The organism is Pseudomonas sp. D47 (genome assembly GCF_045447305.1).
Classification (GTDB): domain Bacteria; phylum Pseudomonadota; class Gammaproteobacteria; order Pseudomonadales; family Pseudomonadaceae; genus Aquipseudomonas.
Genome location: NZ_JBJGXU010000033.1, coordinates 1 through 57,515 on the forward strand (window position 1 = coordinate 1; position 57,515 = coordinate 57,515).

The window sequence follows — 57,515 nt, forward strand, 5'->3', positions numbered from 1 at the left end:
AATAGCCGCCGTTACCGCAGCAACGGATATGTACTCACATCTACCTAAAAACCCCGCCAAAAGCTTAGCGCAACACAAAAAGTTGCGTAGATACCTATGCTGCGATACCGGTGTATCAGTCACAGAAATTCCAACTGACCCACCGCTATCGCAGGCAAGCCAGCCCCCACATTTGTTTTGTAGTGTTCGTTCTTCCCGAATTACCAGACAACTCTGGCATAACACTTGCTCTTGCCTTTCCGTAGATCTATGAATCCCCGAATAGTGACGGATTATTGGCATGGCGAAGAGCGACGACGCAGCAACACCACCCGCAAGCAAGGGCAAGCTCAAGCTTATCCTGTTGATTGTGCTGGGCCTGCTCCTGGCCATCGGCGCCTCGGTTGGCGGCACCTGGTACATCATGCACAGCAGCGCGAGCAAACCGGCACCCGCCGCCGAAACCGCCAGTAACGTCAAGCAACCGGCAATCTTCGAGCCGATGCTTCCGGCCTTTGTGGCCAACTTCAACCAAAATGGGCGTCAACGCTACCTGCAGGTGAGCATCACCTTGCTGGCGCGTAACCAGGCGGACCTGGATGCGCTCAAAGTGCACATGCCGGTGATTCGCAACAACCTGGTGATGCTGTTCTCCGGGCAGAGCTTCGACAGCCTGGCCACCCCGGTCGGCCAGGAAATGCTGCGCCAGAAGGTCACTGCCAGCGTGCAGGAAGTGTCCCAGAAAGAGCTCGGCAAAGTCGTGGTCGAGCAGGCGCTCTTCACTAACTTCGTATTGCAGTAGGATCACGACATGGCCGTGCAAGACCTGCTGTCCCAGGATGAAATCGACGCGCTGTTGCATGGTGTCGACGATGGTCTGGTACAGACCGAAATGGCTGCCGAGCCCGGCAGCGTCAAAAGTTATGACCTGACCAGCCAGGATCGCATCGTCCGTGGACGCATGCCGACGCTGGAGATGATCAACGAACGTTTCGCCCGCTACACCCGTATCAGCATGTTCAACATGCTGCGCCGCTCGGCGGACGTGGCGGTGGGCGGTGTGCAGGTGATGAAGTTCGGCGAGTACGTGCACTCGCTGTACGTGCCCACCAGCCTCAACCTGGTCAAGATCAAGCCGTTGCGCGGCACCGCGCTGTTCATCCTCGACGCCAAGCTGGTGTTCAAGCTGGTGGACAACTTCTTCGGCGGCGACGGCCGTCACGCCAAGATCGAAGGCCGTGAATTCACCCCCACCGAGTTGCGGGTGGTGCGCATGGTGCTGGAGCAGGCCTTCATCGACTTGAAGGAAGCCTGGCAGGCGATCATGGAAGTCAATTTCGAGTACATCAACTCGGAAGTGAACCCGGCCATGGCCAACATCGTTGGCCCCAGCGAAGCCATTGTGGTGTCCACCTTCCACATCGAACTCGATGGCGGTGGTGGCGACCTGCACGTGACCATGCCGTACTCGATGATCGAGCCGGTGCGCGAGATGCTCGACGCCGGTTTCCAGTCCGACCTGGACGACCAGGACGAACGCTGGGTCAAGGCCTTGCGCGAAGACCTGCTCGACGTCGACGTACCCCTGAGCGCCACCGTGGCCCGTCGCCAGCTGCGTTTGCGCGATATTTTGCATATGCAGCCGGGGGACATCATTCCCGTCGAGTTGCCGGAAGAACTGATCATGCGTGCCAGCGGCGTGCCGTCGTTCAAGGTCAAGCTGGGTTCGCACAAAGGCAACCTGGCGTTGCAAGTGATCGAACCGATTAACCGTCGCTGAAACGCCGCTACTGTTGCACCCCTATTTATGAAAGCTGCTTCGCCGAGGACATGTAATGGCTACCGAACACGAAAATACTTCCGCCGAAGACCAGGCCCTGGCTGACGAATGGGCTGCGGCCCTGGAAGAAACCGGCGATGTCGGCCAAGACGATATTGACGCGCTGTTGGCCGCCGATGCCGCCACCGCGCCGGCCGGTAACCGCATGCCGATGGAAGAATTCGGCAGCGTGCCGAAGAACAACGACCCGGTGTCCCTCGACGGCCCGAACCTGGATGTGATCCTCGACATTCCGGTGTCGATTTCCATGGAAGTGGGCAGCACCGACATCAACATCCGCAACCTGTTGCAGCTCAACCAAGGCTCGGTGATCGAGCTGGATCGCCTGGCGGGTGAGCCGTTGGACGTGCTGGTCAACGGCACGCTGATCGCCCATGGTGAGGTGGTGGTGGTCAACGAGAAGTTCGGCATCCGCCTGACGGACGTGATCAGCCCGAGCGAACGCATCAAGAAGCTGCGCTGATATGAAGTATTCGATGGCGGGACTTTTTCTGGCGCTGCCATTGAGCGCCCTGGCGGCTGAGCCGATTGCGCAAGCGACGGCTGCGGCGCCTGTCGTCAGCAGTGGCATCGGCGGGCAACTGACCCAGCTGGTGCTGGGGCTGTTGCTGGTGGTCGGGTTGATTTTCGTGCTGGCCTGGTTGATGCGCCGCGTGCAGCGCATCGGCCCGGGCGATGGCCAGGTCATCGAGATGATCGGTTCGCGTGCCCTTGGCCCGCGTGATCGGCTGGTGCTGGTGCAAGTCGGTGAGGAACAGATTCTGCTGGGTATCACGCCCGGCCGCATCACCCCGCTGCACGTGCTCAAGTCGCCGGTGGAGGTGGCCAAGACCGAGGGTGCCACGCCAGAATTCGCTCAGCGCCTGATGGAATTGCTGGGCAAGGATCAGAAGGATAAGAAGTAATGCGCGTTTTATTGACGCTCATGCTGTTGCTGGCCGCGCCGTTGGCGTTTGCGGCCGACCCGTTGTCGATCCCGGCGATCACGCTGGGTACCAACGCTGCCGGCGCTCAGGAATACTCGGTCAGTCTGCAGATCCTGCTGATCATGACCGCGCTGAGTTTTATCCCGGCGTTTGTCATGCTGATGACCAGCTTTACGCGGATCATCATCGTGTTCTCGATTCTGCGTCAGGCTTTGGGCCTGCAGCAGACGCCGTCGAACCAGATCCTGACTGGCATGGCCTTGTTTTTGACGCTGTTCATCATGGCGCCGGTGTTCGATAAGGTGAACCAGCAAGCCCTGCAACCGTACCTGGCCGAGAAACTCAGCGCCCAGGACGCGATCGACAAGGCCCAAGGCCCGATCAAGGACTTCATGCTGTCGCAGACCCGTTCCAGCGACCTTGAGCTGTTTATGCGCCTGTCCAAGCGCACCGACATCGCCACCCCGGATCAGGCGCCGCTGACCATCCTGGTGCCGGCGTTTGTCACCTCCGAATTGAAGACCGCGTTCCAGATCGGCTTCATGATCTTCATCCCGTTCCTGATCATCGACTTGGTGGTGGCGAGCGTGCTGATGGCCATGGGTATGATGATGCTGTCGCCGCTGATTATTTCGCTGCCGTTCAAGATCATGCTGTTTGTGCTGGTGGACGGCTGGGCGCTGATTATCGGCACGCTGGCCAGCAGTTTCGGCGGAGTGTAGCGCCATGACTCCCGAAGTAGCCGTCGACCTGTTCCGTGAAGCGCTGTGGCTGACCACCATGATGGTCGCCGTGCTGGTGGTGCCGAGCCTGTTGGTCGGCCTGCTGGTGGCGATGTTCCAGGCCGCCACCCAGATCAACGAACAGACCTTGAGCTTCCTTCCGCGTTTGCTGGTGATGCTGATCACTCTTATTGTCGCTGGCCCGTGGCTGGTGCAAACCTTTATGGAATACATCCTGCAGCTGTACGGCAGTATTCCGCAGTTGATCGGCTGAGCCGATGCAGTCTTTGTTGGCGTTGACCGACACCCAGATCAGTACCTGGGTGGCGTCTTTCATCCTGCCGATGTTCCGCGTCACGGCGGTGCTGATGACCATGCCGGTGTTCGGTACAACCTTGGTGCCACGGCGCATTCGCTTGTATTTCGCCTTCGCGATTACCGTGGTGATCGTGCCCGGACTGCCGCCGATGCCGCCGGTGAACGCCCTGGACTTGAGTGCATTGCTGCTGATTGCCGAGCAGATCCTGATCGGCGCGCTGTTGGGCTTCTCGCTGACGTTGTTCTTCCAGGCGTTTGTGATTGCCGGGCAAATCATCTCGGTGCAGATGGGCATGGGCTTCGCCTCTATGGTCGACCCCACCAACGGCGTGTCGGCGGCGGTGATCGGGCAATTCCTGACCATGCTGGTGACCTTGCTGTTCCTGGCCATGAACGGCCACTTGGTGGCGTTCGAGGTGATGACCGAAAGCTTCACCACCTTGCCGGTCGGCTCAGGGTTGGTGGTCAGTCATTTCTGGGAACTGGTAGGGCGTCTCAGTTGGGTCATGGGCGCCTCATTGTTGCTGGTGCTGCCGGCGATCACCGCGCTGCTGGTGGTCAATATCGCGTTCGGGGTGATGACCCGTGCGGCGCCGCAGCTGAACATTTTTTCGATTGGTTTCCCGTTGACCCTGGTGTTGGGCATGGGGATTTTCTGGGTCGGCTTGGCTGACATTCTCAATCAGTATCAACCGCTGGCGACCGACGCCTTGCAGTTCTTACGTGATCTGGCACGGGCGCGCTAAGCCATGGCCGAGAGCGAGAGTGGTCAGGACAAAACAGAAGACCCCACGGAGAAACGTAAAAAGGACTCCAGGGAAAAGGGCGAGATTGCGCGCTCTAAAGAACTCAATACCTTCGCGACCATGATGGCCGGTGCCGGTGCCTTGCTGATTTATGGCGGTGGTCTGGCGCTGGACCTGATGGAGTTGATGAAACACAACTTCGCCTTGCCGCGTGAGGTGTTGCTCAACCCCGACGCCATGGGTCAATACCTGCTGCATTCGGGGAAAATAGCGCTCCTGGCGGTACAGCCGATCCTGATCACCTTACTGCTGGCGGCGCTGATCGGCCCGGTCGCCCTTGGCGGCTGGCTGTTTGCTGCGGGTAGCATGGCGCCCAAATTCAGCCGTATGAACCCGGGCGCCGGCCTCAAGCGCATGTTTTCGGCCAAGGCCCTGATGGAATTGCTCAAGGCGCTGGCCAAATTCATCCTGATTCTGTTTGTGGCCATGGTGGTGCTGACCTCCGACATCGACGACCTGCTGCGCATCGCTCATGAGCCGCTGGAGTCAGCAATCATTCATAGCGTGCAAGTGGTGGGCTGGAGTGCGCTGTGGATGGCCCTCGGGCTGATCCTGATTGCCGCTGTGGATGCGCCGATCCAGCTGTGGGAGAGCCACAAGAAGCTGCTGATGACCAAGCAGGAAGTGCGCGATGAGCACAAGGACCAAGAGGGCCGCCCGGAGGTCAAGCAACGCATTCGCCAACTGCAGCGGGAAATGTCCCAGCGCAAGATGATGGCGGCGGTGCCGGACGCCGACGTGGTCATCACCAACCCGACCCACTACGCCGTGGCGCTCAAGTACGACCCGGAGAAGGGCGGCGCGCCGATGTTGCTGGCTAAGGGCAGCGACTTTACCGCGCTGAAAATCCGCGAAATTGCCGTGGCAAACGACATTCTGTTGCTGGAGTCTCCGGAGCTGGCGCGGTCGATCTTCTATTCCACTGACCTGGACCAGGAAATTCCTGCCGGGTTGTACTTGGCGGTGGCGCAGGTGTTGGCGTACGTCTATCAGATCCGCCAATACCGCGCGGGCAAGGGCAAGCGGCCTGACCCACTGAAAGACCTGCCGATTCCGCCGGATTTACGTCGCGATTCCTGAGCCATCCTGCGCCAACGCTATCGCGGGCACGCCCGGCTCCCACCCTTGAGCGCATTCCCCTTCGGGCGCAGGGCTTGCCCGCGATGGGGGCATAACAGCCAGCGGGATACCCAGGGTTTGCCCCTACCATTTGTCTAAAGTCTGGCCTTACCTGGTAACTTTGACAGTACCCATTGCACGGCCTTCACTGCTTGATAGAGCGGCGAGGCGCGCCTTTATGCGCGGCTCGGGAGAGCGGTCATGGACAGGGGTACGGTCAGGTGGTTTGACGCAGTCAAGGGCATTGGTTTTATCGCCCAGGACCGCGATGGCAATGCGGTGCCCGTTGAGTCGGCGGGCAATAAATGCAGCGCAGTCGATGAGTTGCTGGCGCCGCCCAAGGCGCGAAAATCTCGTCAGCGAAAAAAATCATCCGAGGTCTGATCCGGCGACGCTCAAAACCGCGAGCGCAGTTCCTGTGGCGAGCGGGCCTGTTGTGGCGCGCGGGCTTGCCCCGCGTTGGGCTGCGAAGCAGCCCCAATAGGACCACCGCATTCCTTCAGGCAAACCACACCTTCAGGTTTTAGGGCCGCTTCGCAGCCCAGCGCGGGGCAAGCCCGCTCGCCACAGGAAGCCTCTACCACCCGCCGCTAACACTCGTCTACCTGTCAACTTTGACAGTAGCCAGCGACGCCTTCCTGCGGTTCCATGACAGCACACACTGCGCACAAGTCGTTATGAGATGCAGAGGGAGCGGTGATGGAAGCGGTGACGGGCACGATCAAGTCGTATAGCCAAAAAACCGGGGAAGGTTGGATTGCACTGGATAGCGGCGAAGAGCCCGTGCGTGTAGATCTGAGGAGTTCGGGTGAGCGTTGGCTGAAAAATGGCCAGCGCGTGCAATTCGCGAGGATTCATCGGCCCGCGGGCATCTTCGCGTTCCATATCAAGATTATTTAGCGACGTGCGTACGGGGTCTCGAACGCGAAGTCAGGAGAACGGCAATGGCAAAAGGCAAAGTGAAGTGGTTTAACGCGGAAAAGGGCTTTGGTTTTATTACGCCTAACGATGGGAGCCCGGATGTTTTCGTCCATTATTCGGCAATCACAGCGGCTGGGTTCAAAACGTTGGAAGAGCAACAAGAGGTAGAGTTCGACACTTCCCAGGGGCCAAAAGGGCTGCAGGCCGAGAATGTGAAGGCTCTATGATCATTTCCACGCTCCCGCGTGGGAACGATCAGTCTGTTGATCCTACCTAGAGTTTGCCCGGTTGGGCCTCGCGTGACGGCTCCCTGTCATCCAGCAATCGCTCAGCCAACAATCGCCTCACTTCAATCAACTGCGCAATGCCCAGCGCGCCTTCTCGCTGTGTGCCTTCCAGGTCAAAGGCGAAGTCGCAGGTCAGGGCGTGGGCGGACGCCAGGGTTTCGGTGAGGTTGACCAGCAGGTCTTCGCTGCTGATGTTGTCGATGAGGGTGAAGAGTACGGTGGGCGGGGGATTTGGGGTGGGTTTGATCATAGTGAAGCTCCTTACGAAAGTGGAGCCGCCACTGATCGCCGCGACGCAATGGAGGGTGGCAGCTGTACGCAGGTTCGCGGACCGGTCAAGGAGCAACCCGGCATACCCGAAGGTATCCCGCGCACAGCCGCCATAGCGCCGCACAGTAGACGATAAAAAACCGCTTACTGAAAGGGAGATGGTGCTTTTGCTCCGTAGTAAACCGGGCCGCGACGCCCGGCCGCTGCGGTTGCAGCGGTGTACGGAGACTAGAGAGCGAGTTTCCTAGGGGCAACCTTAAAACCCTGTCGGAAATTTCCTCAATGGCAGCAGATGTACACAGATCCAAATGTGGGAGCTGGCTTGCCTGCGATGACTGACTCATGGCTGGCCCTTGAGGTGACTGGCACACCGCAATCGCAGGCAAGCCAGCTCCCACCCTTGAATCGGTTCCCACGCGACGATCGTCGGCCTGAATCCAAAGTTGGAAGGCTTCTTGCAATACCGCTTCCAGGACGCCTCACAGCGTCAAAACTTTGCTTCAAGGAACACGAGGAATACCGGTGGTAGATCGCTCTCAAATGCTCAACACGGCCCGTGGCACCCTGACTGACTTGTCGCGGGGCAACCTGGGTGTGCCGTTGTTGTTGCTGGTGATGCTGGCAATGATGATGTTGCCGATGCCGCCGTTCCTGCTCGACGTGTTTTTCACCTTCAACATTGCCCTGTCTGTCGTCGTGCTGCTGGTCTGCGTCTACGCCCTGCGGCCGTTGGATTTCGCGGTGTTCCCGACCATTTTGCTGATTGCGACCCTGCTGCGCCTGGCGCTGAACGTGGCGTCCACGCGGGTGGTCATGCTCCACGGCCAGGACGGCCACGCCGCCGCCGGTAAGGTGATCCAGGCCTTCGGTGAGGTGGTGATCGGCGGTAACTACGTGGTCGGTATCGTGGTGTTTGCGATCCTGATGATCATCAACTTCGTGGTGGTGACCAAGGGCGCCGGGCGGATTTCTGAGGTGAGCGCGCGGTTTACCCTCGACGCCATGCCCGGCAAGCAAATGGCGATCGACGCCGACCTCAACGCCGGCCTGATCGACCAGAACCAAGCCAAATCCCGTCGCCTGGAAGTCGCCCAGGAAGCCGAGTTCTACGGCTCCATGGACGGTGCCAGCAAATTCGTACGCGGTGATGCCATCGCCGGTCTGTTGATTCTGTTCATCAACTTGATCGGCGGGATAGCCGTCGGCATCTTCCAACACGGCATGACCTTCGGCGATGCGGGCAGGGTGTACGCCTTACTGACCATCGGTGACGGTTTAGTGGCGCAATTGCCATCACTGTTGTTATCCACAGCGGCGGCCATCATGGTCACCCGTGCTTCGGGCTCCGAAGACATGGGCAAGCAGATCAGCCGGCAGATGTTCGCATCGCCCAAGGCCCTGGCCGTGGCGGCCGGCATCATGGCGATCATGGGCATCGTGCCGGGCATGCCCCACGTATCATTCCTGACCATGGCGGCCCTGGCCGGTGGCGGCGCCTACCTGTTCTGGAAAAAGCAAAACGCCGTCAAGGTTCAAGCCTTGCAGGAGGTCGCGCGTCAGCAGGAGTTGCTGCCATCCCCGGCCCGCACCCAGGAAACCAAGGAGCTGGGCTGGGACGACGTAACCCCGATCGACATGATCGGCCTGGAAGTCGGCTACCGCCTGATTCCGCTGGTGGACCGCAACCAAGGTGGGCAATTGCTCGCGCGGATCAAGGGCGTGCGTAAGAAACTGTCCCAAGACCTGGGCTTCTTGATGCCCACCGTGCATATCCGCGACAACCTCGACCTGGCACCCAGCGCCTACCGCCTGACCCTGATGGGCGTGATCCTCGCCGAAGCCGAGATTTACCCCGACCGCGAACTGGCGATCAACCCCGGTCAAGTCTTCGGCACGCTCAACGGCATCACCGCCAAAGATCCGGCTTTTGGCCTGGAAGCGGTGTGGATCGAAGTCAGCCAGCGCAGCCAGGCGCAATCGCTGGGGTACACCGTGGTCGACGCCAGCACGGTGGTCGCCACCCACCTTAACCAGATTCTGTACAAGCACTCCCACGAGCTGATCGGCCATGAGGAAGTCCAGCAATTGATGGGTTTGCTGGCCAAAGCCTCGCCAAAATTGGCCGAAGAGCTGGTGCCGGGTGTGTTGTCGCTGTCGCAATTGCTCAAGGTGTTGCAGGCGTTGCTCGCCGAACAGGTGCCGGTACGCGACATTCGCAGCATTGCCGAGGCCATCGCTAACAATGCCGCTAAGAGTCAAGATACTGCCGCGCTGGTGGCGGCGGTGCGCGTCGGGTTGTCCCGCGCAATCGTGCAAAGCATTGTAGGGGTTGAGTCTGAGCTGCCTGTGATCACCTTGGAGCCAAGGTTGGAACAGATATTGCTCAATAGTATTCAGAAGGCCGGACAAGGCCAGGAAGAAGGCGTTCTGCTGGAGCCAAGCATGGCTGAAAAGCTGCAGCGTTCGTTGATCGAAGCCGCTCAGCGCCAGGAAATGCAGGGCCACCCAGTGATTCTGCTGGTGGCAGGCCCGGTCCGCGCGATGTTGTCGCGGTTTGGACGCCTGGCAGTGCCGAATTTGCACGTTTTGGCTTATCAGGAAATTCCTGACAACAAGCAAGTGACTATCGTCGCGACAGTAGGGCCCAACGGCTGAGGTAGTGGGATATGCAAGTTAAGCGTTTTTTCGCCGCCGATATGCGTCAGGCCATGAAACTGGTACGTGATGAGCTGGGCGCCGATGCCGCGATTATCGGTAACCGTCGTATTGCCGGCGGTGTCGAGCTGACGGCTGCCCTGGATTACACGCCCTCGGCGCTGGCGCCGCGCGTGCCGAACATGGAACTCGAAGACGAGTTGCGCAAGACCGCCTCGCGCATTGTCTCGGCCCAGGCTGAGCTGAGCATGCGTGGCGACAGCGACGCCACCACCAATCGCCAGCTGTTCGCCGGCCTGCCGCTTACTGCTTCCGAGCCGCTGGTGGAACCAACATTCAAAGAGCCGCCACGTCCTGCAGCGCCGGCACCGGCCGCCGCAGTCGACCAACGCGTGTTTGATTCGATGCGTTTTGAACTCAATGGCCTGCGTGAGCTGCTCGAAGTACAGTTGGGCTCCTTGGCGTGGAACCAGTTGCAAGGCAGTAAGCCGCAACAGGCTAACCTGTGGCGTCGCCTGCAACGGATCGGCCTGTCCGGCCCGTTGTCCCGTGACTTGCTGGCGCTCACCGCCGAGGTCGAGGAGCCGCGCCAAGCCTGGCGCATGTTGCTGGCGCACTTGGCGCGCATGATCGTCACCCCGGAAATCGAACCCCTGGAAGAGGGCGGTGTGATTGCCATGGTCGGCCCTGCCGGCATGGGCAAGACCACCACCCTGGCCAAGCTGGCGGCGCGTTATGTGCTCAAGTACGGCGCGCAGAACATCGCGCTGGTGAGCATGGACAGCTACCGCATCGGCGCCCAGGAGCAGCTCAAGACCCTGGGCCGCATCCTCAATGTGTCGGTGACCCACGTCGACCCGGGCCAGTCCCTGGCCAACGCCCTCGACCCGCTGCTGCGCAAGCGCGTGGTGCTGATCGACACCGCCGGCCTGCAAGCCAGCGACCCGGCGCTGCGCATGCAGCTGGAAAGCCTGGCCGGGCGTGGCATCAAGTCGAAGAATTACCTGGTGCTTGCAACCACCAGCCAGAAACAGGTTCTTACCGCTGCCTACCACAGCTACAAGCGCTGCGGCCTGGCCGGTTGCATCCTCACCAAGCTCGACGAAACCGCGAGCCTGGGCGAAGTGCTGAGCCTGGCTATCAGTCATGAATTACCGGTTGCTTACCTGACCGACGGGCCGCGGATTCCGGATGATCTGCATCTGCCGCGCCGTCATCAGTTGGTCAGCCGTGCTGTCAGCGTGCAAATGCAAGAAGAGCCTAGCGAGGAAGCGATGGCCGATATGTTCGCCGACCTTTACCACCACCCGGCAAAACGGGTCGGTTGAGGCGGGATGAACACCGTGAAATGTACCTACATCGATGGTCTGCAAGCGATTCACGCGGCCAAGCCATGTAGCCTGCGTCTAAGCAAGACAAGGTAAAGAAATAAAATGGGCAGCATGCATCCCGTACAGGTGATCGCGGTGACCGGCGGCAAAGGTGGCGTCGGGAAAACTAACGTGTCAGTGAATTTGTCCCTGGCCCTGGCAGAGCTTGGCCGTCGCGTCATGCTGCTGGATGCTGACCTGGGCCTGGCGAACGTCGACGTTCTGCTGGGGCTGACACCCAAACATACCCTTGCCGATGTGATCGAAGGCCGCTGCGAGCTGCGCGATGTGCTGCTGCAGGGCCCCGGTGGCATTCGTATCGTGCCGGCCGCCTCGGGCACCCAGAGCATGGTGCACCTGAGCCCGGCGCAGCATGCCGGCCTGATCCAGGCGTTCAGCGATATCGGCGACAACCTCGACGTGCTGGTGATCGACACCGCCGCCGGGATCGGCGAGTCGGTGGTCAGCTTTGTGCGCGCCGCGCAAGAAGTGTTGCTGGTGGTCTGCGACGAACCTACGTCGATCACCGACGCCTACGCCCTGATCAAATTGCTTAACCGTGACTACGGCATGAATCGCTTTCGCGTGTTGGCCAACATGGCCCAAAGCCCGCAAGAAGGGCGAAACCTGTTCGCCAAGTTGACCAAGGTCACGGATCGCTTCCTCGATGTCGCCCTACAATACGTGGGCGCAGTTCCCTATGACGAGTGTGTACGCAAGGCTGTGCAAAAGCAGCGTGCAGTCTACGAAGCGTTCCCTCGTTCCAAATGCGCATTGGCGTTCAAGGCTATTGCTCAGAAGGTCGATACTTGGCCGTTGCCCGCTAACCCTCGGGGGCATCTGGAGTTTTTCGTCGAGCGATTGGTGCATCAGACGAGCGCAGGACCGGTGCTATGACAGCCAGCGGCTACAACCTTTACAAAAAGTCGGCACGTGACAGCCAGGGCGAGTTGATCGAGCGCTATGCGCCGCTGGTCAAGCGCATTGCCTACCACTTGCTGGCACGCCTGCCCGCCAGCGTGCAGGTCGAAGACCTCATCCAGGCCGGCATGATTGGTTTGCTCGAAGTGTCGACCAAATACGACGCGAGCAAAGGCGCGAGTTTCGAGACGTATGCGGGTATTCGTATACGTGGCGCGATGCTCGATGAGGTGCGTAAAGGGGATTGGGCGCCGCGTTCGGTACACCGCAACACGCGAATGGTCAGTGACGCAATTCGCTCAATTGAAGCAAAAACCGGTCGTGACGCTAAAGATCATGAAGTTGCGGCCGAACTCCAATTGAGTCTCGACGATTACTACGGGATTTTGAACGATACCTTGGGCAGCCGCCTGTTCAGTTTCGACGACCTGTTGCAGGACGGCGAACACGAAGGGCTGCACGAGGATGGCGCGAGTGCACATCTGGAGCCGTCGCGCGACCTGGAAGACGAACGTTTCCAGGGGGCGTTGGCGGACGCGATTGCCAATTTGCCGGAGCGTGAGCGACTGGTGTTGTCGCTGTACTACGACGAAGAGCTGAACCTCAAGGAAATCGGTGAGGTCCTGGGGGTCAGCGAATCGCGTGTCAGCCAGTTGCACAGCCAGTGCGCAGCCCGCTTGCGGGGGCGATTGGGAGAGTGGCGCACGCGCTGACAGGCAGTGTGGGGACACTGCAGACGCTACCGCGAAGGCTGCATGCTTTCGCGGGTTCGTTGCGTGGTGCCCTGGGCAGTCCTTTTTGTGTAACGCCTGTTGATTGAAATGGCGCGTCCAGGTGCTGGGCGCGTTTAAGACTGCTTGGAGGTCGAATTGGACAAGAACATGAAAATCCTCATCGTTGATGACTTCTCAACGATGCGGCGGATCATAAAAAACCTGTTGCGTGACCTTGGGTTCACTAACACGGTCGAGGCGGATGACGGCATTACGGCGATTCCGATCCTCAACAGCGGGAGCATTGACTTTCTGGTAACCGACTGGAACATGCCGGGCATGACCGGCATCGACTTGCTGCGCCACGTGCGCGCCGATGAAAAACTGCGCAGCCTGCCTGTGTTGATGGTGACCGCCGAAGCCAAGCGTGAACAGATCATCGAAGCCGCCCAAGCTGGGGTAAACGGCTACGTGGTCAAGCCATTCACTGCACAGGCCTTGAAAGAGAAGATCGAAAAAATCTTCGAACGCATCGGTCATTGATGCTGCCACGGGGGAGCTATGGAGCATAAAGAAACGTCACAGGGAGACTTTGAGTCGACCCTGAAAAAGCATGCTCACCAGTTGGTTGAAAGCCTTGAAAAAGGCCAGTTCGGCGACGCGGTGCAGTTAATCCATGAGCTTAACCAGACCCGTGACCGCGGCCTGTACCAGGAAGTGGGCAAGCTCACACGCGAGCTGCACAGTGCGATCGTCAATTTTCAGATTGACCCGCACATGCCCCAGGCCGAAGAAATTTCGCAAATTACCGATGCCACCGAACGCCTGTCCTATGTGGTCAGGCTGACAGAGGCGGCGGCCAACCGCACCATGGACCTGGTGGAAAACGCAACGCCCTTGGTCAATGGCATGACCACCGAAGCACAAGCCCTGAGCGTTGACTGGGGCCGCTTCATGCGTCGCGAAGTGGGGGCCGAAGAGTTTCGTGATTTGGCGCGTCGGGTCGACGGCTTTTTGTCGCGCAGCGAGCAGGACAACCGTACGGTTGCCAGCAACCTCAATGACATTCTGCTGGCCCAGGATTACCAGGACCTCACCGGTCAGGTGATCAAACGCGTGACCCAACTGGTCACCGAAGTGGAAAGCAACCTGCTCAAATTGGTGCTCATGGCCGGCCAAGTTGATCGTTTTGCCGGCATCGAACATGACCGCGAAGCGATCCTCTCGGAAAAAGATCCACAAAAACATCTCGCCAAGGGTGAAGGTCCGCAGATTCATGCCGATAAACGTGAAGACGTTATGTCAGGTCAGGATGACGTAGATGACCTGTTATCCAGTTTAGGCTTCTAAGGAGCACCCACATGAGCTTCGGCGCCGATGAAGAAATCCTTCAGGATTTCCTTGTAGAGGCCGGCGAAATTTTAGAGCAACTGTCCGAACAACTGGTCGAGCTGGAAAGTCGACCGGATGATGCGAACCTGCTCAATGCAATTTTTCGCGGTTTTCACACTGTAAAAGGGGGCGCCGGCTTCCTCCAGCTCCATGAGCTGGTGGAGTGCTGTCACATCGCCGAGAACGTGTTCGACATCCTGCGTAAGGGTGAGCGCCACGTCGACTCGGAACTGATGGACGTGATTCTGGAAGCATTGGATGCGGTCAACGGCATGTTCAGCGAAGTGCGCGAACGTGCCCCGATCACAGCGGCCACGCCGGAACTGCTGGCCGCCCTGGCGCGCCTGGCAGAACCTGCCGCCACCCCGGCTGCGCCGGTGGTGGAAGCAGCGCCTGCTGCGGTTGCTGAGCCGGAAGCGGATGTGACCGACAGCGAGTTCGAGCAGTTGCTCAACTCCCTCAGTGCGGTGAAGGCCGAGGCTGAGGCGCCGCAAGCGCCTGCTGCGCCCGCAACGCCGACCAGCGAAGACATCACCGACGCAGAGTTCGAATCCCTGCTCGACCAGTTGCATGGCAAAGGCCAGTTCGCCGCTGACGTGGTGGCACCCGCCGCCGAGTCGAAAGCGCCGGCGGCCCCGGCCAGCAACGACATTACCGACGACGAATTCGAAGCGTTGCTCGACCAACTGCATGGCAAAGGCACGTTTGTCGCTGAAGCCTTGCCGCAAGTTGCCGCGACCGCCGCAGCCCCAGTCGCCGGTGCAGCACCTGCCAGTGCGGCACCAGCGGGCGACGGGCTGATCTCTGATCACGAGTTCGAAGCCCTGTTGGATGATTTGCACGGCAAAGGCAAGTTCACCGAAGTGGCCCCGGCCGCTGCGGCGACTGCCGCCCCGGTAGCGGCGAAACCCGCACCGGCCGCCATCCCGGCTGCCGCCAAACCCGCTCCAGCCCCTGCAGCCGCCCCGGCACCTGCGCGAGCTGCGGCGGCGCCGGTGGCCGACAAGCCTGCCAGTGAAGCCGAAACCACCGTGCGCGTTGATACCGCGCGCCTGGACGACATCATGAACATGGTCGGCGAGCTGGTGCTGGTGCGTAACCGTCTGGTGCGCTTGGGCTTGAACAGCGGCGATGAAGCCATGCAAAAGGCTGTGTCGAACCTCGACGTGGTCACCGCTGACTTGCAGACCGCGGTGATGAAAACGCGGATGCAGCCGATCAAGAAAGTCTTCGGCCGCTTCCCACGTCTGGTTCGCGACCTGGCACGCCAGCTCAAGAAAGAAATCAACCTGGAACTGGTGGGTGAAGAAACCGACCTCGACAAAAACCTTGTCGAGGCCCTGGCCGACCCGCTGGTCCACTTGGTGCGCAACGCCGTTGACCACGGCGTGGAAACCCCGGAAGAACGCGAAGCCTCGGGCAAGTCCCGCAACGGCAAGGTGATTCTGGCGGCCGAGCAAGAAGGCGACCATATCCTGCTGTCGATCACCGATGACGGCAAAGGCATGGACCCGGCGATTCTGCGCAATATCGCGGTCAAGCGTGGCGTGATGGACAAAGACGCCGCCGACCGCCTGACCGACACCGAGTGCTACAACCTGATCTTCGCCCCGGGCTTCTCGACCAAGACCGAGATTTCCGACGTGTCCGGCCGTGGTGTGGGCATGGACGTGGTGAAGACCAAGATCAGCCAGCTCAACGGCTCGATCAATATTTACTCGACCAAGGGCCAGGGCTCGAAAATCGTCATCAAGGTGCCGTTGACCTTGGCGATCATGCCGACCCTGATGGTGATGCTGGGCAACCAGGCGTTCGCCTTCCCGCTGGTCAACGTCAACGAGATCTTCCACCTCGACCTGTCACGCACCAACGTGGTGGACGGCCAGGAAGTGGTGATTGTGCGCGACAAGGCGTTGCCACTGTTCTACCTCAAGCGCTGGCTGGTGGCATCGGCCAAACATGAAGAGCAGCACGAAGGCCATGTGGTGATCTTGTCCGTGGGCACCCAGCGCATCGGCTTTGTCGTCGATCAGTTGGTGGGCCAGGAAGAAGTGGTCATCAAGCCTTTGGGCAAAATGCTGCAGGGAACCCCGGGCATGTCGGGTGCGACCATTACCGGTGACGGTCGGATCGCGCTGATTCTTGATGTTCCGAGCATGCTCAAGCGTTACGCCGCACGGCGTATTTGATTCTGGTGGGGCAGGGCGGTATTGCCCGCCCCGCCTAACGGAGTGTTTATGGCAGTCAAGGTCCTGGTGGTGGACGATTCGGGTTTCTTCCGCCGCCGCGTCTCGGAAATTCTTTCCGCCGATCCAACGATCCAGGTGGTCGGCACGGCCACTAACGGCAAAGAGGCGATTGATCAAGCCATTGCGCTGAAGCCGGACGTGATCACCATGGACTACGAGATGCCGATGATGGATGGCATCACGGCAGTTCGACACATCATGCAGCGCTGCCCTACGCCGGTGTTGATGTTCTCCTCGCTCACTCATGAAGGCGCCCGGGTCACCCTGGATGCGCTGGATGCGGGTGCGGTGGACTTCCTGCCGAAGAATTTCGAAGATATCTCGCGCAACCCCGAGAAGGTCAAGCAGATGCTGTGCGAGAAGGTGCACAGCATTTCGCGCAGTAACCGTCGCAGCCTGTTCAGTGCGCCGGCGCCTGCACCGGTTACGCCGCCGCCCGCAGCCCCGAGCACCTTTGGTCGCCCGGCACCTGCGCCGGTTGCGCGTCCGGCCGCCGCTCCTGCGCGTGCAGCTGCGCATTCGCCTGCACCCAAGCGCAAAGCCTACAAGCTGGTGGCCATCGGTACGTCCACGGGCGGCCCGGTTGCCTTGCAGCGGGTGTTGACCCAGCTGCCAGCCAACTTCCCGGCGCCGATCGTGTTGATCCAACACATGCCGGCTGCGTTCACCAAGGCATTTGCCGAGCGTTTGGACAAACTGTGCCGCATCAGCGTCAAGGAAGCCGAGGATGGCGACATCCTGCGTCCTGGCCTGGCGTTGCTGGCCCCGGGCGGCAAGCAGATGATGGTGGATGGCCGTGGTGCGATTAAAATCCTGCCGGGCGACGAGCGTTTGAACTACAAGCCGTGCGTGGACATCACCTTCGGTTCGGCAGCCAAGTCCTACGGCGACAAAGTTCTGGCGGTGGTGCTCACCGGCATGGGCGCCGACGGCCGTGAAGGCGCACGCCTGCTCAAGCAGGGCGGCAGCGCGATTTGGGCCCAGGACGAAGCCAGCTGCGTGATCTATGGCATGCCCATGGCCATCGTCAAGGCTGACCTGGCCGACGCCGTCTACAGCCTGGACGACATCGGCAAGCATCTGGTGGAGGCCTGCCTCTGATGGATGTCTTGAGCCTGATTGGCATCACCATGGCGTTTGTCGCGATTATCGGCGGCAACTACCTTGAAGGCGGCCACCTTGGCGCCTTGGCCAACGGCCCGGCGGCATTGATCGTGATTGGCGGCACGGTGGGCGCAGCGTTGTTGCAATCGCCGATGAGCTCGTTCAAACGTGCGATGCAGATCCTGATCTGGATTATCTTCCCGCCGCGCGTCGACCTGCCCGGTGGCATCGATCGCGTGGTCAATTGGAGCCTCACCGCGCGCAAGGAAGGCCTGCTGGGCCTGGAAGGCGTGGCCGATGCCGAGCCCGACAGCTACGCGCGCAAAGGTCTGCAGTTGCTGGTGGACGGCGCCGAGCCGGAAGCGATTCGCAGCATCCTGGAAGTGGACTTTCTCACCCAGGAAAGCCGCGACATCAACGCCGCCAAAGTCTTTGAAAGCATGGGCGGCTACGCGCCGACCATCGGCATTATCGGTGCGGTGATGGGCCTGATCCACGTGATGGGTAACCTGGCCGACCCGTCGCAGTTGGGCAGCGGGATTGCCGTGGCGTTTGTCGCCACCATTTACGGCGTGGCGAGTGCCAACCTGGTGTTGTTGCCGGTGGCCAGCAAGCTCAAGTCGATTGCCATGCGCCAGTCGCGTTACCGCGAAATGTTGCTGGAAGGCCTGTTGTCGATTGCCGAGGGTGAGAACCCGCGCTCCATCGAATTGAAGCTCCAGGGCTTCATGGATTGATGGGAGGGATTGAGTGTGAGCCGTCGCCGCCGCGAGCCTGAAGAACACGTCAACCATGAACGCTGGCTGGTGTCCTACGCCGACTTCATTACCTTGCTGTTCGCGTTTTTCGTGGTGATGTACTCCATCTCATCGATCAATGAAGGCAAGTACAAAGTCATTTCCCAGGCGCTGGTCGGCGTGTTCAACGACACCGACCGTGCCCTCAAGCCGATTCCAATCGGCGAAGAACGACCCAAGACCGTGACTCCGGCCAAGCCGCTGGTCTACGACAGCGATGAAACCGCCGCTGGCATCGGTGGCACCAGCGACCCTCTGAAAAGCATCGCCGACGACATCAGTGCCGCGTTTGGCGACCTGATCAAATCGAACCAGATGACCGTGCGCGGCAATGAGTTGTGGGTGGAGATCGAGCTTAACTCCAGCCTGCTGTTCGCCAGCGCCGACGCGATGCCGAGCGACCAAGCGTTCACCATCATCGATAAGGTGGCGGCGATCCTCAAACCGTTTGAAAACCCTATCCACGTCGAAGGCTTTACCGATAATTTTCCGATTGCCACCGCGCAGTACCCGACCAACTGGGAGCTGTCGTCGGCACGTGCCGCGAGCATCGTGCGCATGCTTGCGATGCAGGGCGTGAACCCTGGCCGGTTGGCGTCGGTGGGCTATGGTGAGTTCCAGCCGGTGGCCAATAACGCCACGGCGGAAGGCCGCGCGCGTAACCGTCGCGTGGTGCTGGTGGTGTCGCGCAACCTAGATGTTCGCCGCAGCCTGACCGGTACCGGCACCGCTAATGCAACACCGGATGCGGCCTTGAAGCGGGCTGGCACACAAACTGCACCGCCAACCGTTAAGCCGTCGGTTCGTCAGAGTGCCGTCAATTCTCCGTCACCGGCTCAATAACTTTATGCATTGTCTCGGTCGCGCTTTAGCCCACCGGGAGGAATCAACCGAATGAGAGTCTGGGCAGTTGCCAATCAAAAGGGTGGGGTCGGCAAGACCACCACCTCCATCGCCTTAGCCGGCTTGCTGGCTGAGGCGGGCAAGCGTGTGGTCGTGGTCGACCTCGACCCGCATGGCTCGATGACCAGCTATTTCGGCTACGACCCTGATGCGCTGGAGCACAGCTGCTACGACCTGTTTCTGCACAAGGGCAGCGTGCCTGCCGACCTGCCTGGGCAACTGCTGCTGCCCACCAGTAACGAAAGCATTTCCCTGCTGCCGTCCAGCACCGCGCTGGCCACCCTTGAGCGCCAGTCGCCGGGGCAGAGCGGCTTGGGCTTGGTGATCGCCAAGACCCTGGCGCAGCTGTGGCAGGACTTCGACTACGCCATCATCGACAGCCCGCCGTTGCTCGGCGTGCTGATGGTCAACGCCTTGGCGGCCAGCCAGCAACTGGTGATCCCGGTGCAGACCGAGCACCTGGCGGTCAAAGGCCTGGAACGCATGGTCAGCACCTTGGCGATGATCAACCGTTCGCGCAAACAGGCGCTGCCGTTCAGCATCGTGCCCACCCTATTCGACCGTCGGACCCAGGCGTCTCTCGGCACTTTACGTGTGTTGCGTGACGCTTACCCCGAGACCATCTGGAATGGCTATATTCCGGTGGACACGCGCCTGCGTGACGCCAGCCGCGCGGGCCTCACGCCTTCGCAGTTCGACGGCAAAAGCCGTGGTGTGCTGGCCTACCGTGCGTTGCTCAAGCATTTGCTGTCGCAGCAACTTGTGGCGCAGGTGGCGTGATGAACCGTCCCGTTCAACTCAAGACCCGGCCGCAACTGGCACTGGAATCCTACCTGGATGCGTTGCTGCAGGACGCGACCGAGGAGGAGCTGCCGGAACCGATTCTGGTACTTGAACCTGCCGTCGTAGAGCCCGAAAGCGCGCTGGATGAATTCCAGTTGGCGGTGCTCGAAGAACAAGCCCGCGATGCGCACGTCGTGCCGGTTGTTGTGCCGGTTGCGCCGGTTGTTGTGGCGCCTGTTGTGGTCGAGCCTGTGGTGGAAGTCCATCTGCCACCGAGCATCACGCCGCCGCCGGTGACCGGTGATGGCCGACCGTCGTGGGCCGCCGAGCCGTTCGAATGCCTGCTGTTCGACGTCGCCGGGTTGACCCTGGCGGTGCCGCTGGTGTGCCTGGGTTCGATCTATTCGCTGGAAGGCCAGGAGCTGACGCCACTGTTCGGGCAACCGGAGTGGTTCCTCGGCATCCTTCCAAGCCAAGCCGGCAACCTCAAGGTGCTGGACACCGCGCGTTGGGTCATGCCCGACCGTTACCGCGATGACTTTCGCCAGGGCTTGCAATACGTGATCTCGGTGCAGGGCTACGAGTGGGGGCTGGCGGTGCATCAAGTCAGCCGCTCGTTGCGCCTGGACCCAAATGAAATCAAATGGCGCAGCCACCGGGGCCAACGGCCGTGGTTGGCGGGCACCGTGATTGAACACATGTGCGCGTTGCTGGACGTCGCTGAGCTGGCCGAGTTGATCGCCAGTGGCGCCGTCAAGGCGATGGCGCCGAACACACACAGTTGATTGAATAATAAGGCCCGCATGCGAGTGCGGTCAGCGAAGTACACACGCCGAGTAAAACGGCATTTGAAGGGGTCAGTGGTATGAATAAGTCAGCGTCCGCACAAGGTTTGGATGATCCGATCCTGCAATGGGTTACCTTCAAACTGGACAACGAGTCCTATGGCATCAACGTGATGCGCGTGCAAGAAGTGCTGCGCTACACCGAGATCGCGCCGGTTCCGGGTGCTCCAAGCTATGTGCTGGGCATCATCAACCTGCGCGGCAACGTCGTGACCGTGATCGACACCCGCCAGCGTTTTGGCCTGGTGCCGACCGAAGTCAACGACAACACCCGTATCGTTATCATCGAAGCCGACAAGCAAGTGGTCGGGATCATGGTCGACAGCGTGGCCGAAGTGGTTTACCTGCGCCAATCGGAAGTGGAAACCGCGCCGAACGTCGGTAATGAAGAGTCGGCCAAGTTCATCCAGGGCGTGTGCAACAAGAACGGCGAGCTGCTGATTCTGGTTGAGCTGGACAAGATGATGAGCGAAGAAGAATGGTCGGATCTGGAGAACATCTGATTGTTTCTTGAAGCAGCGGTGATTGTCCTGGCCCTGTTGTGGGCTGGGACGGTGGCGTTCCTGCTGCGCTATATGCGCCAGCAACGGGAATTGGCCTTGCAACAGGCCGAGCGCGATGCCGTGCGTGACCGGCGCATCCTCGACCTGGTCAAGCGTGTGGATCACTTCCAGCAGAGTGCGGTGAAGGTCGGGGACGAGGTGCATGAACTGCGCGCGGTCCTGGCGCCGTTGCCGGACAAGCTGGCGCAGATCGAACAGCGCGACCCTTCGAGCCTGTCGTTTGCCCAGGCGGCGAAGCTGGTGGGCATGGGCGCGACCGTGGATGAGCTGACCCAGTCGTGCGGGTTGACCCAGGCTGAGGCGCAGTTGATGAGTAAGTTACACAAGAGCTGATGTGCTTGTTTAGCGGATTTTCCCGGTCAGCTGGAGCCTGATACAGTCCTTGTAGCAAGGTTGCTCGCTGACATCGGGCCTGTCGTCGACGTAGAAGCCATCGCGATTGGGCATCTCCAAGTGGGTGAGGGTGGCCGCATCAACGGTGGCGCTCGCTTCCAGTAGCTGGTTCTGGTTCAGGATATACCCCACCACCGCGTACACCTGATCATTGCTCAATGATTGCGGTTGTTGGAACGGCATGGTGCGCCGCACGTAGTCGAACAGGGTGGTGTAGGGCCAATAACTGCCGACGGTTTTTATCGGCTTGGGTGTGGGCAGGGAGCCTGATACACCTTCTCACCTTCCTTGACGGTGCCTTGGCCGGGCGGCAGGTTGTTGCCATCGGGTGCAACGTCAATGTTCCAGCTGGTGATGTAGTGTTCGGTCACGGGGCGGCCCACGCCGCACGAACAAACGGCGCTGCCATCGCGGGTTTATCGTCAGCTGAGTCGTTGTTCATTTTTGCTCTCCTGATCAAAAATGTTTAGGCGACTTACCAGCGCTACGCTGCACCTATCTGTTCAAGATAGTCGCTTTTAATGGCATGCCTTGAAATCAACTCCCACATAACGAACGGCCAATTTACTTATTATTAAAAGCACTAAAAAACTGTCATTTTTAACAGTGTTCGGGCGGCGGCCCACTCGCTACATTTCAGTGCGTGATGATAACGCGCAAACAATCCGAGCCACCCACCGGTCATCCGTATCCAAGCGATAAGGGGATCGACAATAAAAGAACGTTGAAGGCACCCGATCAAGTTGCATGGACGCTTCTTTAATACCTTCGATCGAACTGAATATGCCGAGTAAAAAAGTAATGCCTGGCGCCGCCAATGAACAGAAAGCCAAGGCCCTGACCGTGCCATCTATTTCTTTGTTCTCAAACCCTGATAACAGCGATCAGGCAAACTTGCTTATTCAGTTTCTTGATCAGTTCGATCAGTTACCACACACTCGCATCTTACGTGAGCATGCCTACGCAAGGCTGGGCACCCCAGGCGGAATGGGGATCAACGTAGGGTGTGGTTGTGGCTCCGTCGTCGACGGGCTTTTTCAGCGTGGTTTGTCATCCGTGGGTGTTGATTTGAGTTGCGCGATGATCGAAACGGCACAGTCACGCTACCCTGAGCAGTCTTACCGTGTGAGCGATGCACTGACCATCGATGCGCCGGATGAAGCGTACGGCTGGTAGTGGTCGGAGCGCGTCTATCAGCACATCAGCACCCCGAAAATTGCACTTAAAGAGGCATGGAGAGTGCTGGCTCCCAACGGTCGGGTATTATTAATAGACCCGGTTTGGGAGGCGTATGTCATTTACTCACATTACCCTGAACTGACGCGCGCCATCGTGCGTGCGTTTGCAGACAGCTTGGCGAATAGTCACGCCGCCATCAGCGCTGCGGATCGTTTGTCCGAGCTTGGCTTTGTCGATGTACAGGTGAGCGTTGTGCCTGCGTTGCACACAGAGCTGTCGGATGTATACCCGTTACTTATCGCGCCTTTGGTAAGTCATGCGGTCGACAGCAAGGTCATCAGTGTTGAAGAGTCTGCTCAGTGGTTAAATGATCTTCAACGCCTCGCTGAGCGGGGCCGTTTTTTTGCATGCATGTCCAGACTGATCACCACGGCTCAACGGCCAAGTTGCTAGTGTTCCGCTCGAATCCCTCGCCTATCGCTCGCAGTTGAATCTGCGGGACATGTCATAGCGCCATGCATGAGCATGGCACTTTTGCGTCTTTGTGCTGACCAAGCCTGTAACTGTAGGAAGTTTTACGCACAAGGATTTGAAATGTCTTTCCACGCTTTTGTTGGCATAAAACTGTCTGGTTTGCGGCGGCCCTGTGCCGCCGTCTGCGCTTGTATGGGCGCTATTTTTCTCACGGGCTATTAAAAGGACACAGGGATGAACGCCACACGTAATGGAGTGTACGGCGCCGCTTTGATGCTGGCGGCAGCAGCGCTGGGCGGTTGCGCCTCGTCGATGAGCGTCACCAACGAGCCCGGGGTGAAAATGGGCGACAGCTATGCGCAGGTGCTCGCCGTAGTGAGCCGCAACAATACCGTGACCAAGCAGGTCGAGGGTCAAGGCTTCCGAGCGCAAGGCTACTCGAAGATGTTCCAAGATTGCCGCACCAAGTACTTCATCTTCCAGGGCGCCGATGGCTTGCAGATGGTGAGTTTTGAGCCGGCGCCGCAGTTGTCGGTCGAGCAAAATTGCCGCCAGCCGTAACCGGCCCTTTCTTCCCCTGCGAGTTGAATGCTGATGACTGTTTTGCGTGTTATTCCCGTGGCGCTTCTGGTGCTGCTGACGGGGTGCGGCCAGGTGGCGAACATCCGTTCCCTGTCCACCGGCTACGCCCCACCGCAGTCAGGCGAGACCGCTCGTGTGCGGTTGATCACCGACGGCCTGGTGCGCGCAGTGCCGGGGCGCGATTGCCTGGACTGGAATGTGCCGGGCGCCGGGGTGATGGCGTCGACCAAATCCGGCTTCCCTGACCACAACGGCGAAAGCCTTGGCATGCCCGGGCCGATTTATACCTGGAACGGCGCGGTGACCACGGAGCTGGTGGTGCCGGCGAACAAGCCCATCGCGCTGCATTACCTGGGGCAATTGCAGTATTCCCGACAATGCTTCAGCAGCATGAGCTTCGTGCCGCGCCCCGGAGTGGATTACATGGTGCAGGCGACTATCTACGCGAACTGTTCCATCCAACTGCATGAACTGCCTGCGCACGGTCAGCAATGGGAGCCTGTAGAGCCCACGCCCAAGGGCAAGCTGTCGATGTGCAACGCGATGGATAACTTCTAGCGGGGCAATTAATTTGCAACCTCGATGGCTTTTTTCCCCACCGCAAAGGTCCACATCCTTCAAGCATCTTTGACTTCAGGAGTAAGCCCACCATGACCACCCCCAAGGCACTGTTGATTCTGCACGGCAAGCAAGCCCTCAACGAGGACGTGCGCGCCGCCGTGCAGGCCCGGCGCGAACAGGGCTGGGAACTGGCGGTGCGGGTGACATGGGAGGGCGGTGACGCCCAGCGGCTGGTCAACGAAGCCTTGGCCGATGGCTATACCCACCTGATTGCCGGTGGCGGCGACGGCACCTTGCGCGATGTGGCCGAGGCGATGGCATTGGCCAAAACCGACGCCAGCCTGGTGCTGATGCCACTGGGCACTGCCAATGACTTCGCGCGCGCCGCCGGTGTGCCGCTTGAGCCTGCCCAGGCGCTGGCGCTGCTGGATGTGCCGCCAAGGGCCATCGACCTCGGCCAGGCCGGTGGGCAAATATTCCTCAACATGGCCACGGGCGGCTTCGGCAGCCAGGTCACCGCCAACACCTCCGAAGATCTGAAGAAAGTGCTGGGTGGCGCGGCCTACCTGTTCACCGGGTTGACGCGTTTCAGTGAATTGAAGGCCGCCTATGGCGAGCTGGAAGGGCCGGGCTTCCATTGGAAAGGCGACTTACTCGCGCTGGGTATCGGCAACGGTCGTCAGGCGGGCGGTGGGCATGTGCTATGCCCCGGCGCGTTGGTCGATGATGGCTTGCTGGATATCAGCATTCTGCCCGCGCCCCAGGAGGTGGTCGGCACGCTGATGACCCTGATGAGCCAGGGCTGGGGCCTGGACACTATGTTTGTGCGGGCGCGCCTGCCCTGGGTCGAGATCAAGGTGGCCGAAGGGCTGTACATCAACCTCGATGGCGAACCGTTGAAGGGCGATGACCTGCGTTTTTGCGCACTGCCCAAAGCCTTGCGCGTGCACCTGCCGCTGGGTTCGCCGTTAGTCGTCCAAGCTGATGATCTGCTCGCGAACGGCGAATAACACCAGGCCCGCCACGTCGAAAATCTGCAGGCGCTTCATGATCTGCGAGCGGTGCGCTTCCACGGTCTTGATGCTCAGGCCCAGGCCGTGGGCGATTTCCCGGGTGGACTTGCCGCGCACGATCAAACGCAGGATTTCCAGCTGGCGCGCCGTCAGGTTATGGCTGTGGGCGACAGGGGCGCTCTGGCCCTGGTTGCGAATCAGCGCCTGATTGATCACCGTGTGGGCAATCGCGGGGCTCAGGTAACGCTCGTTGTTGCGCAAGGCCTGCAGGGCGTGTTCCAGCTCGCTGGCGGTGGTGTCTTTGAGCAGGTAGCCATGGGCGCCGGACTCCAGCGCACGCATGATCAGCTCCGGGTCGGTGTTCATCGACAGGATCAGCACCTTGCTCTTGGGGTAGGCCGCCTTGAGTTGCTGCAAGGCATCCAGGCCACCGACGTGCTTCATTGACAGGTCCAGCAGCACGATGTCTGGCTGCAGTGTGCTGAACTTCTCCAGCAACTGCGCGCCATCGCTGGCTTCGCCGATCACTGTGTAGCCGGGCGTATCTTGGATCAGCGCACGTACGCCGGCCCGAATCAGTGCGTGGTCATCCACCAAGAGTAAATTGCAGGTCACTGGAGAACCTTAGGGGAACTGGCCCGTTCGAGGGCGCGCGGCGCCCAGGGGAAAAGCGCGTCGATCCGGGTCCCTTTGCCAGGCTGGCTGGTGACGGACAAGGTGCCCCCCAACTGATCTATCCGCTCGGACATACCGGCCATGCCCCGTTGGCCTTCTAGCCCTGGGTTGATGGCAGGCGAGAAGCCCAGGCCGTCATCGCAGATCATCAGCGACAGGCCTTCGGGCAGGCGTTGCAGGCGTACCAACAAATTGTGTGCCTGGGCGTGGCGAAGCATATTGGTCACCGCTTCCTGGGTGATGCGAAAGGCCGCCACGGCCATTTCTTCCGGGATGCCGGTCAGCCGTTGCTGGCATTCGAGGCTCCAGTGCACTGGGGTGTTTTCCAAGGTCTTGAGCAGGTGCGCGCGCAGGCTCGCCTCCAAACCCAGGCTGGCCAGCTGCCTTGGGTTGAGGATGGCGGACACGTCGCGCACCTTCGCCAAGGTTTCATTCAGGGTGTTGCACAGCACAGTACATTGGCTTTGCAGGTCGTCAGGCAGGCGGCGTTTGAGCCATTCGCTTTGCAGCTTGGCGGCGGTGAGCAATTGGCCGATGTCGTCATGCAATTCGCGGCTGAGGCGATGGCGCTCGTTTTCTTGCACTTGCAGCAAGCGATCGGCCAATTCCTGCGGCTGGAATTTTATCGATTTGCGCGAACTCCACTGTTGCAGGCCCACCACCAGCAACGTGGCCAGGTTCAGCAGCAGGACCGATAACGGCAACGGCGCGGATTGGGTGTAGGCCCACAGGCTGACCAGCAATGAGCAAAGGCACAGGGCGAGAACGATGCGACGGGCATTGCTGCGGGACACGGATCTGGCGATGAGTGACTTTAGGCTGGCGTACATAGCGGATGGAGCCAATGAAGGTTCGCTGCGGGAAGACCGGTCACGGCAGCTGACAGGGCTCTGTTTGGAATACGGGGCCGAAACATTTGCATACTTTATGAAGTTGAGTCACTTCGAGCGGTGCATAGTACCACCACTATTACCGTTGGTCGCCTGGCGCCTCGCGTGACCGGTTTATTAACCACACGGACACGCCCTGGGCCTAATTCTAGAGTTAGAGAATCCCAGAGTTCAAAGAGGGCAGATATAGAGGGTGTAATTGTATTTATTAAGTTGCTTTGTAGCGTTATAGCGTTGATGGCTAATTGATATGTCTTGCGTCGTTTTTAGATAACTCGCCGATTAAAGACGACCTCGCCAACACTCAAGACGTGTGATGCAGGCGCTGCTGCGGTTTAAAGCCGTAGTCTTTCTGCGGGATCTGCAACGTGACTGTCGCGATCAATTTAGTTTGCTCGCTTTCATCCAGGGTCAACTCACCGGTCCGGGAGTCGATCAATTCCAGTTGCCAGGCCAGCAGCGTCAAGCAGTCATGCAGGGCATTCAACGCCTGGTCATGCAGTTCCATAGGGCTTACGGCATTGGCAATCAGGTACTGAATATGCCGGGAGAATTCGCTGATGGCCTGCAGCGCCTGGCCTTCGGCCTTTTCAGCCAGCTTGGCCAGGCTGGCTTTCATGCAGTCGATGGCATCGCTGTCGTTGCGGATCAAATGCAAGTGGTTCAAGCACTCCTGCGACTTGGCCAGGAGCGTCTCGGCTTCGAGCAGGAATTCGGGAAGTGCTGTTTGCCATTCGTTAGCATTATTCATCATGCAAGTCTCCGCAACATAAGGCCGGGTGATGAGATGCCGCACCGGGTGAATGGCGTAAAACTACCGCTGAAATATGACTGGAATCTGTAGCCCGTTTCTGAGATTTCAGTAGGACCGATACTTGATTGATTACGATTGCCGCGCGAGGCTCTGGGTATCAGGGGCGACTGCACAACTTCAGCTGCCGCCACGTGAATCACTGGAAGACCCGTGGGCCGAGGGCTTGGGATGGCAAACAAAAGCCTGACTCCATTCATGCAATGAGAATGGTGTCACATTAATGGCTATTAGATATTGCGAATATCAGGTTGGGCCTGATTGTGCATAGGGGAATCCCTTACGCAGCGGAACCTTGCGTCTATTTGCGTGTCGCGTAACGTTGCTATAGAGCCGTTTGGAGAGGCCGTTGCAGTAAAGCATGATGTCAGTGTGACATCAATGCATTTACGTGGCAATTTATCAGGGTCAAGGTCTGGCGCTTGCCGCCGATAACAGCCTTAAGTGAGCAGCACAATCCCATATCAGGAGCTTTCAATGGCCGGCATTCTCGACACGGTAGATCAACGCACGCAACTGGTGGGTGAGAATCGCCTGGAGATTCTTATGTTTCGCCTGGCCGGGCGGCAGCTGTTTGCGATCAACGTGTTCAAGGTGCAGGAGGTCTTGCAACTGCCCAAGCTGACCCTGATGCCCCAGCGCCACCCGTTCGTATGCGGCGTGGTCAACCTGCGCGGCCAGACCTTGCCGGTGATTGACCTGTCCCAGGCCATTGGCATGCGCCCGCTGGTGCCGGGGCCCAACAGCACGATTATCGTCACCGAGTACAACCGTTCGGTGCAGGCGTTCCTGGTGGGCGGCGTGGACCGCATCGTCAACATGAACTGGGAAGCCATCCTGCCACCGCCGGTCAGTGCCGGTCGTCAGCATTACCTCACCGCCATCAGCAAGGTCGATGACCAGTTGGTGGAAATCATCGACGTGGAAAAAGTCCTCGCCGAAATCGTGCCGTACAACGCCAAGGTTTCCCGCGAAAAACTCGAAGACCCAGTGCTGGAGCGCGCCCGTGGTCGCGAAGTACTGCTGGTGGACGACTCCAATGTGGCCCTGTCGCAACTGCGCGACACCCTTGGCCAACTCGGGGTGAAGATGCACATCGCCAGCGACGGCCTCAAGGCGCTGAACATGCTCAAAGCCTGGGCCGACAGCGGCGAGGTCATGACCGACAAACTGCTGATGATCTTTACCGACGCCGAAATGCCTGAGATGGACGGCTACCGCCTCACCACCGAGATCCGCAACGACCCGCGCCTGCGTGGGCTGTATGTGGTGCTGCACACCTCGCTGTCGGGCAGCTTCAACGATTCGATGGTCAAGAAGGTCGGTTGCGATAACTTCCTGTCCAAATTCCAGCCCGACAAACTGGTGGATGTGGTGCGCCAACGGCTGATGCTGGACGTAGTGCCGGCTTGACCTACTGTGTGGTAACCCGGCCTGCTCGCCATCAGTAACTTCGCCACACTGACATCCAGCGCCCTTTGATTCTGGGAGCGCCGTCCTATAGGGTGACGCTTCGTCCCCTTCAGGAAAGCAGGCCCATGCTTCGTCTCAGCGCGCTGTACCGTTACCCCTTGAAGTCCGGCAAGGCCGAAGTCTTGCAACACATCGGCCTGGATAAACTCGGGCTGGACGGGGATCGACGCTGGATGCTGGTGGACGAAGCCAGCGGGCGCTTTCTCACACAACGGGCCGTGGCGAAAATGAGCCAACTGGCGGCGTTGTGGAACAGTGCCGGTGGCCTGACCCTGAGTTCGCCGGGTTTCGCGTCGCTGGACGTGGCGCTGCCCGGCAATGATGCCGAGTTGCGCGGCGTGACCATCTGGCGCGATACCTTGCGGGTGCCGGATGCAGGCGATGCAGCCGCCGCCTGGGTCAGCGACTTTATCGGCAAGCCTACGCGGCTCGTGCAAATGCCGCTTGAGCGCGCGCGTACCACCGAGGCCGGTTTCGGCAACGATGATGACCAGGTGGCGTTTGCCGACGGTTACCCGCTGTTACTAATCGGCCAGGGCTCTCTGGACGACCTTTCCCAGCACGTTGGGCGGCCCATGGAAATGCTGCGTTTTCGTCCCAACCTGGTGATCGAAGGCGCTGAGGCATTCGCCGAAGACGGCTGGAAGCGCCTGCGTATCGGCGATGTCGAGTTGCGCGTGGTCAAGCCTTGCTCACGCTGCATTCTCACCACGATCGACCCCGCCACCGGCGAACGCAGTGCCGACCGCGAACCCTTCGTCACGCTCGATGCCTATCGTAAGACGGAAAATGGCGCGATGTTCGGCCAGAACTTGGTCAACGATGGCCCAGGGCGCCTGGAAGTCGGCATGCCGGTGACTGTTCTCGAGTAATTTGCGCTGCCCATAAAAAATGCCCGACTCCTGCGAGACGGGCATTTTTTTGACCGAGGCAAACTTAGCCGCGGTATTCGCACAGGTAAGCCGTATCCACCGCGACCTTCAGCTGGAACTTGCTGTTGGCCGGTACGTTGAACTGGCTGCCGGCGGCGAAGGTTTCCCACTCGCTGGCGTCAGGCAGTTTGACGCTCAGGGCGCCGGACACCACGTGCATGATTTCACGCTGGGCGGTGCCGAATTCGTATTCACCCGGAGCCATCACGCCGATGGTCGCGGGACCTTCTGCGGTGCCGAAAGCGATCGACTTGACGGTGCCGTCGAAGTATTCGTTGACTTTAAACATGGGTGAATCCTCGGAAAAGGGTCTGGAAAGGTTGGCCAGTATGCCCAAGGCCAGGGGAGCTGCCTAGACCGGCAAAATCAACGGCAGCAGGCGTGCGGTGTTGCGTGCATCCTCCAGCGCCCGGTGTTGCTGGCCATGGAACTGCATCCCGGCCAATTGCAGGGCGCCGTTAAGCCCCAGTGGCTTATCCAGGCGCCGCGCCTTGGCGAAGCGCTGCTTGAGGTTCACATGCGGTGTTTGCGCGAGCGCGCTGGCCAGGCCATGGCGTTGCCATTCCAGCTCTAGCTGCTTGCGGTCGTAGTCACCCCAGCTGGCCCAGCCTTCCAGGCGGGTTTGATGCTGGCCCAGCCAGCGCTCAAACAACGGCCACACCTCAGTCATCGGCGCAGCGCCGTCGATGTTGGCCTGGGTGATATGGGTTAATTGGCGGCAGAAGGGCGTCAGCAAAGGCCGACGCAGCGGCCGCACAAAGCGCTGGAAGTGATCCAGCTCACGGCCCTGGCGGTTTACCAGGCTCGCGCCGATCTCGATGACTTCCATCTCCGTCACGGGCCAGCCGCCTTCATCCGTTGTGGCTTCCAAGTCAATAATCAGCCAATGAGGCATCGCGCAGGTTCCCGTACTCTTCCCGTCCTGATGGGGATAGAGCGTAGCCCGGCCTTGTAGTTCCGCCTAGGGCTTTTCAATCTCCAACAAAACCTGGCGATTACGCACCTGATCGCCTGCAGTCACCTGCACGCCTTTGACCACCCCATCGATGCCGGCCGTCAGCGGGTGTTCCATTTTCATCGCTTCGAGCACCAGCAGCAGTTGGCCTTTAGTGACCGTCTCACCGGTGCTCACGCGTACATCGACGATGGCGCCGTCCATCGGCGCCTTGACGGTGCCGCTGCCGGCGTCGGCCTGGCGGCTGGCGACTTGCTGGGTGCGGTCGATCACCTTTACGCCGGGCAGCCAAAGCTGGGTATCGTCGAGGTGGTAGGCGACGCGGCGGCGGATGCCGTTGATCACCAGCGTGGCCCAGTGGCCGTCGGTGCTGAGGCTGCTGATGTCGATGCCGTTGGCCTGCAGGCGATTATCTTCCAGCACGCTGACGGCGATGTCGTGGGTCTGCCCGTTAATCTCCAGGCGATAGGTCCAAGGCACGCTGGCGTTGTTGCGCCAGCCCGCTAAACCTTGGCGGTGCGCGCGGGCGCTGTGTTGATAGAACAGCGCGGCGGCCAAGGCGATCTGCTCGTCCGTTGCGGCCTGGCGGGGGATTTCGTTGAAGTGTTCGGCGATAAACCCGGTGCTGAAGTCGCCGGCGATAAAGTCTTCTTGCTTGAGCAGGTCAATCAACAGCCGCTGATTGGTGGTCACGCCCAGCAACACTGTGTCCTCGACCGCCCGCAGCAATTTGCGCCGGGCCTCTTCGCGAGTGGCGCCATGGGCGATGATCTTGCCCAGCATCGCGTCATAGAACGGGCTGATGCGTTGGCCTTCGAGTACGCCGTGGTCAATTCGCACGCCGGCGGCGGGTTCCCAGCGCAGTACGTCACCGGTTTGCGGCAGGAAGCCTTGGGCCGGGTCTTCGGCGTACACGCGTACTTCCATGGCATGGCCGTGCAAGGTTACGTCCGCCTGGTTCAGTGGCAGCGGCTGGCCCGCGGCGATTTGCAGTTGCCAATCCACCAGGTCGAGGCCGGTGATCAGTTCGGTCACCGGGTGCTCTACTTGCAGGCGGGTGTTCATTTCCAGGAAGTAGAACTGCCCGTTGCGGTCGAGCAGGAACTCCACGGTGCCGGCGCCGACGTAATTGACCGCGCGCCCGGCCTCTAACGCGGCTTCGCCCATGGCTTGGCGCAGCTCGGCTGTCATCACGGGGCAGGGGGCTTCTTCGATGACTTTCTGGTGGCGGCGTTGGATCGAGCAGTCGCGTTCGCCTAGGTAGATGAGGTTACCGTGGCTGTCGCCGAACAGTTGGATTTCCACATGGCGTGGGTCGATCAGGGCGTGTTCGAGGATCAGCTCGTCGCTGCCGAAGGCGTTCATCGCTTCAGAGCGCGCGGTGCGCAGTTGGTCGAGCAATTGCGTGCTGTCGTGCACCAGGCGCATGCCGCGCCCACCGCCGCCGGCACTGGCTTTGATCATCAGGGGGTAGCCGATGCGCTGGGCTTCTTGTTGCAGGGTGGCGTCGTCTTGCTGGCTGCCTTGGTAGCCGGCGATGCAGGGCACGCCCGCCTCGAGCATGGCCAGTTTGGACCGGCGTTTGCTGCCCATCAGTTCGATGGCCTCGGGGCTGGGGCCGATGAAGGTGATGTTCGCGTGTTGGCAGGCGCGGGCGAACTCGGCGTTTTCGGAGAGGAAGCCATAGCCGGGGTGGATGGCATCGGCGCCTGTGATTCTAGCGGCTTTAAGGATGGCCGCGATGTTGAGGTACGACTGCTGGACCGGGGCTGGGCCGATGTTGACGGCTTCGTCGGCCATCTGCACATGCAGGGCTTGGGCGTCGGCGTCGCTATAGACGGCGACGGTGCGGTAGCCCAAGCCTTGAGCGGTGCGCTGGATGCGGCAGGCGATTTCGCCGCGGTTGGCGATCAGGATTTTGCTGAATGTGGGCATTGGTTTATCCCTGGGTAATCGGGTGTTTGTTCTGGCCCCATCGCAGGTAAGCCAGCTCCCACCTGTTGAAATGCGTTCTCCCTGTGGGAGCTGGCTTGCCTGCGATGGCGTCACTTGCACCAACTCGGCTTACGCTTCTGCACAAAAGCCTGCGTCCCCTCTATCCCTTCCACGCCAGTCACGGCCTCAGCAAACCACTGCGCCCCGCGATCCAATACGGCCTCAAGCGGCTCATCGGCACTGGCCAGTAACAAGGCTTTCGTCCGTCCATTCGCCCCCGGCGCGCACTGCAACACTTGCCCCAGCACCTCATCCAGGCGCTCCGCCAATGCCTGCGCATCGCTCTCGGCAAAATGCACCACCCCCAACCGGTGGGCCTCAACCCCATCAAATCGCGCCGCCGTCAGCGCCAGCCGTCGTGCCTGGGTCAGGCCGATACGCTTGACCACAAACGGCGCAATCTGCGCCGGCAACAAGCCCAGGCTGGTCTCCGGCAGGCCGAACTGCGCCTTATGATCGGCAATCGCAATATCACTCACACACGCCAGCCCAAACCCGCCGCCCAGCACGGCGCCTTGCAGCACGACGATCACCACCTGCGGCACGGCCTCGACTTCTTGCAGCAAGGTGCCGAACGCGCGGTTCAGCGCCTGCAACTGTTGCTTGCCGCCTGCGGTGACCATGTCCTTCACATCCGCCCCGGCACAGAAATGCCCGCCGGCGCCGCTGATCACCAACGCGCGCACTTGGCTGTCGAGCTGCGCCAATACCGCGCGCAGTTCATTGACCATCTCAAGGCTCATGGCGTTACGGTTTGCCGGGCGGTTGAGGGTGATGTGCAGCACGCCGTTATGCGGTTCGAGCAGCAAGGTGTTCATGATTTTTTCCCAGGCAAGGTGCCCATCAATTTGCAGATGATGCCCAGCATGATTTCGTCGGCGCCGCCGCCAATCGAGACCAGCCGCACGTCGCGGTAGGCGCGGGCCACGGGGTTGTCCCACATGAAGCCCATGCCGCCCCAGTATTGCAGGCAGCTGTCGCTGACTTCGCGGCCCAGGCGCCCGGCTTTGAGCTTGGCCATGGAGGCCAGGCGGGTCACGTCCTGGCCTTTGATGTATTGCTCGGTGGCCTGGTAGACCAGCGCGCGCAGGCATTCGATTTCGGTGGCCAGTTCTGCCAGGCGAAAGTGGATGACCTGGTTGTCGATCAGCGCCTTGCCAAAGGTCTGGCGCTCTTTGCAGTACTCAATGGTGCTGTCGATGCAGTACTCCAGGCCCTTGATCATGTTGGCCGCGCCGAATAGGCGCTCTTCCTGGAACTGCAGCATTTGCATCATGAAGCCCGCACCTTCATGGCCGATGCGGTTGCGCTGCGGCACGCGCACGCCGTCAAAGAACACCTGGGCGGTCTCGGAGCTGTGCATGCCGAGTTTTTCCAGGGGTGGGCTGACGCTGATGCCTGGCGTGTTCATCGGCACCATGATCAGCGACTTGTTGATGTGCGGCTTGTCGTCCGAGGTGTTGGCCAGCAGGCAGATAAAGTCGGCGCTGGGCGAGTTGGTGATCCACATTTTGCTGCCGTTGATCACGTAGTCGCCACCGTCCTTGCGTGCATGGGTTTTCAGCCCGGCCACGTCGGAACCGGCGCCGGTTTCCGAGACGCCGATGCAGCCCACTTGCTCGCCGCTGATGGCCGGGCGCAGGAACTCGTCGCGCAGCTCATCGCTGCCGAAGCGGGCGAGGGCGGGGGTGCACATGTCGGTCTGCACGCCGATGGACATCGGGATGCCGCCGCAACGAATGGTGCCGAACTCTTCGGCCGCGACGATGGAGTAGCTGTAGTCGAGGCCCATGCCGCCGAATTTTTCCGGCTTGGAAATGCCCAGCAGGCCGAGGTCGCCGGCCTTGCGGAAAATAGCGTGGATGGGAAAGCGCCCGGCTTTTTCCCATTCGTCCACATGCGGGTTGATCTCGCGGTCGACGAAGGCGCGGACGGTGCGGCGCAGTTCCTGGTGTTCTTGGGTGAAGATCATTGTTCTTGTTCTCCCTGTGGGGACGCGGAGCGTCCTGGGCTGCATTCCCACGTGGAGCGTGGGAACGATCACGTTAAAGGCGCGCTACACCGAAGCTGTTGGGCTGCAACTGCCGCACCTCGGCTTCATGGCAAATATCCAGCAGGTAACCCAGCAGCGTGCGGGTATCGCGTGGATCGATCAGCCCGTCGTCCCACAGATTCGCGCTGCCATAGAGCGCGGTGGACTGGCTGTCGAGCTTCTGCGCAGTGACCTGCTCGAGCATGTCCAGCACCTTGGGGTCGGGCACCAAACCCTCCTTGAGTTGCTTGGCCTCGGTGACGATACGCAGCACCTTGCCCGCTTGCGCGCCGCCCATCACCGCCGTGCGGCTGTTGGGCCAGGCGAAGATAAAGCGCGGGTCCAGGCCACGGCCGCACATCGCATAGTTGCCGGCGCCGTAAGAACCGCCAACCACCACCGTGAGTTTAGGCACCCGCGCGTTGGCCACCGCCTGGATCATCTTCGCGCCGTGCTTGATCACGCCTTGCTGCTCCGACTCGGTGCCCACCATAAAACCGGTGGTGTTGTGCAGGAACAGCAGCGGCGTGCGGCTCTGGTCGCACAGCTGGATAAACTGTGCGGCCTTGCTTGCGCCTTTGGGTGTGATCGGGCCGTTATTGCCGATCACGCCAACGGCACGGCCTTGGATATGCAAATGGCCGCAGACGGTGTGGGCATCGAACTCGGCCTTGAATTCGAGAAAGTTGGAGCCGTCCGCCAGGCGCGCGAGGATTTCGCGCACGTCGTAGGGTTTTTTCGGGTCGTCGGGGATCAGCCCCAGCAGCTCTTCGATGGGATACAGCGGCGCGGTGTAAGCCCGTTGCGGCGCAGATGGCTTTCGATCATCCCAAGGCAACAGGCTGACGATTTCGCGCACGATGCGCACGCCATCAGCATCGTTTTCGGCCAGGTATTCGGCCGTGCCGGCGGTTTGCGCATGCATCTCGGCGCCGCCCAATTCTTCATCCGTCGCCACTTCACCAGTGGCGGCTTTGAGCAGCGGCGGCCCGGCGAGGAACAGCTTGGCCTTGCCGCGCACCACCACCACGTAATCCGATAGCCCCGGCTGATACGCACCGCCCGCCGTGGCCGAGCCGTGCACCACGGTGATCTGCGGCAGGCCCATGGCCGACATGCGCGCCTGGTTGGCAAAGCTGCGCGCGCCTTCGACGAAAATCTCGGCGGCATAGTTGAGGTTGGCGCCGCCGCTTTCGGCGAGGGTCACCACCGGCAGTTTGTTTTCCATGGCGATCTGTTGCAGGCGCAGGGATTTTTTCAGCCCCGTGGGGGAAATGGTGCCGCCCTTGATCGCGCTGTTATTGGCCACCACCAGCATGCGCACGCCGCTGACGTAGCCGATGCCGGCGATCAAGCCGCCGCCGGCCGCGCTGCCATCTTTGTCGTCGTGGAGTTTGTAGCCGGCCAGGCTCGCCAGTTCCAGGAACGGCGCGCCGGGGTCCAGCAGCAGGTTGAGGCGCTCGCGCGGCAGCAGTTGGCCGCGCTTGTCGAACTTGGGTTTAGCTTCCTGTGCCTTGCTCAGCAGGGTGTGTTCCAGCTGGCGCAGCTGCGCGATGGCAGCCAGCATCGCTTCGCGGTTTTGCGCGAACTGCGGGCTGTGGGCGTCGATCAAGCTTTCAATCACCGGCATGCTTTATTGCTCCACCTTGAGTACATCCGGCAGGTAAGCGCGGTGAAAACCATTGAAAGGTTCACTCGGCGGCTGCGCTTTGGGCAATGGCCAGGCGCGGCTGCCCAGGCTGGCGGCGCCGTCGATGCGCAAGGTGCTGCCGCTGATGAAGGCGGCGGCGGGGCTGAGCAGAAACACGATGGCCGCGCTGACTTCCGATTCGGTGCCGATACGCTTGAGCGGCACGTGTTCACGCAAGGTCGGGATCACCGCCTTGAACGCGCCTTCGTAGGTGTCCATGCCGCTTGAGGCAATCCAGCCCGGCGCCACGGCGTTGACGCGCACCCCGGCATAGCCCCATTCGAACGCGGCGGTCTTGGTGAAGTTGTCCATGCCTGAGCGCGCCGCGCCCGAGTGGCCCATGCCGGGCATACCGCCCCACATGTCGGCGAGCATGTTGACGATGGCGCCGCCGTGCTTGCTCATCGACTGGTTGAACACTTCCCGCGCCATCAGGAACCCGCCGACCAAATTGGTGCGCAGTACGGTTTCAAAGCCCTTTTGGTTGATCGAGGCCAGGGGCGATGGGTATTGGCCGCCCGCGTTATTCACCAGCCCGTGAATCGGCCCGTGTGCGTGAATGACCTGTGCCACCAGCGCTTTTACCGCCTCTTCATCGCGAATATCGCACGCCTGCCAATGGGCCGTGCCACCGTCTTCGGCAATTTCCGCCGCCACCGCTTGCAGTTTTTCCGGCTTGCGGCCCACCAGGATCACACGGGCGCCGAGGGCCGCCAGTTCATGCGCGGTGCAGCGGCCAATGCCGCTGCCGCCACCGGTGACGATCACGGTTTGCCCTTGGAACAGGTCGCTTTTGAAGATTGAGGCGAAGGCCACGGCAACGCTCCTTTATTTGAATTGATCGGCGATGTGTTGCGGCACAGCAATGGGGATTTCCAGCAGTTGCTGGGCGAAGGCTTTGCCCTGCGGGTCGATGCGCAGGCTGGCGATACCGCCGCCGCCCAGGGCGTTTTCCAGCAGAAAGTTCAGGCTGTGGCTGCCGGGCAAGTACCAGCGCTCGACGCGGCCGTGGACGGGGTCGAGCACGTGGCTCATCCAGTCGACGATCACTTGCGGGGTCAGCACTTCGGCGATCCACGGCAGGTAGTCGGGGTGGCGGGCGATCACGCCGATATTGCTGTGGTTGCCCTTGTCGCCGGAGCGTGCAACGGCCAGTTTCACCAGCGGCACGCTGGCATCGGCGCGGCCTTGGGGCTTGGGCGGATCAATCGGCGCGGCCGGGGTGCACAGTGCATCGGCCACTGGCAGTTCACAGCGGTGGTGCTGGCCTTGGAGGTCGATCATCAGCTCGCAGGAGGATTTATCAACGAGGAACGAAAACAGCCGAATCAGCGGATACACCGTCGGCCGTCCACCGACGATCCCGGTCAGCCCGGGCGCCATGCCGGTCGCCGCCTGGGCGATCTCGCGGGCGAATAGCACCAGCGCCTGTTTGCTCGGGTGGCGCACCGCGAGTTTGACCACCACTTCGCGGCAGTCCTGGCGTTGGGCGTGGGCGCCGTAGGTGGCTTCGCTGCCGAGCAATTCAATGTTCACTTCGGTGTAAGGCGCCCAGCCGCGCTGGCTGAACAGTTCCGAGGTCTTGTTGATGATCGCCTGGCTGACCCGCTCGGCCTTGGCCACCGCGTCGATCCCGGCGATCAGGCAACTGGCGGTGCAACGAAAGCCGTCCGGGTAGGTGGCGCTGACCTTGTATTGATTGGTCGGCGGCAAACCCTTGGCTCCGTGCAGGCGCACGCTGTGTTTACCTTGCTGCTGCAATTTGACCTGGCTGAAATCGCAGATCACGTCGGGCAGCAAGTAGGCGCGCGGGTCGCCGATCTCATACAGCAACTGCTCGGCCACGCTGAGTTCGCTGATCAGCCCACCCGTGCCGTCGACCTTGTTGACGGTGAACTGGCCGTCGGCGCTGACCTCGACGATGGGGAAACCGATGTGCTCGTAGTCCGGCACGTCGCGCCAATCGGTGAAGTTGCCGCCGGTGCACTGCGCGCCGCATTCGATGATATGCCCGGCGAGTGCGGCCTGGGCGAGGCGGTCGTAGTCTTGCCACGACCAGTTGAATGCATGCACCAGCGCGGCGCTGACCACGGCGCTGTCGACCACGCGGCCGGTGATGACGATGTCTGCGCCCCGTTCCAGAGCGGCGGCAATGCCTGGCGCGCCGAGGTAGGCGTTGACGGAGACGCACATCGGCGGCAGCGGCGCGCCATTGAACATATCGGTGACGCCGTGCAGGTGCTTGAGCTGCGGTTGCAGGTCATCGCCCAACAGTACGGCGATTTTCAGCGGGATTTGCGCCTTATCGCAGGCCGCTTGCAGGGCGGCGGCGCAGGCCTGCGGGTTGATGCCACCAGCATTGCTGATCACGCGGATGCCCTGGCGTTGGATATCGCCCAGCAGCGGCGTGAGCACCTCGACAAAATCGGTGGCGTAGCCGGCCTGGGGATCTTTCATCCGCGCACCGGCGAGGATCGACATCGTGACTTCTGCCAAATAGTCGAACACCAGGTAATCCAGCGCGCCGCCGTGCACCAATTGGGCGGCAGCGGTGCAGGTATCACCCCAAAAGGCGCTGGCGCAGCCGATACGAACCGTCTTGCTCATGAGAAATCCTTCCTCTAATGGCTGGTGCCGAGACTACCAAGCAAGCGCTTGGTTTGTAAACTAGGCGCATAAGTTTTGCCCAAGCGCTTGCTTGGCTGGCGGCCACGGCCTAAATTGCCGCCCAAGACGTCAGCACACGTGAAGGAGAGAGGCATGGATGAGCAGAAAGCCCTACGGGTGATGCGCACCATGGTCGACGGCGGCCAATTGACCGACCCCGACAGTGCCCGGGGCAAATTGCTGCAAACCGCAGCTCACCTGTTTCGCAACAAAGGCTTTGAGCGTACCACCGTACGTGACCTGGCCAGCGCGGTGGGCATTCAGTCCGGCAGCATCTTTCATCACTTCAAGAGCAAGGACGAGATCCTGCGCGCGGTGATGGAGGAAACCATCCACTACAACACGGCGATGATGCGAGCATCGTTGGAAGAAGCGAACACCGTGCGTGAGCGTGTATTGGCGCTGATCCGCTGCGAATTGCAGTCGATCATGGGCGGCAGCGGCGAAGCCATGGCGGTGTTGGTCTACGAATGGCGCTCACTGTCGGCCGACGGCCAGGCCCAGGTGCTGGCGCTGCGTGACGTGTATGAAGAGATCTGGCTGCAGGTGCTGGGCGAGGCCAAGGCCGCCGGTTACATCAGGGGCGATGTGTTTATCACCCGGCGCTTCCTGACCGGTGCGTTGTCTTGGACCACCACTTGGTTTCGCGCCCAAGGCAGCCTGACTTTGGAGCAATTGGCCGAAGAAGCCCTGCTGATGGTGCTGAAGGCCGATTGAGGTGCAAGCCATTAATTTGCCGATGGAAAGTTGTCTCACCTGACAAAAACGCCTAGCTTATCGCCATCAGAGTATTAAACGGTGTGTGTCTCAATGTTTTCGCCATCGCGGCTGGCTGCAGGACTAACTATATGGGCACTGGGCACCGCGTGGGGTGTGCCGGCTTCGGCTGCGCAATTGGTGAGGATCGGCGCCGCGCATTTCCCGCCCTACACCGTACGCCCTGAGCAAGGCGCCGACACCGGTTTACTGCCGCAACTGGTCGAAGCCCTGAACGCCTCGCAAACCGACTACCAGTTTGTGCTGGTGCCGACCTCCATTCCACGGCGCTTCCGCGATTTCGAGCAAGGCCGGGTCGACATGGCGATCTTCGAAAACCCCGACTGGGGCTGGCAGAACATTGCGCATACCGCGGTGGACATGGGCCTGGAAGACGCGGAAATCTTCGTCGCCCAGCGTGGGGCCGGTCGCGACCAACACTATTTCGCCGACCTCAACGGCAAGCGCCTGGCCTTGTTCAGCGGTTATCACTACGCCTTCGCCAACTTCAATCCTGACCCCAAGTACATGGCCGAACACTTCAACGCCACGTTGACTTATTCCCATGACAGCAACTTGCTGATGGTGGCGCGTGGGCGTGCCGATATCGCGCTGGTCACGCGTTCGTACTTGAGTGATTTCATGGTGCGCAATGCGGACATGGCCGGGCAGTTCCTGGTCTCGGAGCGTATTGACCAGGTGTATCACCACTACGCGTTGCTGCGGCCCAAGGCACCGATTACCGGGGCGGCGTTTGCCGAGTTGCTCAAGCGCCTGCGCGATAATGGGCAGATGTTGAAGATCTTCGAGCCGTATCGCATTGATGTGACGTCGATGCGCTGAGGTCTATGTGTTGAAGAGGCTTGTTGTGGCGAGCCCGCTCGCCACAAACAAGCCTGTTCACTCTTTGATCAATCAAACCCTGCGCGCAAACGTATCGCTGTGGTTGCCCGACACCTTGCGGCAATGCACCAGCGCATCACGAATCATGAAATTCACCAGGGTCGGTGACACACCGAGTTCCTTGGCGATGTCCTTTTGTGGTACGCCGTGCAGGCGGTACATCTCGAACGCATAGCGGGTGCGTTGTGGCAGCTCCGTCAGGGCGTCGGCGATGTTTTCCAGGGTGTTGAAGTTGATGTGGGAGGTTTCCGGTGATGCGCCGTGAATAACCACATTCAAGCCTTCCTCTTCCGTCCCGGAGTATTTGAGCTCCAGGGCCTGCTTGCGGTAGTGATCAATCGCCAGGTTGCGCACGATCTGGAACAGATAACTCAATTGGGCCTTGAACGATGACGTGATCGTCGGCGCCGATTGCAGCCGGAAGTAGGCGTCCTGCACGACGTCTTCGGCACGCGAGCGGCAGCCGGTAATGCGTGCCGCGATCTTCACCAGAATCAAACGATTGTCGACGAATGCCTGGAGAAGCGGTGAGTCGCACCTGCCTGTGGATACTTGTTCCGTCATGGAAATCACCTTGTCGCAAAAGAGTTAGGGGAGGGCATCCTTGCTGAGGCCTCCTACACATCGGGCAACAAATTATGCTTAATGATAATGATTGTCAAATGAGAAGGCGAACTAATCTTATGCCTGTTTGGAAGGTGTGAACCGCGTCTCGCTCCTCTCCCGCGACTAATTATTTGCCCGCTCCGTCCGTTCTCATGGGTGACAGGTCCGTTAACAAACGGCCAAGGATCAGCGCCCGCAGGAGGACGACATGGGTTTGTATCGTGCATACAGCGTGTTTTTGTTTGGAGACCTAAATTGATGAGTGCCTCCACGCGACTGCGCCTGTTTTGCCTGCCCTATTCGGGGGCCAGCGCCATGGTTTATGCGCGTTGGCGCCGGGCTTTGCCGGATTGGTTGCACGTGTGCCCGCTGGAGTTGCCGGGGCGTGGCATGCGCATGGATGAACCGTTGCAGCGCGATATCAAGGCCTTGGCAGCGCAGCTTGCGGATGAGATCAGCCGTGACCTGAGCGGCCCCTATGCTCTGTTCGGCCACAGCCTCGGCGGCTTGCTGGCATTTGAGCTGGCCCACGCACTGAATGAGCGCGGCGTGCCTGCGCCACTGGCGTTATTCGCCTCTGGCACCGCCGGCCCGGCGCGCCGTGATGTGAGCGAATACGCCATCGCAAAGACCGACCAACAACTGATCGCCCGCCTGCGCGAACTGCAGGGCACCGCCGAAGAAGCCCTGGCCAACCCCGAGCTGATGCAGTTGATGCTGCCGATTCTGCGCGCCGACTTCCTGCTCTGCGGCAGCTTCACCTACGGCCAGCGCGAGCCGCTGGGCATGCCGATCCATGTGTTCGGCGGCAAGCAAGACAGCGTGCGCGCCGAGCAGTTGCTCGACTGGCAGGCCGACACCGCCAGCGGCTTTTCCCTGGACATGTTTGATGGTCACCACTTCTTCCTCGTGCAGCACGAAAGTGCCGTGCTGCGCTGCCTGCGGCGCTATGCCGACGAACACCTGGCGCGCTGGCGCAATGGCGCGGCGCGGCCACTGGCCGCCGGCTAAGCGCTCTCTAATTCTCGATTTTCCCGTAAGCCGATTTCAGGCAGGAACCCCATGATGGACGCCTTCGAACTTCCCCGCACATTGGTCCAGTCCCTTCAACGTCGTGCCGCGCAGACCCCGGATCAGGTAGCGCTGCGCTTCCTCGCCGAGTCGGCCGAGCACAGCGTCGTGCTCAGTTACCGTGACTTGGACCAACGCGCCCGTACCATCGCCGCCGCCTTGCAGGCCAATGCGGCGTTGGGCGACCGCGCGGTGCTGTTGTTCCCCAGCGGCCCGGACTACGTCGCGGCGTTCTTTGGTTGCCTGTACGCCGGGGTCATCGCGGTGCCGGCTTATCCGCCCGAATCCACGCGTCGGCATCACCAGGAGCGCCTGCTGTCGATCATCGCCGATGCCGAACCTCGCCTGCTGCTGACCATCGCCAGCCTCGGCGGCGGCCTGTCACAGATCGACAACGCACCGCCGGTGCTGAGCGTCGACACCCTGGATGCGCAGATCGCCGACGGCTGGGTCGAACCCGAACTGCACGCCGACGACATCGCCTTCCTGCAATACACCTCCGGCTCCACCGCATTGCCCAAAGGTGTGCAAGTCAGCCACGGCAACCTGGTGGCCAACGAAGTGCTGATCCGTCGCGGCTTCGGCATCGACCTCAACCCGGATGACGTGATCGTCAGCTGGCTGCCGCTGTACCACGACATGGGCCTGATCGGCGGCCTGCTGCAACCGATCTTCAGCGGCGTGCCGTGTGTGTTGATGTCGCCGGCTTACTTCCTCGGACGGCCATTGCGCTGGCTCGAAGCGATCAGCGAATACGGCGGCACCATCAGCGGGGGGCCGGATTTCGCTTATCGCCTGTGCAGCGAGCGGGTCAGCGAATCCGCCCTGGAACGCCTGGACTTGAGCAAGTGGCGCGTGGCGTATTCGGGCTCCGAACCGATCCGCCTCGACACCCTGGAACGCTTCGCTGAGAAGTTCGCGGCCTGCGGGTTCACCTCGAACAATTTTTTCGCCTCCTACGGCTTGGCCGAGGCCACCCTGTTTGTCGCCGGCGGCACCCGTGGCCACGGCATCCCGGCCTTGCGCCTGGACGAACAAGCGCTGGCGGCGAATCGTGCCGAGCCGGGGCAAGGCAGCGCGATCATGAGCTGCGGCACCTGCCAGCCGGAACACGCGATGTTGATTGCCGACCCGCACACGTTGAGCGAGCTGCCGGATAACCGCGTCGGCGAGCTGTGGGCCACCGGCCCGAGCATCGCCCACGGCTACTGGCGCAACCCTGAGGCCACTGCCAAGACGTTCGTAGAACAGGCTGGCCGCACCTGGCTGCGCACCGGCGACTTGGGTTTTATCCGCGAGGGCGAGGTGTACATCACCGGTCGCCTGAAAGACCTGCTGATCGTGCGCGGCCACAACCTGTATCCCCAGGACATCGAACAGACCATCGAGCGCGAGGTGGAAGTGGTGCGCAAAGGCCGCGTCGCCGCCTTTGCCGTGAATGATCAGGGCCTGGAAGGCATCGGCATCGCCGCCGAAATCAGCCGCAGCGTGCAGAAAATCCTGCCACCCGAAGCGCTGATCAAAGCCATCCGCCAGGCCGTGGCCGAGGCCTATCAACAAGCCCCGAGCGTAGTTGTATTGCTCAACCCCGGCGCCTTGCCCAAGACGTCCAGCGGCAAGGTGCAGCGCTCGGCGTGTGCCCTTCGCCACGCCGACGGCAGCCTCGACAGCTATGCGCAGTTCCCCGACCTGCACGTGCAAGCGAGCGATGCGGCGTTGGAAACCGAACTGCAAAGCCAGATCGCAGCGATCTGGTGCGAGCAGTTGCAGGTCGCAACTGTCGCGGGCGATGACCACTTCTTCCTGCTCGGCGGTAACTCCATCACCGCCACCCAAGTGGTTGCGCGCCTGCGAGAAACCCTGGGCCTGGAGCTGAACCTGCGCATGCTGTTCGAAGCGCCGACGCTTGCGAGCTTTGCCGCAAACGTCGCGCAATTGCAGCAGGACGGCGGCATCGCTCAAGGCGCGATTCATGCCTTGTCGCGCCAAGACGACCTGCCGCAATCCCTGGCACAAAATCGCCTGTGGATCACCTGGCAACTCGACCCGCAGAGCAGCGCCTACACCATCCCCGGCGCCTTGCGCTTGCGCGGTGAGCTGGACGAAGACGCGGTGCGCGCCAGCTTCCAGCGCCTGATCCAGCGCCACGAAGCCCTGCGTACCCGCTTCTACGAGCGCGACGGCCAGGCCTTCCAGCGTGTGGACGCAAGCATCGAATTCGACCTGCACGTCATCGACCTCAGCGACCTGCCCGCCGCCGAGCGTGAAGCGCGCGCGCAACAGATCCGCGAAGACGAAGCGCGCACCCACTTCGACCTGGAAAAAGGCCCGCTGCTGTGGGTGACCCTGGTACGTCTGGACGATGAAGAGCACCAATTGTTGGTCACGCTGCACCACATCATCGCCGACGGTTGGTCGCTGAATATCCTTATCGATGAATTCTCGCGCCTGTACGCTGCCGCGACCCAGGGCCAAACCCTGGCGCTGCCGCCATTGGCCCTGCAATACGCCGACTACGGCAACTGGCAGCGCCAATGGCTGGCAGAAGGCGAAGGCCAGCGGCAATTGGCGTATTGGAAAGCGCAGTTGGGCGAGGAGCATCCAACCCTGAGCCTGGCCACCGACCACCCGCGCTCGGCGCAGCAACGCAACAGCGCCTCGCGCCATAGCGTGCGCCTGGATGCAGGCCTCAGTGCCGCGATTCGCCAGACCGCCCAGGCCAACGAATCCACACCGTTCATGTTGCTGCTGGCGGCGTTCCAAAGCCTGCTCTACCGCTACAGCGGCCAGCGTGATATTCGCATCGGCGTGCCGAATGCCAACCGCTCGCGCCAGGAAACCCAAGGCCTGGTCGGCTTCTTCATCAACACCTTGGTGCTGCGCGCCGAGCTCGATGGGCGACTGCCGTTCAACCAGCTGTTGGCTGCAACCCGCCAAACGGCGTTGGGTGCCCAGGCCCATCAGGACCTGCCGTTCGAACAACTGCTGGAAGCCTTCCCGCAAGCCCGTGAACAAGGCCTGTTCCAGGTCATGTTCAACCACCAGCAGCGCGACTTGAGTGCCTTGCGCCGCCTGCCGGGGATGCTCGCCGATGAGCTGGCGTGGCACAGCCGCGAGGCCAAGTTCGACCTGCAACTGCACAGCGAAGAAGACCGCAACGGGCGCCTGAGCCTGTCGTTCGACTACGCCGATGAATTGTTCGACAGCGCAACCATTCAGCGTCTCGCCGAGCACTTCATCAACCTGCTGCACGCCGTCTGCGAGCAACCGCAACAGGCCATCGGCGACCTGAAGCTGATGCAAACCGACGAGCAGCAGCCGTGGAGCGAAGCGCCGTGCGTGCCCGCGCAGCAATGGTTGCCCGAGTTACTTAACCGGCACACCTCGGACAGCACCGCATTGGTCTGGCAGGGCGCCAGCCTGACCTTCGCTCAACTGCACACCCAGGCCAACCGCCTGGCCCATTACCTGCGTGACAAAGGCGTCGGCCCGGATGTGTGCGTGGCCATCGCCGCCGAGCGTTCGCCGCAACTGTTGATCGGCTTGCTTGCGATCATCAAGGCCGGTGGCGCCTACGTGCCGCTGGACCCGGATTACCCCGCCGACCGCCTGGCCTACATGCTCCAGGACAGCGGCGTACACCTGCTGCTGACCCAAACCTCGCTGCTGGAGCTGTTACCGGCCACCGAAGGCGTGTGCGTGATCGCCATGGACAGCCTGCACCTCGACAGTTGGCCGACCCAGGCGCCGGGCCTGCACTTGCACGGCGATAACCTCGCCTACGTGATCTACACCTCCGGCTCCACTGGCCAGCCCAAAGGCGTGGGCAATACCCATGCGGCACTGGCCGAGCGCTTGCAGTGGATGCAGGCCACGTATCAACTCAACGAAACCGATGTGCTGATGCAAAAGGCGCCGATCAGTTTCGACGTGTCGGTGTGGGAATGCTTCTGGCCGCTGATCACCGGTTGCCGGTTGGTGCTGGCCGGCCCCGGCGAGCATCGCGACCCGCACCGCATCGCGCAGTTGGTGCAGGAGCACGGCGTGACTACCTTGCACTTTGTGCCGCCGCTGTTGCAGCTGTTTATCGATGAGCCGTTGGTGGCCGAATGCACCAGCCTGCGCCGCCTGTTCTCCGGCGGCGAAGCCTTGCCTGCCGAGTTGCGCAACCGCGTATTGGCACGCCTGCCGGCAGTGCAACTGCACAACCGTTATGGCCCGACCGAAACCGCGATCAACGTCACCCATTGGCAATGCAAAGCCGAGGATGGCGAGCGCTCGCCGATTGGCCGGCCGCTGGGCAATGTGACCTGCCGTGTGCTGGACGAACACCTCAACCCACTGCCCGCCGGTGTGCCGGGCGAACTGTGCATCGGCGGCATCGGCCTGGCGCGTGGTTACCTCGGCCGCGCCGGGCTGACCGCCGAACGTTTTGTCGCCGACCCACTGGGCGAGGCGGGCGCACGCCTGTATCGCACTGGTGACCGTGTGCGCTGGAGCGCTGACGGCGTGCTCGAATACCTCGGCCGCCTTGATCAGCAGGTCAAACTGCGTGGCTTTCGTGTGGAACCGGAAGAAATCGAAGCGCGCCTGCTCGCCATGGACAGCATCGCCCAGGCCGTGGTGCTGGTGCGCGAGCAGCAGTTGATCGGCTATTACACCGCCGGTACCGAGTTGGACGAACAAGCGGTAAAAACCGCCTTGGCCGCCGAGCTGCCGGAGTACATGGTGCCCGCGCAACTGATGCGCCTGGACGCCATGCCCCTGAGCCCCAGCGGCAAACTCGACCGTCGCGCATTGCCCGAACCGGTGTGGCAAACCCGTGAACACATCGAACCCGAAACGCCGTTGCAGCAGCAGATTGCGGCGATCTGGCGCGAAGTCCTCGGCCTGCCACGTATTGGCTTGAGCGACGACTTCTTCGCCCTCGGCGGCCACTCGTTGCTGGCCACGCAAATCATCTCGCGCACCCGCCAGGCCTGCGACGTCGAGTTGCCATTGCGCACCTTGTTCGAAGCCAGCGAGTTGGGCGCGTTTGCCGAGCAAGTCGGGCTGATCCAAGCCTCGGGCCAGCGCAACCAGCAAACCGCCATCGCCAAAGTCGACCGCAGCGCGCCGGTGCCGCTGTCCTATTCGCAGCAGCGCATGTGGTTCCTCTGGCAGATGGAACCGGACAGCCCGGCCTACAACGTCGGCGGCATGGCGCGCCTGCGCGGCGTGCTGGATGTGGGGCGTTTCGAGGCCGCGTTGCAAGCCTTGATCATGCGCCACGAAACCCTGCGTACAACGTTCCCGAGCGTCGACGGCGTGGCTTATCAAAAGGTCGCGCCGCAAACCGGCCTGCGCATGGATTGGCAGGACTTCTCGGCGCTGAACGACACCGAGCGCCAGCGGCGTCTGCAACAGCTTGCCGACCACGAAGCCCACACGCCCTTCAACCTGGAAACCGGGCCACTGCTGCGCGCATGCCTGGTCAAGGCCGCAGAGCAGGAACACTACCTGGTGCTGACCCTGCACCATATCGTCACCGAAGGTTGGGCGATGGACATCTTCGCGCGTGAACTCAGCGCGCTGTACGAAGCCTTTATCGACGAGCGCGACTCGCCGCTGGCGCCGTTGCCGGTGCAGTACCTCGACTACAGCGTGTGGCAGCGCCAGTGGCTGGAGTCCGGTGAGGGTCAGCGCCAACTGGATTACTGGATCGCACAGCTTGGGCATGAGCATCCACTGCTCGAACTGCCCGCCGATCGCCCACGCCCGCCGGTGCAAAGCCATCAGGGCGAGCTGTACCGCTTCGACCTGAGCGATGAACTGGCCGCCCGCGTGCGTGCCTTCAATGCCGAGCGTGGCTTGACCCTGTTCATGACCATGACCGCCACCCTGGCCGTGTTGCTCTACCGTTATAGCGGCCAGACCGACCTGCGCATCGGCGCGCCGGTGGCCAACCGGATTCGCCCGGAAAGCGAAGGGCTGATCGGCGCCTTCCTCAACACCCAGGTGCTGCGTTGCCAGCTCAATGGGCAGATGAAAGTGGGGGAGTTATTCGAGCACGTGCGCCACACCGTGATTGAAGGCCAGTCCCACCAGGACCTGCCGTTCGACCACGTGGTGGAAGCCCTGCAACCCCCGCGCAGCGCGGCGTACAACCCGCTGTTCCAGGTGATGTGCAACGTGCAGCGCTGGGAATTCCAGCAGAGCCGCCAACTGGCCGGCATGACTGTCGAGTACCTGGCCAACGATGCACGTGCAACCAAGTTCGACCTCAACCTGGAAGTCACCGACCTCGACCATCGCCTGGGTTGCTGCCTAACCTACAGCACCGACCTGTTTGACGAACCGCGCATTGCGCGCATGGCCGAGCATTGGCGCAACCTGCTGGAGGCGTTGATCGCCAACCCGCAACAGCGCCTCAGCGAACTGCCGCTGCTGACGGCGACCGAGCAGCGTGCGCTGCAAAACAGTTTGGGTGTCGAGGCCGGTGAGCATCGCCTCGATCAGTGCATCCATCCGCTGTTCAGCCAGCAGGCGAATAATCGTCCCGATGCGCCTGCGCTGACCTTCGCCGGTGAGACGCTGACCTACCGCGAACTGGACGCCCGCGCCAACCGCCTGGCCTGGATGCTGCGCGAGCGCGGCGTCGGCCCTCAAGTACGTGTTGGCCTGGCGCTGCCGCGTTCTTTGGAAATGGTGATTGGCCTGTTGGCGATCCTCAAAGCCGGCGGTGCCTATGTGCCGCTGGACCCGGAATACCCGCTGGACCGCTTGCACTACATGATCGAAGACAGCGGCATCGGCCTGCTGCTCAGTGACGCGGCGATGTTTGAAGCGCTCGGTGAACTGCCGGCGACGGTGGCGTGTTGGTGCCTGGAAGATGACCTTGCGGTGCTCGCCAATTACCCGGCCAACGAGCTGCCCTTCATCAGCCTGCCGCAACACCAGGCGTACCTGATCTACACCTCCGGCTCCACCGGCAAGCCCAAAGGCGTGGTGGTGTCCCACGGTGAAATCGCCATGCATTGCCAGGCGGTGATCGAGCGTTTCGGCATGCGCCCGGATGACTGCGAACTGCACTTTTATTCCATCAACTTCGACGCCGCCACCGAGCGTTTGCTGGTGCCGCTGCTCAGCGGTGCGCAGGTGGTTCTGCGAGCCCAGGGCCAGTGGGATGCCGAAGAAATTTGCGCGCTGATCCGCACCCATCGCATCAATATTCTGGGCTTTACCCCAAGCTACGGCAGCCAGTTGGCGCAATGGCTGGCGACTCAGCACCAGACCTTGCCGGTGCGCATGTGCATCACCGGCGGTGAGGCGCTGACCGGCGAACACTTGCAGCGTATCCGCGCGGCGTTCAACCCCGAGGTGTTTTTCAACGCCTACGGCCCGACCGAAACCGTGGTCATGCCGCTGGCCAGCCTGGCGCCGGAGCAGTTGGAAGAGGGCGCCGCCAGCGTGCCGATCGGCAGCATCATCGGCGCGCGTGTGGCCTACATTCTCGACGCCGACCTGGCGCTGGTGCCGCAAGGCGCGACCGGCGAGTTGTATGTCGGCGGGGCCGGTCTGGCCCAGGGTTACCACCAGCGCCCGGGCATGACCGCGGAGCGCTTTGTCGCCGACCCGTTTGCCACGAAGGGTGGCCGTTTGTACCGCACCGGCGACCTGGTGCGCCAACGCGTCGATGGCCTGGTGGAGTACCTGGGCCGTGTCGACCATCAAGTGAAGATTCGCGGTTTCCGTATTGAGCTGGGCGAAATCGAAACCCGCCTGCTGGAACACCCAGCGGTGCGCGAAGCGGTGGTGCTGGCGTTGGAATCACCCAGCGGCAAACAGCTGGTGGCCTATCTGGTCAGCGACGCCGACCACGGCACCCTGCGCGAGGCGCTGAAGGCACACCTCAAGGCGCAACTGCCGGACTACATGGTGCCCGCGCACTTGATCGTGCTGGACAGCATGCCGCTGACCGCCAACGGCAAGCTCGACCGTCGTGCCTTACCGCAGCCGGACCCGGAGGCGAATCGCCAACAATACGTGGCGCCACGCAATGAGCTGGAGCACACCCTGGCCGCGATCTGGTGCGCCGTATTGAACGTGCAGCAAGTCGGCCTGGACGATAATTTCTTTGAACTGGGCGGCGACTCAATCTTGTCGATCCAAGTGGTCAGCCGCGCGCGGCAAGCTGGAATTCACTTCAGCCCGCGCGATTTATTCCAGCACCAGACCGTGCAAACCCTGGCTGGCGTGGCCACGCGTTCCGAGCAGGTTACCGCCGAGCAAGGGGTGCTGACTGGCAGCTCAGGGCTTACGCCGATTCAGCATTGGTTCTTCGATACCGAGATGCCTAATCGTCAGCACTGGAACCAGGCGTTGCTGCTAAAACCGCTGCAACTGCTCGAACCTCATCGCCTGGAGCAAGCGCTGTTGGCGGTGCTGGAGCACCACGACGCCCTGCGCTTGAGCTTCACCCCGCGCGACGCCCAATGGCACGCCGAGCATTTGGCCGTGCCGCAAGGCGGCGTACTGATGCAGGCGCAAGTGCGCGATATGCAGCAGTGCAGCGCGCTGTTCACCGACACCCAACGCAGCCTCGACCTTGAACACGGCCCGCTGCTACGCGCCTTGCTGGTGGACGGCCCGCAAGGTCAGCAACGCCTGCTGATCGCGATTCATCACCTGGTGGTGGATGGCGTGTCGTGGCGCGTGTTGCTGGAAGACCTGCAAACGGTTTACCGCCAGTTGAGCGATGGTCAGTCCGTGAGCCTGCCGGCCAAGACCAGCGCCTTGCGCGATTGGGCTGCGCGCTTGCAGGCATATGCGAGCAGCGAATCCCTGCGCGAAGAGTTGGCTGTGTGGCAAGACCAGTTGGCCGGCCCGCAGGTGGTATTGCCGGTGGATCGCCCGAGAGGCACGCGGCGCAATCGCGATGCCGACACCGTCAGCGTGCGCCTGGATGCCGAACACACCCGCCAGTTGTTGCAACAGGCGCCAAGCGCCTACCGCACCCAGGTCAACGACCTGCTGCTGACGGCCTTGGCCCGCGTGCTGTGCCGCTGGAGTGGGCACGATTCAGCGCTGATTCAGCTGGAAGGCCATGGTCGTGAAACCTTGTTTGATGACGTCGACCTGACCCGCAGCGTCGGCTGGTTCACCAGTGCTTATCCGCTGCGTCTTACACCGCAAGCAGAGCAGGGCGCGTCGATCAAGGCGATCAAGGAGCAACTGCGCGGCGTGCCGCACAAAGGCTTGGGCTACGGCGTGCTGCGTTACTTGGCGGACGATCTGTGCCAGCAGACCATGGCCGCCCTGCCAAGCGCCGACCTCACCTTCAACTACCTCGGCCAATTCGACCAGAGCTTCGGCGCCGATGCGCTGTTCCATCCATTGGATGAGTCGGCCGGCCTGGCCCATGACCCGGATGCGCCGCTGCCCAACGCGTTGAGCGTCGACAGCCAAGTGTATGGGGGTGAATTGGTGCTGCGCTGGACCTTCAGCCGCGAGCGCCATGATCAGCAGACCATTAGCGAGCTGGCCGATGCCTACCTCGCCGAACTGCAAAGCCTGATTGCCCACTGCCTCAAGGACGATGCCGGCGGCCTCACGCCTTCCGACTTCCCGCTGGCCCACCTGAGCCAAGCACAACTCGACAGCCTGCCGATTGCGGCCGGCACCATCGAAGACGTCTACCCGCTGACGCCGATGCAGGAAGGCTTGTTGCTGCACACCCTGTTGGAACCGGGCACCGGCCTTTACTACATGCAGGACCGTTACCGCATCCACAGCGCGCTGGACCCCGAGCGTTTCGCCCAGGCCTGGCAGGCGGTGATCGCCCGTCACGAAGCCTTGCGTGCGTCGTTCTGCTGGAACGTCGGCGAAGATATGTTGCAAGTGATCCACAAACCGGGCAGCACGCCGATTGAGTACCTGGACTGGAGCGCCGATCCGGAAAGTGAACAGGAGCCGCGTCTGCAAGCGCTGCTCAAGGCCGAGCGTGAAGCCGGTTTCGATCTGCTCAACCAAGCGCCGTTCCACCTGCGCCTGATCCGCGTCGGCGAAGCGCGCTACTGGTTCTTGATGAGCAACCACCACATCCTCATTGATGCCTGGTGCCGTTCGCTGCTGATGAATGACTTCTTTGATATCTACATGGCCCTGAGCGAAGGTCGCGAAGCGCAACTGGCCACGCCGCCGCGCTACCGCGACTACATCGCCTGGCTGCAACGCCAGAACCTCGCCGAAGCGCGCCAGTGGTGGCAGCAGAACTTGCAAGGTTTCGAGCGCACCACGCCGATCCCGAGCGACCGGCCGTTTCTGCGTGAACACGCAGGTCACAGCGGCGGCATGGTGGTGGGCGACTGCTACACCCGCCTGGATGCCCGCGACGGTGCGCAACTGCGTGAATTGGCGCAGGCCCATCAACTGACCGTCAACACCTTCGCCCAAGCGGCCTGGGCGTTGGTGCTGCGTCGCTTGAGCGGGGAGCGTGACGTGTTGTTTGGCGTCACTGTGGCCGGGCGCCCGGTGGAAATGCCCGAGATGCAACGCACCGTCGGCCTGTTCATCAACAGCATTGCGCTGCGGGTGAAACTGCCTGAAGACGATCAGCACTGCAGCGTACGCCAGTGGTTGAGTGGCTTGCTCGACAGCAACATGCAGCTGCGCGAGTACGAATACCTGCCGCTGGTGACTATTCAGGAACACAGCGAGTTGCCCAAGGGCCAGCCGCTGTTCGACAGCCTGTTCGTGTTCGAGAACGCGCCGGTGGAAGTCTCGGTGCTGGACCGTGCGCAACGCCTGAACGCCACCTCGGATTCCGGCCGCACCCACACCAACTTCCCGCTGACCGCGGTGTGCTACCCGGGCGATGACCTCGGTTTGCACCTGTCCTACGACCAGCGTTACTTCGACGAAACCACCGTGCAAGGCATGCTCGGTGAGTTTAAGCGGCTGTTGCTGGCGTTGGTGCAGGGCTTCCATGGCGACATGGCCGACCTGCCGCTGATCGGCGAGCAAGAGCGTGAATTCCTGTTGGACGGCTGCAACCAGAGTGAGCACGCCTACCCATTGGAGCGCAGCTACGTCGAGCTGTTTGAAGCGCAGGTGGCCGAGCATGCGCAGCGCGTCGCCGCCAGTTGCCTTGACCAGCAATGGACCTATGACGAGTTGAACCGGCGCAGCAACGGCCTGGGTTACGCGCTGATTTCGGCGGGTGTCGGCCTGGATCAACCGGTGGCGTTGCTGGCCGAGCGCAACCTGGATCTGCTGGGCATGATCATCGGCAGCTTCAAGGCCGGCGCCGGTTACTTGCCGCTGGACACGGGCCTGCCAAGCCAGCGCCTGAGCCGCATTATTGACCTGAGCCGCACGCCGTTGCTGGTGTGCACTGAAGCGTGCCGCGAGCAGGCGATTGAGTTGTTGGAAGGCACCGACTGCCAGTTACTGGTGTGGGAGGAAGTGCCGGGCCGTGGGGAAAATCCAGGAATCTACAGCGGCCCGGACAACCTTGCCTACGTGATCTACACCTCGGGCTCTACCGGCCTGCCCAAAGGCGTGATGGTCGAACAGCGCGGCATGCTCAATAACCAATTGAGCAAGGTGCCGTACCTTGACCTGAGCCCGGCGGATGTAATCGCCCAGACGGCTTCGCAGAGCTTCGATATTTCCGTGTGGCAATTCCTCGCCGCGCCGCTGTTCGGCGCGCGGGTGGATATCGTGCCGAACACTATTGCGCATGATCCGCAGGGGTTGCTGGCGCATGTGCAGGCCCAAGGCATAACCGTGCTGGAAAGCGTGCCGTCGCTGATCCAGGGCATGCTCGCCCAGGAGCGCATGAGCCTGGACGGCCTGCGCTGGATGCTGCCGACGGGCGAAGCGATGCCGCCGGAGCTGGCGCACCAATGGTTGCTGCGTTATCCAGAAATTGGCTTGGTCAACGCGTACGGCCCGGCGGAATGTTCGGACGACGTGGCGTTCTTCCGTGTCGACCTGGCGTCTACCCGTGGCACTTATCTGCCGATTGGTACGCCGACCGACAACAACCGGTTGTACGTGCTCGATGGCGCACTGGAGTTGGTGCCACAAGGTGCTGTGGGTGAGTTGTGCGTGGCGGGTACCGGTGTGGGCCGTGGTTACGTCAGCGATCCGCTGCGTACAGCGCAGGTGTTTGTGCCCAACCCGTTCGGTGAGCCGGGCGAGCGTCTCTATCGCACCGGCGACCTGGCACGTCGGCGCAGCGATGGCGTGTTGGAATATGTGGGCCGTATCGATCATCAGGTGAAGATTCGCGGCTACCGCATCGAGCTGGGTGAAATCGAAGCGCGCCTGCATGAACAGCCCCAGGTGCGTGACGCGGCGGTGGGGGTGCAGGAAGGCGTCAACGGCAAGCATCTGGTGGGTTACTTGGTGGCGGCGGACGACGTGTTGAACCCAAGTGATCGCCTCGACCGCATCAAGCAACGCCTGCGCGCTGAACTGCCGGAATACATGGTGCCGCTGCACTGGTTATGGCTCGAGCGCCTGCCGCTGAACGCCAACGGCAAACTCGACCGCAAGGCCCTGCCAGCCCTGGAGATCGGCCAGTTGCATAGCCAGGACTACCTGGCACCGCGCAACGAGCTGGAAACCACCTTGGCTGCCATTTGGGCTGAGGTGCTCAAGGTTGAGCGAGTAGGCGTACAGGACAACTTCTTCGAGTTGGGCGGACACTCGTTGCTGGCCACGCAGATTGCCTCCCGCGTGCAGAAAAGCCTGCAGCGAGATGTACCGTTGCGGGCGATGTTTGAGTGCAGCACGGTGGCGGAGTTGGCCGAGTACATCGAGGGGTTGGCGGCGAATGAAATCAGCGCCGAGAAGGTGGATCGGTTGAGTGATTTGATGGCGGAGTTGGAGGGGCTTTAAGCAAACGTGGAACAACTGGCGGTGAGCGTGCTGTTAGTCGAAACGAAAACGACTTTCAGCGTTGCTTAACGCAGAATCCACATCGGCGCTGATAGGGCCTTTATTCCAAAGTGGCACGGGTTACCTTTTTGGGTCTGATGCCTCTCAGGATCACGCTGGCCTTCCTCGTTCTTGGTTGAACTGGGAGCATGAATAATCGTGGCATCGACGAGGGTGCCCTGGCGCGGGGACAGATCTTTTTCCTGTCAGTAACCGTTCGAAGTCGCAGAAGCCCATCGGGCTCATGCGTGGCTCGGGCCAGGTGGTGAGGGTGTCTTTCAGCACATCTGATTGATTGAGAACGCTCCCTAGAAATTCTTTCTCGCCGCCAGGCCAATGCCTCGTCACGTGCAGAGGGCCATCACTTACGAACGGGCTAAGGCGATTTGCGATAGACGCTGTGTCTATTTGCGCCTTGAATTGTAGGAAATTGACCTCTGGTGGCGTAGGTTATTGCCATTATACTGTTTTTATATACAGTGTTTGCGGGTCTATTGTCTCATGAGAAGAAAATGAGTGAAAAATGGGCTTGTGAAAAAAAAAAGCAACTCCGTTAGTTTGAGGTTCTCTCCTTAAGGAAAGGAGAGTTCTTAATCAATCTCAATGGAGTAACAAATGAACAAACCACAAACCCAGACACCTCTTCGCCATGGTCGTGTCACGTCCCCTTCCAGCCGTGGCGCAGTCGCCGTGGATCTCGGCCTGCTGGCTACCTGGCAGGTCAATGAAATGGAAGGCGGCAAGAACTTTCCGGCACTGATTGCCGGTCCGTTCCCGGCGCCTTATCAAACCGACACTGACAGCGTCACTCCACCAGCCGACGGCTTCATCCTCAGCGGCGGCAAGACCGATGCCCGTGACTGCATCAACTTCACCAACGAGGAAATGGCCAAGAAACTCAGCCGCGACTTCACCTGGCCGCTGCTCAATGTCGATCCGGGTCAGACCTTCAAGGTCACCTGGGAATACACCGCGCCGCACACCACCCGTGGCTATCGCTGGCTGATCACCAAGGATGGCTGGGATCCGAAACAGCGCATCGCCCGCGCACAACTGGAAACCCAGCCGTTCGCCGAAGACTTCTATACCCAGGTGCCGTACTTCAGTCATGCAGGTGAACTGAAGGCCAAGGTCAATCACGAAGTGAAACTGCCGGCCAACAAAAAGGGCAAGCATGTGATCGTGTTGATGTGGATCGTCGCCAACACCGGCAACGCCTTCTATCAAGCCTTCGACGTGGACTTCAAATAAGCCCACGCCGTTAAACCCATACGTTCTGAAGGATTAGAACATGTCAAAGATTGACTTCACCTTACTGAAATCGCCGCTGAACGATGTCGCCTCGCTGATGCCGAGCATTGCCGGCAAAAAGATCCTCATGGGCTTCTGGCACAACTGGCCTGCCGGCGCGAGCGACGGCTACCAGCGTGGCCAATTCGCCAATATG

The 57,515-nt window shown here is 61.1% G+C and carries 52 protein-coding genes and 2 pseudogenes (1 of these 54 running past the window's edge); 38 read left to right on the forward strand and 16 right to left on the reverse strand.

Features of this window, described 5'->3' with window-relative positions:
• The first annotated feature begins 280 nt into the window (after positions 1-280).
• The 11 genes from fliL (at position 281) to ACI77I_RS20220 (ending at position 6,858) form a co-directional block, all read left to right on the forward strand.
• Positions 281-781, forward strand: coding sequence for a flagellar basal body-associated protein FliL (fliL, locus tag ACI77I_RS20170; RefSeq protein WP_094950747.1), 501 nt, complete (start codon positions 281-283; stop codon positions 779-781).
• A 9-nt stretch (positions 782-790) separates the two neighbouring features.
• Positions 791-1,759, forward strand: a complete 969-nt coding sequence (gene fliM, locus ACI77I_RS20175) for a flagellar motor switch protein FliM (RefSeq protein ID WP_094950748.1) — start codon at positions 791-793, stop codon at positions 1,757-1,759.
• Positions 1,760-1,814: 55 nt separating this feature from the next.
• Entirely contained in the window at positions 1,815-2,282 is a 468-nt protein-coding gene (gene fliN, locus ACI77I_RS20180) for a flagellar motor switch protein FliN (RefSeq protein ID WP_094950749.1), read from the forward strand.
• Between the two features lies 1 nt (position 2,283).
• Positions 2,284-2,724, forward strand: a complete 441-nt coding sequence (gene fliO / locus ACI77I_RS20185) for a flagellar biosynthetic protein FliO (protein ID WP_094950750.1) — start codon at positions 2,284-2,286, stop codon at positions 2,722-2,724.
• Positions 2,724-3,467, forward strand: coding sequence for a flagellar type III secretion system pore protein FliP (fliP, locus tag ACI77I_RS20190; RefSeq protein ID WP_106576465.1), 744 nt, complete (start codon positions 2,724-2,726; stop codon positions 3,465-3,467). Before fliO ends, fliP begins: the two co-directional genes overlap by 1 nt.
• A gap of 4 nt (positions 3,468-3,471) precedes the next feature.
• Complete coding sequence (gene fliQ / locus ACI77I_RS20195) at positions 3,472-3,741, forward strand: flagellar biosynthesis protein FliQ (protein ID WP_003214552.1); 270 nt, start codon at positions 3,472-3,474, stop codon at positions 3,739-3,741.
• Positions 3,742-3,745: 4 nt separating this feature from the next.
• Positions 3,746-4,531 (forward strand): flagellar biosynthetic protein FliR, encoded by a 786-nt coding sequence (gene fliR / locus ACI77I_RS20200; protein WP_094950752.1) that lies wholly within the window; start codon positions 3,746-3,748, stop codon positions 4,529-4,531.
• Between the two features lie 3 nt (positions 4,532-4,534).
• Positions 4,535-5,671: a flagellar biosynthesis protein FlhB gene (gene flhB, locus ACI77I_RS20205; RefSeq protein ID WP_094950753.1), complete on the forward strand. Its 1,137-nt coding sequence runs from the start codon at positions 4,535-4,537 to the stop codon at positions 5,669-5,671.
• A 240-nt stretch (positions 5,672-5,911) separates the two neighbouring features.
• The gene (locus tag ACI77I_RS20210) at positions 5,912-6,094 is read left to right on the forward strand and encodes a cold-shock protein (RefSeq protein WP_094950754.1); all 183 of its coding nucleotides are present in this window, start codon (positions 5,912-5,914) and stop codon (positions 6,092-6,094) included.
• A gap of 315 nt (positions 6,095-6,409) precedes the next feature.
• Positions 6,410-6,610, forward strand: a complete 201-nt coding sequence (locus tag ACI77I_RS20215) for a cold-shock protein (protein WP_406998261.1) — start codon at positions 6,410-6,412, stop codon at positions 6,608-6,610.
• 44 nt (positions 6,611-6,654) lie between these two features.
• A complete protein-coding gene (locus ACI77I_RS20220; RefSeq protein ID WP_406998262.1) occupies positions 6,655-6,858 on the forward strand; it encodes a cold-shock protein in 204 nt (67 codons plus the stop codon).
• A gap of 46 nt (positions 6,859-6,904) precedes the next feature.
• Here the strand turns inward: ACI77I_RS20220 and ACI77I_RS20225 are convergent, their stop codons facing one another.
• Entirely contained in the window at positions 6,905-7,168 is a 264-nt protein-coding gene (locus tag ACI77I_RS20225) for a DUF6124 family protein (RefSeq protein WP_406998263.1), read from the reverse strand.
• 560 nt (positions 7,169-7,728) lie between these two features.
• Between ACI77I_RS20225 and flhA the strand changes: the two genes are divergently transcribed.
• The 14 genes from flhA (at position 7,729) to ACI77I_RS20295 (ending at position 21,816) form a co-directional block, all read left to right on the forward strand.
• The gene (gene flhA, locus ACI77I_RS20230; protein ID WP_094950758.1) at positions 7,729-9,843 is read left to right on the forward strand and encodes a flagellar biosynthesis protein FlhA; all 2,115 of its coding nucleotides are present in this window, start codon (positions 7,729-7,731) and stop codon (positions 9,841-9,843) included.
• A gap of 11 nt (positions 9,844-9,854) precedes the next feature.
• On the forward strand, positions 9,855-11,171 hold the full coding sequence (flhF, locus tag ACI77I_RS20235; RefSeq protein ID WP_094950759.1) for a flagellar biosynthesis protein FlhF: 1,317 nt from the start codon (positions 9,855-9,857) through the stop codon (positions 11,169-11,171).
• Between the two features lie 105 nt (positions 11,172-11,276).
• On the forward strand, positions 11,277-12,110 hold the full coding sequence (fleN, locus tag ACI77I_RS20240; RefSeq protein ID WP_003192912.1) for a flagellar synthesis regulator FleN: 834 nt from the start codon (positions 11,277-11,279) through the stop codon (positions 12,108-12,110).
• Positions 12,107-12,847 (forward strand): RNA polymerase sigma factor FliA, encoded by a 741-nt coding sequence (fliA, locus tag ACI77I_RS20245; RefSeq protein WP_094950761.1) that lies wholly within the window; start codon positions 12,107-12,109, stop codon positions 12,845-12,847. Before fleN ends, fliA begins: the two co-directional genes overlap by 4 nt.
• 168 nt (positions 12,848-13,015) lie before the next feature.
• The gene (locus tag ACI77I_RS20250; RefSeq protein WP_242151595.1) at positions 13,016-13,390 is read left to right on the forward strand and encodes a chemotaxis response regulator CheY; all 375 of its coding nucleotides are present in this window, start codon (positions 13,016-13,018) and stop codon (positions 13,388-13,390) included.
• 18 nt (positions 13,391-13,408) lie between these two features.
• Positions 13,409-14,197, forward strand: a complete 789-nt coding sequence (locus ACI77I_RS20255; RefSeq protein ID WP_094950762.1) for a protein phosphatase CheZ — start codon at positions 13,409-13,411, stop codon at positions 14,195-14,197.
• An 11-nt stretch (positions 14,198-14,208) separates the two neighbouring features.
• Complete coding sequence (locus tag ACI77I_RS20260) at positions 14,209-16,428, forward strand: chemotaxis protein CheA (protein ID WP_406998264.1); 2,220 nt, start codon at positions 14,209-14,211, stop codon at positions 16,426-16,428.
• A gap of 48 nt (positions 16,429-16,476) precedes the next feature.
• The gene (locus ACI77I_RS20265; protein ID WP_094950764.1) at positions 16,477-17,589 is read left to right on the forward strand and encodes a chemotaxis response regulator protein-glutamate methylesterase; all 1,113 of its coding nucleotides are present in this window, start codon (positions 16,477-16,479) and stop codon (positions 17,587-17,589) included.
• Positions 17,589-18,329 carry a flagellar motor protein gene (locus tag ACI77I_RS20270; protein WP_094950765.1) on the forward strand — a complete coding sequence of 247 codons (741 nt, stop codon included), beginning with the start codon at positions 17,589-17,591 and terminating at the stop codon, positions 18,327-18,329. The genes ACI77I_RS20265 and ACI77I_RS20270 overlap by 1 nt, the downstream gene beginning before the upstream one ends.
• A 15-nt stretch (positions 18,330-18,344) precedes the next feature.
• Positions 18,345-19,232 (forward strand): flagellar motor protein MotD, encoded by an 888-nt coding sequence (motD, locus tag ACI77I_RS20275; RefSeq protein ID WP_406998265.1) that lies wholly within the window; start codon positions 18,345-18,347, stop codon positions 19,230-19,232.
• 51 nt (positions 19,233-19,283) lie between these two features.
• Positions 19,284-20,072 carry a ParA family protein gene (locus tag ACI77I_RS20280; protein WP_017134961.1) on the forward strand — a complete coding sequence of 263 codons (789 nt, stop codon included), beginning with the start codon at positions 19,284-19,286 and terminating at the stop codon, positions 20,070-20,072.
• On the forward strand, positions 20,072-20,860 hold the full coding sequence (locus tag ACI77I_RS20285) for a CheW domain-containing protein (protein ID WP_406998266.1): 789 nt from the start codon (positions 20,072-20,074) through the stop codon (positions 20,858-20,860). Before ACI77I_RS20280 ends, ACI77I_RS20285 begins: the two co-directional genes overlap by 1 nt.
• An 80-nt stretch (positions 20,861-20,940) precedes the next feature.
• Complete coding sequence (locus ACI77I_RS20290) at positions 20,941-21,423, forward strand: chemotaxis protein CheW (RefSeq protein ID WP_003236843.1); 483 nt, start codon at positions 20,941-20,943, stop codon at positions 21,421-21,423.
• Complete coding sequence (locus ACI77I_RS20295) at positions 21,424-21,816, forward strand: DUF2802 domain-containing protein (protein WP_094950767.1); 393 nt, start codon at positions 21,424-21,426, stop codon at positions 21,814-21,816. It begins immediately after the preceding gene.
• Positions 21,817-21,825: 9 nt separating this feature from the next.
• Here ACI77I_RS20295 and ACI77I_RS20300 read toward each other — a convergent pair whose 3' ends face one another.
• A complete protein-coding gene (locus ACI77I_RS20300) occupies positions 21,826-22,059 on the reverse strand; it encodes a hypothetical protein (RefSeq protein WP_406998268.1) in 234 nt (77 codons plus the stop codon).
• Positions 22,060-22,115: 56 nt separating this feature from the next.
• A complete protein-coding gene (locus ACI77I_RS20305; protein WP_406998269.1) occupies positions 22,116-22,247 on the reverse strand; it encodes a hypothetical protein in 132 nt (43 codons plus the stop codon).
• 376 nt (positions 22,248-22,623) lie between these two features.
• Here ACI77I_RS20305 and ACI77I_RS20310 point away from each other — a divergent pair, with 376 nt between their 5' ends.
• From ACI77I_RS20310 to yegS, 5 genes are all read left to right on the forward strand, one after another.
• Complete coding sequence (locus ACI77I_RS20310) at positions 22,624-23,052, forward strand: class I SAM-dependent methyltransferase (RefSeq protein ID WP_406998270.1); 429 nt, start codon at positions 22,624-22,626, stop codon at positions 23,050-23,052.
• 63 nt (positions 23,053-23,115) lie between these two features.
• Complete coding sequence (locus ACI77I_RS20315; protein WP_406998271.1) at positions 23,116-23,508, forward strand: hypothetical protein; 393 nt, start codon at positions 23,116-23,118, stop codon at positions 23,506-23,508.
• A gap of 255 nt (positions 23,509-23,763) precedes the next feature.
• On the forward strand, positions 23,764-24,090 hold the full coding sequence (locus ACI77I_RS20320) for a hypothetical protein (protein WP_094950770.1): 327 nt from the start codon (positions 23,764-23,766) through the stop codon (positions 24,088-24,090).
• Positions 24,091-24,123: 33 nt separating this feature from the next.
• Positions 24,124-24,669 carry a hypothetical protein gene (locus ACI77I_RS20325; RefSeq protein WP_094950798.1) on the forward strand — a complete coding sequence of 182 codons (546 nt, stop codon included), beginning with the start codon at positions 24,124-24,126 and terminating at the stop codon, positions 24,667-24,669.
• A 92-nt stretch (positions 24,670-24,761) separates the two neighbouring features.
• Positions 24,762-25,682, forward strand: coding sequence for a lipid kinase YegS (gene yegS / locus ACI77I_RS20330; protein WP_094950771.1), 921 nt, complete (start codon positions 24,762-24,764; stop codon positions 25,680-25,682).
• Here the strand turns inward: yegS and ACI77I_RS20335 are convergent.
• From ACI77I_RS20335 to ACI77I_RS20345, 3 genes are all read right to left on the reverse strand, one after another.
• On the reverse strand, positions 25,641-26,300 hold the full coding sequence (locus tag ACI77I_RS20335) for a response regulator transcription factor (RefSeq protein WP_094950772.1): 660 nt from the start codon (positions 26,298-26,300) through the stop codon (positions 25,641-25,643). The two genes, yegS and ACI77I_RS20335, sit on opposite strands and share 42 nt — an antisense overlap.
• The gene (locus tag ACI77I_RS20340) at positions 26,297-27,190 is read right to left on the reverse strand and encodes a sensor histidine kinase (RefSeq protein ID WP_094950773.1); all 894 of its coding nucleotides are present in this window, start codon (positions 27,188-27,190) and stop codon (positions 26,297-26,299) included. The genes ACI77I_RS20335 and ACI77I_RS20340 overlap by 4 nt, the downstream gene beginning before the upstream one ends.
• A 364-nt stretch (positions 27,191-27,554) precedes the next feature.
• On the reverse strand, positions 27,555-28,004 hold the full coding sequence (locus tag ACI77I_RS20345; RefSeq protein ID WP_176462928.1) for a hypothetical protein: 450 nt from the start codon (positions 28,002-28,004) through the stop codon (positions 27,555-27,557).
• 534 nt (positions 28,005-28,538) lie between these two features.
• On the opposite strand from ACI77I_RS20345, the gene ACI77I_RS20350 reads away from it, so the two are divergent.
• Together ACI77I_RS20350 and ACI77I_RS20355 are read left to right on the forward strand one after the other, a co-directional pair.
• A complete protein-coding gene (locus tag ACI77I_RS20350) occupies positions 28,539-29,474 on the forward strand; it encodes a chemotaxis protein CheV (protein WP_406998272.1) in 936 nt (311 codons plus the stop codon).
• Between the two features lie 125 nt (positions 29,475-29,599).
• A complete protein-coding gene (locus ACI77I_RS20355; RefSeq protein ID WP_406998273.1) occupies positions 29,600-30,406 on the forward strand; it encodes an MOSC domain-containing protein in 807 nt (268 codons plus the stop codon).
• 64 nt (positions 30,407-30,470) lie between these two features.
• Here ACI77I_RS20355 and ACI77I_RS20360 read toward each other — a convergent pair whose 3' ends face one another.
• The 8 genes from ACI77I_RS20360 to ACI77I_RS20395 all read right to left on the reverse strand — a co-directional run bounded on the left by ACI77I_RS20360 (position 30,471) and on the right by ACI77I_RS20395 (position 39,745).
• The gene (locus ACI77I_RS20360; RefSeq protein WP_094950776.1) at positions 30,471-30,755 is read right to left on the reverse strand and encodes a pyrimidine/purine nucleoside phosphorylase; all 285 of its coding nucleotides are present in this window, start codon (positions 30,753-30,755) and stop codon (positions 30,471-30,473) included.
• A 63-nt stretch (positions 30,756-30,818) separates the two neighbouring features.
• Positions 30,819-31,361 carry an exonuclease domain-containing protein gene (locus ACI77I_RS20365; protein WP_094950777.1) on the reverse strand — a complete coding sequence of 181 codons (543 nt, stop codon included), beginning with the start codon at positions 31,359-31,361 and terminating at the stop codon, positions 30,819-30,821.
• A 66-nt stretch (positions 31,362-31,427) separates the two neighbouring features.
• On the reverse strand, positions 31,428-33,356 hold the full coding sequence (locus tag ACI77I_RS20370; protein WP_406998274.1) for an acetyl-CoA carboxylase biotin carboxylase subunit: 1,929 nt from the start codon (positions 33,354-33,356) through the stop codon (positions 31,428-31,430).
• 110 nt (positions 33,357-33,466) lie between these two features.
• Positions 33,467-34,234, reverse strand: coding sequence for an enoyl-CoA hydratase/isomerase family protein (locus ACI77I_RS20375; RefSeq protein ID WP_094950779.1), 768 nt, complete (start codon positions 34,232-34,234; stop codon positions 33,467-33,469).
• Positions 34,231-35,388: a citronellyl-CoA dehydrogenase gene (atuD, locus tag ACI77I_RS20380; protein ID WP_242151576.1), complete on the reverse strand. Its 1,158-nt coding sequence runs from the start codon at positions 35,386-35,388 to the stop codon at positions 34,231-34,233. The genes ACI77I_RS20375 and atuD overlap by 4 nt, the downstream gene beginning before the upstream one ends.
• 73 nt (positions 35,389-35,461) lie before the next feature.
• Positions 35,462-37,078 carry a geranyl-CoA carboxylase subunit beta gene (atuC, locus tag ACI77I_RS20385; protein ID WP_094950781.1) on the reverse strand — a complete coding sequence of 539 codons (1,617 nt, stop codon included), beginning with the start codon at positions 37,076-37,078 and terminating at the stop codon, positions 35,462-35,464.
• A 3-nt stretch (positions 37,079-37,081) separates the two neighbouring features.
• Complete coding sequence (locus tag ACI77I_RS20390) at positions 37,082-37,954, reverse strand: SDR family oxidoreductase (RefSeq protein ID WP_094950782.1); 873 nt, start codon at positions 37,952-37,954, stop codon at positions 37,082-37,084.
• A 12-nt stretch (positions 37,955-37,966) separates the two neighbouring features.
• Positions 37,967-39,745, reverse strand: a complete 1,779-nt coding sequence (locus ACI77I_RS20395; protein WP_406991491.1) for an acyclic terpene utilization AtuA family protein — start codon at positions 39,743-39,745, stop codon at positions 37,967-37,969.
• Positions 39,746-39,898: 153 nt separating this feature from the next.
• Here ACI77I_RS20395 and ACI77I_RS20400 point away from each other — a divergent pair, with 153 nt between their 5' ends.
• Together ACI77I_RS20400 and ACI77I_RS20405 are read left to right on the forward strand one after the other, a co-directional pair.
• Positions 39,899-40,522, forward strand: coding sequence for a TetR/AcrR family transcriptional regulator (locus tag ACI77I_RS20400; RefSeq protein ID WP_094950784.1), 624 nt, complete (start codon positions 39,899-39,901; stop codon positions 40,520-40,522).
• Positions 40,523-40,615: 93 nt separating this feature from the next.
• Entirely contained in the window at positions 40,616-41,404 is a 789-nt protein-coding gene (locus ACI77I_RS20405) for an ABC transporter substrate-binding protein (protein WP_242151567.1), read from the forward strand.
• A 72-nt stretch (positions 41,405-41,476) separates the two neighbouring features.
• On the opposite strand, the gene ACI77I_RS20410 is transcribed toward ACI77I_RS20405, so the two are convergent.
• Positions 41,477-42,028, reverse strand: a complete 552-nt coding sequence (locus ACI77I_RS20410; protein ID WP_027603895.1) for an RNA polymerase factor sigma-70 — start codon at positions 42,026-42,028, stop codon at positions 41,477-41,479.
• 300 nt (positions 42,029-42,328) lie between these two features.
• On the opposite strand from ACI77I_RS20410, the gene ACI77I_RS20415 reads away from it, so the two are divergent.
• Positions 42,329-43,081 carry a thioesterase II family protein gene (locus ACI77I_RS20415; protein ID WP_242151564.1) on the forward strand — a complete coding sequence of 251 codons (753 nt, stop codon included), beginning with the start codon at positions 42,329-42,331 and terminating at the stop codon, positions 43,079-43,081.
• A gap of 51 nt (positions 43,082-43,132) precedes the next feature.
• Entirely contained in the window at positions 43,133-56,029 is a 12,897-nt protein-coding gene (locus ACI77I_RS20420) for a non-ribosomal peptide synthetase (RefSeq protein WP_406998275.1), read from the forward strand.
• 95 nt (positions 56,030-56,124) lie between these two features.
• Here ACI77I_RS20420 and ACI77I_RS20425 read toward each other — a convergent pair.
• Positions 56,125-56,271: pseudogene (locus ACI77I_RS20425) on the reverse strand (IS5/IS1182 family transposase); the annotation flags it as partial.
• 412 nt (positions 56,272-56,683) lie between these two features.
• Between ACI77I_RS20425 and ACI77I_RS20430 the strand changes: the two are divergent.
• Together ACI77I_RS20430 and ACI77I_RS20435 are read left to right on the forward strand one after the other, a co-directional pair.
• Positions 56,684-57,319: a lytic polysaccharide monooxygenase auxiliary activity family 9 protein gene (locus ACI77I_RS20430; RefSeq protein ID WP_406998276.1), complete on the forward strand. Its 636-nt coding sequence runs from the start codon at positions 56,684-56,686 to the stop codon at positions 57,317-57,319.
• Between the two features lie 40 nt (positions 57,320-57,359).
• A pseudogene (locus ACI77I_RS20435) lies at positions 57,360-57,515 on the forward strand (chitinase) (its annotated part continues 843 nt past the right edge of the window); the annotation flags it as partial.

Coding starts and splice junctions, on each gene's coding strand:
- fliO (WP_094950750.1), top strand. CDS start 2,284: ATGAAGTATTCGATGGCGGGACTTTTTCTGGCGCTGCCATTGAGCGCC.
- fliL (WP_094950747.1), top strand. CDS start 281: ATGGCGAAGAGCGACGACGCAGCAACACCACCCGCAAGCAAGGGCAAG.
- ACI77I_RS20395 (WP_406991491.1), bottom strand. CDS start 39,745: ATGAGCAAGACGGTTCGTATCGGCTGCGCCAGCGCCTTTTGGGGTGAT.
- ACI77I_RS20255 (WP_094950762.1), top strand. CDS start 13,409: ATGGAGCATAAAGAAACGTCACAGGGAGACTTTGAGTCGACCCTGAAA.
- flhB (WP_094950753.1), top strand. CDS start 4,535: ATGGCCGAGAGCGAGAGTGGTCAGGACAAAACAGAAGACCCCACGGAG.
- fliP (WP_106576465.1), top strand. CDS start 2,724: ATGCGCGTTTTATTGACGCTCATGCTGTTGCTGGCCGCGCCGTTGGCG.
- fliR (WP_094950752.1), top strand. CDS start 3,746: ATGCAGTCTTTGTTGGCGTTGACCGACACCCAGATCAGTACCTGGGTG.
- ACI77I_RS20260 (WP_406998264.1), top strand. CDS start 14,209: ATGAGCTTCGGCGCCGATGAAGAAATCCTTCAGGATTTCCTTGTAGAG.
- ACI77I_RS20225 (WP_406998263.1), bottom strand. CDS start 7,168: ATGATCAAACCCACCCCAAATCCCCCGCCCACCGTACTCTTCACCCTC.
- yegS (WP_094950771.1), top strand. CDS start 24,762: ATGACCACCCCCAAGGCACTGTTGATTCTGCACGGCAAGCAAGCCCTC.
- ACI77I_RS20290 (WP_003236843.1), top strand. CDS start 20,941: ATGAATAAGTCAGCGTCCGCACAAGGTTTGGATGATCCGATCCTGCAA.
- fliQ (WP_003214552.1), top strand. CDS start 3,472: ATGACTCCCGAAGTAGCCGTCGACCTGTTCCGTGAAGCGCTGTGGCTG.
- ACI77I_RS20265 (WP_094950764.1), top strand. CDS start 16,477: ATGGCAGTCAAGGTCCTGGTGGTGGACGATTCGGGTTTCTTCCGCCGC.
- flhF (WP_094950759.1), top strand. CDS start 9,855: ATGCAAGTTAAGCGTTTTTTCGCCGCCGATATGCGTCAGGCCATGAAA.
- ACI77I_RS20325 (WP_094950798.1), top strand. CDS start 24,124: ATGACTGTTTTGCGTGTTATTCCCGTGGCGCTTCTGGTGCTGCTGACG.
- ACI77I_RS20340 (WP_094950773.1), bottom strand. CDS start 27,190: ATGTACGCCAGCCTAAAGTCACTCATCGCCAGATCCGTGTCCCGCAGC.
- ACI77I_RS20280 (WP_017134961.1), top strand. CDS start 19,284: ATGAGAGTCTGGGCAGTTGCCAATCAAAAGGGTGGGGTCGGCAAGACC.
- fleN (WP_003192912.1), top strand. CDS start 11,277: ATGGGCAGCATGCATCCCGTACAGGTGATCGCGGTGACCGGCGGCAAA.
- ACI77I_RS20320 (WP_094950770.1), top strand. CDS start 23,764: ATGAACGCCACACGTAATGGAGTGTACGGCGCCGCTTTGATGCTGGCG.
- ACI77I_RS20285 (WP_406998266.1), top strand. CDS start 20,072: ATGAACCGTCCCGTTCAACTCAAGACCCGGCCGCAACTGGCACTGGAA.
- fliM (WP_094950748.1), top strand. CDS start 791: ATGGCCGTGCAAGACCTGCTGTCCCAGGATGAAATCGACGCGCTGTTG.
- fliA (WP_094950761.1), top strand. CDS start 12,107: ATGACAGCCAGCGGCTACAACCTTTACAAAAAGTCGGCACGTGACAGC.
- ACI77I_RS20310 (WP_406998270.1), top strand. CDS start 22,624: ATGGACGCTTCTTTAATACCTTCGATCGAACTGAATATGCCGAGTAAA.
- ACI77I_RS20415 (WP_242151564.1), top strand. CDS start 42,329: ATGAGTGCCTCCACGCGACTGCGCCTGTTTTGCCTGCCCTATTCGGGG.
- ACI77I_RS20375 (WP_094950779.1), bottom strand. CDS start 34,234: ATGAACACCTTGCTGCTCGAACCGCATAACGGCGTGCTGCACATCACC.
- ACI77I_RS20400 (WP_094950784.1), top strand. CDS start 39,899: ATGGATGAGCAGAAAGCCCTACGGGTGATGCGCACCATGGTCGACGGC.
- ACI77I_RS20410 (WP_027603895.1), bottom strand. CDS start 42,028: ATGACGGAACAAGTATCCACAGGCAGGTGCGACTCACCGCTTCTCCAG.
- flhA (WP_094950758.1), top strand. CDS start 7,729: ATGCTCAACACGGCCCGTGGCACCCTGACTGACTTGTCGCGGGGCAAC.
- ACI77I_RS20370 (WP_406998274.1), bottom strand. CDS start 33,356: ATGCCCACATTCAGCAAAATCCTGATCGCCAACCGCGGCGAAATCGCC.
- ACI77I_RS20420 (WP_406998275.1), top strand. CDS start 43,133: ATGATGGACGCCTTCGAACTTCCCCGCACATTGGTCCAGTCCCTTCAA.
- ACI77I_RS20350 (WP_406998272.1), top strand. CDS start 28,539: ATGGCCGGCATTCTCGACACGGTAGATCAACGCACGCAACTGGTGGGT.
- ACI77I_RS20365 (WP_094950777.1), bottom strand. CDS start 31,361: ATGCCTCATTGGCTGATTATTGACTTGGAAGCCACAACGGATGAAGGC.
- ACI77I_RS20300 (WP_406998268.1), bottom strand. CDS start 22,059: ATGCCGTTCCAACAACCGCAATCATTGAGCAATGATCAGGTGTACGCG.
- ACI77I_RS20270 (WP_094950765.1), top strand. CDS start 17,589: ATGGATGTCTTGAGCCTGATTGGCATCACCATGGCGTTTGTCGCGATT.
- fliN (WP_094950749.1), top strand. CDS start 1,815: ATGGCTACCGAACACGAAAATACTTCCGCCGAAGACCAGGCCCTGGCT.
- ACI77I_RS20405 (WP_242151567.1), top strand. CDS start 40,616: ATGTTTTCGCCATCGCGGCTGGCTGCAGGACTAACTATATGGGCACTG.
- atuD (WP_242151576.1), bottom strand. CDS start 35,388: ATGATCTTCACCCAAGAACACCAGGAACTGCGCCGCACCGTCCGCGCC.
- ACI77I_RS20430 (WP_406998276.1), top strand. CDS start 56,684: ATGAACAAACCACAAACCCAGACACCTCTTCGCCATGGTCGTGTCACG.
- ACI77I_RS20220 (WP_406998262.1), top strand. CDS start 6,655: ATGGCAAAAGGCAAAGTGAAGTGGTTTAACGCGGAAAAGGGCTTTGGT.
- ACI77I_RS20215 (WP_406998261.1), top strand. CDS start 6,410: ATGGAAGCGGTGACGGGCACGATCAAGTCGTATAGCCAAAAAACCGGG.
- ACI77I_RS20360 (WP_094950776.1), bottom strand. CDS start 30,755: ATGTTTAAAGTCAACGAATACTTCGACGGCACCGTCAAGTCGATCGCT.
- ACI77I_RS20345 (WP_176462928.1), bottom strand. CDS start 28,004: ATGATGAATAATGCTAACGAATGGCAAACAGCACTTCCCGAATTCCTG.
- ACI77I_RS20355 (WP_406998273.1), top strand. CDS start 29,600: ATGCTTCGTCTCAGCGCGCTGTACCGTTACCCCTTGAAGTCCGGCAAG.
- atuC (WP_094950781.1), bottom strand. CDS start 37,078: ATGCCGGTGATTGAAAGCTTGATCGACGCCCACAGCCCGCAGTTCGCG.
- ACI77I_RS20210 (WP_094950754.1), top strand. CDS start 5,912: ATGGACAGGGGTACGGTCAGGTGGTTTGACGCAGTCAAGGGCATTGGT.
- ACI77I_RS20250 (WP_242151595.1), top strand. CDS start 13,016: ATGAAAATCCTCATCGTTGATGACTTCTCAACGATGCGGCGGATCATA.